The organism is Modestobacter sp. NPDC049651 (assembly GCF_040659695.1).
In the GTDB taxonomy this organism is placed as follows: domain Bacteria; phylum Actinomycetota; class Actinomycetes; order Mycobacteriales; family Geodermatophilaceae; genus Modestobacter.
Window position 1 is genome coordinate 1 of sequence record NZ_JBFAOG010000014.1, and the last position, 57,671, is coordinate 57,671.

The window sequence follows — 57,671 nt, forward strand, 5'->3', positions numbered from 1 at the left end:
TGGCCGGTGCAGGTGCTCTCGGTGGGGAACCAGGTGGTCGACGGCGTCCAGTGGCGCGACGTCGTCAACGTCCCCGCGCTCGGGCAGACCGTCGTGCGGGTCGCGTTCGCCGACGTCGGCGGACGCACCGTCTACCACTGCCACATCCTCGATCACGAGGACCAGGGGATGATGGCCGTGATCGAGGCCCGCTCGTGAGGAGCCGCTGCCCCTGGGCCTGCTCGTCCTCTCCGTCCAGGTCGCGCCGAGCGACGCCGCGGCAGCGGACGACCTGGCGCGGGCCAGGGCCGAGTGGCACGCCACCGATGCCGAACCCGGGCTGGGCAGCGCGGCCTGGTCCGACCTGGCCGGCACGGTGGTCGCCGTCAAGGACAACATGCTCCTGCACGTCGACGCGACCGGTCTGCCCGACGACCTGGGCGCCACCCACGAACGGCGGGCCGATCTCGCCCGGCTGCTGGCCGCCGGGGTCTTCGCCTGCTGGGACGGGGAGTGAGCGCAGCGCACCCGCCGTCCGCGCCCTGCCGGACGCCGCGGTCAGCCGGAGGTGAGTACGGCTAATGAGGGTGAGAAATCCTGCTAACTCGGCAGTGCGGCCGCCGGGACGGCATCGGGTCTACGGGCGGTTCTGGCGGACGGCGGGGAGGCGCGCCGAACCGGCACGACTGCGGCTGCGGGGGCGGCCAGCACGGTGACCGCGGAACGCCGGGTACGGACGCCGACTTGAGCCGTCGGGCGTTCGTGCCGATGGGGGTAGTGACGCAGCCCCACCGTGGCGTTGCGGTCGAGCGAACGGGAGCCCCGACGGTGACGACACCAGCCCAGGACGTGGCAACGGCGACGCCCCGGTCGCGGCGGCGCATCGTCGGCTACAACCCCAGCCTGTCTGTGTTCGCCGCGTGCGCCCTGATTGGTGTGTTCGTGTTCTCGTGGGGGTTCCTGGCCAGCCCGCCCAATGACGCCAGCAACCTGCTCAACGTCCTGCCGGCGATGTGCCTGGTGGCGACGGTGATGTGCCTGCTCGGGACTTGTCGGCTGGTTGTGGACCCCGCCGGCTTCATCGACGTGATCAACCTGCTCCTCTTGCGCCGGGTGCCCGTCAGCGAGCTGGTGCAGGTCGAGCACGATGACGGGCTGCGCCTTCGGGTGGTGTCCGGCCGGCGCATCGGCAGCGTCGCCTACGGCTCGTCGTTGCTGGGAGTTCTCCTCCACTACCCCCGGTCGGTCCGCGCGGCGCGGCGCATCGAGGCCGCCATCGGCGGACTTCGGGACACCGGTCAGCTGGCGGCGTGGCAGCAGGACACCGTGACGTCGAAGCTGCGGGTCCGCGCCTACCTCGGAACCCTTGCCGTCAACGCCGTGCTCGTGCTCGGCACGGTCGTGCTGAACGTGGTGGAGACGGCCGCACAGCACTGACCACCGTCGGCTGCTGCCTGTGACGCCGTGCGGTCCACGGCGGCACGGTCAGGGCAACGGTGAGGCCGTGAACCGGCGACGGACGGGACGAGTCGCCGGTGCGGTGTGCCCGCGGCGGTGGGCCCGCGCGGGCCGGAGCCGTTTGGCAGCGGCGTGCCGCGCGGCGAGCGCGTCCCCGTAGGCGGCGAGGTCGGCCCAGGCCCGGTCGCTGCTGCCGTTGCGTGCGGCCAGGCTGGCGGTCAGCAGGCTGAGGGCGGCGGCGAAGTCGCCGGCGTCAGCCGTTGCGCGGGCGCGGCGGTGTACGAGCCGGGGGTCGACCAGCCCGAGGAGGTCAGCCAGGGTAGCGAGGTCGTCGGCGTCATCCGGGCGGCTCTCGCTGAGGTTGTTCACCACGAGCCAGGCGGCGTGCGCGGCGACCGCCGGCCGTTCGGTGGCGTGCTGGGCAAGGCGGCCGGTGGGGCCGAGCCACGGGCGGGCGGTCTTCCAGTTCAGGTTGCGCTGCGCGTTGGTGAGCGCGACCGCGATGGCGTGCGGCCAGCTGTCGGCGGGGCAGGTGCGGTCGGCGCGGCACTCGTGGCAGGCGTCGAACGGCGTGACCCCGGAGGCGCACCGGCTGACAGCGCGGAACCGAGTGCTCCACTGGTCGTGGAAAGCGGCGGCCTCGGTCGCGGGCAGGTGTCGGGCGACGACGACGGTGAGCGCGCCGAGCGTCGTCGTCGCATCGACGGTGCTGCCGGCGGCGAGGTGGCCAACGAAGTCGTGCAGCAGCTCGTCGATGACGCGCTGGGGGCGGAACCGGAGCCGCGCGGCCTTGTCGGTGAGCAGCGGGCAGCGCAGGGCGATGCACTCGCGCAGCCCGACCAGCCACGCGTCGAGGTCGGCGTCGGTCGGGTTCTTCGGCAGCGCCTTGTGGGTGGCCTGGTGGCTGGTCGGCCGGTCGATGAAGGTGAACGGCGAGCCCGCTCCGGCCCGGGTGGTGCGGTGGTCTGGCCGGGCCGGGTAGGCGCTGGCCCTGGGCCGGTCGGGCTGGGCGGCGGCCAGTAGGACGGTCAGGTCGGTGTGGTCCTGGCGGGCGGCGGCGTGCAGCAACCGGGTGAGGACGGCGGCAGTGTCGGTGGCGTCGGCCAGCGCGTTGTGGTGGTCGGTGACGCTCAGCCCGAAGTGGGTGAGCACGTCGGTCAGGCGGTAGCGGCCGGTGCCGAGCTTGAGGTGGCGGGCCAGGGCCAGGGTGTCGAGCACTTCGACGTCGGGCAGCGTGCGGCCGGCCCGCTGGTGTTCCAGGTGCAGCACGCCGACGTCGAAGGACGCGTTGTGGGCGACCAGCACCACCCGCTCGCCGGGTGCGGCGGTGAGCAGCCCGGCGAGGTCGTCGAGGCGGGCGCTGAACGACTCCTCGTCGGCGACGGCGGCGTCGGTGATCCGGTGGATGCGGGTGTTCTCGATGCGGACGCCGGGGTTGCAGCGCCACTCGACCGGCGTGCCCACCGGGCCGCGCCCGGTCAGCTGGGCGACGCCGACCGACACGATGCGGTCGCCGCCGTCGGACGGGGTGGTCTCGACGTCGAGCACGACGAAGCGCACCCGGTGGGTCAGCGCGGCGAACGCGACCTCGGGGCGGTAGACGCTCACGCGGCCCCCCGCGAGCGGTCGAGCCGGTCGAGCAGGTCCTTGTCCCGCAGCGAGGAGTACGTCGCCGGTGCCGGCGGCTGGGGGTCGGCCACATCTCGCGGCGCGGCCGCCCAGCCGTCGTGCGCCTTCGTCTCCGCGCGCAGCTGGGCGATGACCGTGCTGCGCTGGGCGAACACCCCGCGGTTGCGGCACACCACCAGGTCGAAGAGGTTGTTCGTCCGCTCGATGTTGGCGAACCCGTGGCCGCGCCCGGTGAGCACCGCCTTCACCGTGCTGCGCAGCAGCGTCTCGAAGCCGCCGGTGGACACCGGCACGCCGGGGTTCGCGCGCAGCGCCGGCAGCGCGGCGGCGACCGTCGGTTCGTAGCTGTCGCGGCGCTCGGCCAGCTTCTCCGGCGGCAGGTTCAGCCGGTCCAGCAGCACCTCGAAGTCGTCCCACCACGCCGACCACTGCGCCCCGGTCAGCGACCGCAGCCGCTCGCCGGTCAGCCAGCTCAGGTGCGAGGCCAGCTCGGGGTGCAGCGCCTTGCCTGCGTCGGTGAGCACCACCGCGCCCGGTGTCTGCTTCACCAGCGCCTCGGTGAGCGCCTCGTGGATGTGGAACAGCGACGGCACGAGGACGGCCGTGCGGAAGTAGTCGTCGATGCCTCGGCGCAGCCCGGTGCCGGCGTCGGCCAAGATGAACTCCGGCTCGCGCTCCCCGGGGATGAAGCCGAGCTCGTCGAACAGCAGCCGCCACCCGGTGGCCTCGTTGGACGGGTAGGCGCGCAGCAGCCGCAGCCGGGTGTGCCGGTCGTCCGGGGTCGGTGGCGGCCCCTCGGTCGTGCGTGCCGGCCAGTCGATCGTCGCCGCGCCCAGCACGAAGTACTCCCGCCGGGACCGCAGCGTCGCGCGACCGTCGAAGGCGGCCCTGCTGTTGACGGGGGTGTCGTCGAGCAACAGCACCTGCGGGCGGCCGTCGGCGGCCCGCTCCACGTCGGTCATCGCCGCACGGTGGGCGTGCTCGGCAGCCTCAGCCGCCAGTAGCCGCTCGTGCAGCGGCTGCCACAGCACCGGGGCGTACAGCTCCACCCAGTCGGCTGCGACGTGCCAGCGGTTGCGGGCCTCGGCGCTGCGCGCCGACGGGGTTCGGCGGGCCGGCAGCTCCCGGCCGTCGGCGTCCCGGCGGCGACGGCGCACCGCCGGCGCGGACGGCAGCGGGTCCAGCAAGAGCCCCTTCGGCTTGGCCGGCCGCCGCTTGCCGGCGGCCTCGGCGGCCCGGACGGCCTTCTGCCACGCGGCGGCCTTCGCCCTTCGCTCCCGCTCGGCCTCGGACAGCTTGGCGGGGCGGCTCCGCGACCGACCGGTGGCCTGCCACGCCCACCGACCCACCGACGAGTACGTGTCGGCGCCGGAGGCGAGCTTCTCGAGCCCTTCGGCCACCACGCGCAGGTTCCACGACTGCCGGCGGGCGACGGTCTGGTCGCCGTGGTGGACGTTGCGCCGCTCCTCGCACTCCTGGCAGTGGCTCTCGCCGGTGTGCACGTGCTCTCGTGGCAGCGGCGGCGTGTAGTTGTGGAAGCCCCTCGGGAAGTCCGGGTCGGGCGTGTGCGGCCAGCAGCGATACCGCTGCCGACGCACCGGCTGCCCCGGCCGCTGGTAGGTGCCGTTGCGCGCCCGCCTCGCCGCCTTCCCGTGCACCGGGCAGGGCGGCGGAGGCAGGTACGCCGGGACCGGCGCGTCGTCGTCCTCGACCGCGATGACGACCGCGAAGTCGTGCGGCTTGTCCCCCTTCGGGGTGCAGCGGTAGTTCCGCCGAAGTCCTGACGCAGCGCGGTAGGTCCCGTTCCCCTTCACCTTCGACCCGGCGTGGAACGGGTTCGGACACACCATCGGGTCCAGTTGCGGCTTCCGGCCTCCCGGCACAGCACCTCCCTCGTCGCCTGCCCATCGGCACGGCGGCGAGGAACCTAAATGGTTAGCAGGACAAGATCACCCTCATTAGCCGTACTCAGCCGGAGGTGGCGCCGGCGACCAGCTCGTAGTCGGCCTGCCGGGCCGGCGCGCCGTGCGCCCGCCGCCGGGTGACCTCCTGCACCCACGCCCGGCGCAGCGCCGACCAGGCGAACGGCCGCGGGACGGCGAGGTTGAAACCGAGCCGCACGGTCTGCAGCTCCAGGTGCAGCAGCGCGACCGTCTGCGCGTAGGGCTCCTCGGTGAGGCCGAACCTGCGGGCGCCGAGCTGGCCGAGCACGCAGGAGTGCCCGCACCGCAGGTCCAGCGCGTCGAGGTCGACCAGGTCGTGCCAGCCGTGCACCGCGTCGTCCAGCACGGCCGCGCCGCGGCCCACCGGTTCGGAGAAGTCGAAGAGCCGCATGCCGTCCCCCTCGCCGAGCTCGCCCGCTCGTCTCACTCCGAGGATGGCACCCCCCGGACGCCGGCGCGATGCCTGCTCGCGCGCGATCTCTGGAACCCCTCCAGAGGGGTCCTTCGACCCCGGTCCGGCCGGTCGGCGCCGCAGGAACCTGGACGTCCGGGCGGCACGGCGTGGTGCCGCCGGAAGGGGGGAACCGTCATGACCGTCTCTCCGCGCAGGACCCTGACCGCCGTCCTGCTCGTCCTCCTCGCCGCCGCGGCCGGCCTCATCGGGCCGGCCGGACCGGCGGCCGCCGCAGCGCCGTACTGCGGCATCACCTGGGGCTCCCAGGCGAAGGGCGTCAGCCCCGTGCCCCCGGCGGCCGGCGCGGTGCTCACGAACGTCCGAGCCGGTCAGCACCCCTGCTACGACCGGCTGGTGCTGGACACGCGGGGGCCGTCGCTGGGCACGTCCTGGCACGTCGCGTACGTGCCGCGGGTGGTCGCCGACGGCAGCGGGGCGGTCGTCCCGCTGCGGGGCGGGGCGTTCCTCGAGGTGGTCGCCGGCGTCTCCGACCACACCGGGGCCGGGGTGCCCACCTACCGGCCGGCCGACCGGCGGGAACTCGTGCCGGTGACCGGCTTCCGGACGCTGCGCCAGGTCGCCTGGGCCGGCTCGTTCGAGGGGCTGACCACGGTCGGGGCGGGCGTGCGGGCCCGGCTGCCGTTCCGGGCGTTCGTGCTGCCGCGCACCGGCGGCGGGTCGATGCTCGTCGTCGACGTCGCGCACCGCTGGTGAGGTGGCTGGGCTCCGGGCGGTCCCGCCGCCCGGAGCCCGGCGGGGTCAGCCCCGCGGGCCGCCGTCCGCCGGGGGCGGCTCGATCGCCCGCGGCGCGCGGCGCAGCACGTCCAGCAGGTCGTCGCCGGGCTTGCGCGCGTCGTCGTCGTCGAACAGCTCGGCCGGGGTGTCGGGCACCTGCACCGGCTGGTCGGCCGGGTCGAAGCTGGCCGGCAGCTTCTTGAGGTGCTTGCCCATCGACCGGACCAGCAGCGCGATCGCGATCAGCAGGACGACGACCAGCGCCAGGCCCACCGGGCTCGCGGTGCCGACGTCCTCGGCCGGCTGGTCGAGCCCGCCGGTGGTCGCGGGCGCCGCGGCGGCCAGCAGCGCCAGCCCGTTCATCGGACGCCGACCTGGCTGCGGACGCCGGCGAACAGGTCGTCCTCCGGGGTGGTCGTGTCGACCAGCGACCGGGCCAGCTCGTAGTCCTCGGTCGGCCAGGCCTCGGTCTGCACGTCCAGCGGCACGGAGAACCAGCGGCCCGTCGGGTCGATCTGGGTGGCGTGCGCGATCAGCGCGGCGTCCCGGACCGGGAAGTACTCGGCGCAGGGCACCTGGGTGGTGACCCGGTGGGAGATGTCCTTCTCCGCGTCCCAGTTCTCCAGCCACTCGGTGTAGGGCGACTCCTTGCCGGTGGCCAGGACCGCCTCGTGCAGCGCCTTGGTCCGGGGCAGGGTGAAGCTCATGTGGTAGTAGACCTTGCTGACCTGCCAGGGCTCCCCGAGCTCGGGGTGGCGGTCGGGGTCGGCCGCGGCCTCGAAGGCGTACATCGAGATCTCGTGGGTCTTGATGTGGTCGGGGTGCGGGTAGCCGCCGCGCTCGTCGTAGGTGGTCATCACCTGCGGCTTGAACCGGCGGATCAGCTCCACCAGCGGGGCGGCCGCCTCCTCGATCGGCACCAGCGCGAAGCAGCCCTCGGGCAGCGGCGGCAGCGGGTCGCCCTCGGGCAGGCCGGAGTCGACGAAGCCGAGGAACTCCTGCTCGACGCCGAGGATCTCGCGGGCCCGCGCCATCTCCTCGGTGCGGATCTCCGCCATCCGCTCCCAGACCTCGGGGCGGTCCATGGCGGGGTTCAGCACCGAGCCGCGCTCGCCGCCGGTGCAGGTGGCCACCAGCACGCGCACCCCCTCGGCGACGTACTTGGCCATCGTGGCCGCGCCCTTGCTGGACTCGTCGTCGGGGTGTGCGTGGACCGCGAGCAGCCGCAACTGGTCCGGTTCGGTCACGTGTTCTCCTCGTTGCGCCCGCCGGTGCCCGGCGGTGCTCAGCTCCCTGGGGCGGTCGCGCAGGCGCGCCGCCTGCGCCATTGTCCCCCTCCCGGCGCCCCGGACCGACGTGAGCCCGGCAACGTCCGCGCGGCCGGCGCCCGCCGCGGCGACGTCTGCACCAGCGCGAGTTCCGGTGTTAGGTTGCTCGGATTGACCGACGGCCGTCATCGACACCGAGGGCCACGACCACAGCACTGGGAGTCACCGTGTCCACCCCGACTGACGAGCACGACCAGGGCGTCTGGCTGACCCAGGAAGCCCACGACCGGCTGAAGGCCGAGCTCGACCAGCTGGTGGCGAACCGCCCCGCCATGGCCAAGGAGATCAACGACCGCCGGGAAGAGGGCGACCTCAAGGAGAACGGCGGCTACCACGCGGCCCGCGAGGAGCAGGGCAAGCAGGAGGGCCGCATCCGGCAGCTCACCGACCTGCTCCGCAAGGCGCGCGTCGGCGAGGCCCCGACCACCGCCACCAACGCCGCGCTCGGCACGGTCATCACCATCGCCTTCGACGGCGACGAGGACGACACCGAGAAGTTCCTGCTGGGCTCCCGGGAGATCGCCGGCACCACCGAGCTGGCGGTCTACTCCCCCGAGTCGGCCCTCGGCGCGGCGATCGTCGGCGCGGAGCCGGGCCAGACGGTCACCTACACGGCACCCAACGGCAAGGAGATCTCCGTGAAGGTCCTCGCCGTCGAGCCGTTCGTCCCCTGACCGGTCCGGTGGGCGGCACCCGCGCCCGGTCGCGGCGGGCGGAGAACACCTCGTTCGCCTGCGTGCACTGCACCGCCCCGGTCCCGGCCAACACCGACGGCCACTACCGCAACCACTGCCCGTGGTGCCTGTGGTCGCTGCACGTCGACGACCTGCCCGGCGACCGGGCCAGCACCTGCCGGCAGCCGATGGAGCCGATCGGGCTGGTGGAGAAGTCGGGCAAGGGCTGGCAGGTGGTCCACCGCTGCACCGCGTGCGGCCACCGCCAGCCCAACCGGCTGGTCCGGGACGGCGAGGCCCCCGACGACCTGGACCTGGTGCTCGCCCTCCCCTGGCTGTGACCCGCAGTCCGCGGGCGATGATCAGGTGACCTGATCAAAGGGCGTCCCACTGCACCAACGCCGGTGCAGGGGGACAGCTTCTGATCAGGTCACCTGATCGTCGCTGGGGAGCGGGTCAGGCGGTCGGCGTCAGCCCGCGGCGGCGGAGCAACGGCTGGGTGTCGGCGTCGCGGCCGCGGACGGCGCGGAACGCACCCAGCGGGTCGACCGCACCGCCGCGCGAGAGCAGCCGGTCGCGGAAGACGTCGCCGTTCTCCCGGCGCAGCCCGCCGTTCTCCTTGAACCACTCCACGGTGTCGGCGTCGAGCACCTCCGACCAGATGTAGGAGTAGTAGCCGGCCGAGTACCCCCCGGCGAAGACGTGCTGGAAGTACGTCGTCCGGTAGCGCGGCGGCACCAGGTCGTAGGCCACCCCGGCGTCGGCCAGCGCCCGGGCCTCGAACGCCTGCGGGTCCTCGACCACGGTGTCCGGGCTGATCCGGTGCCAGGCCTGGTCCAGCAGCGTCGCCGCCAGGTACTCCAGCGTCGCGAACCCCTCACCCCACAGCGCGGCTGCCTCGATGGCCTGCACCGTCTCGGCCGGCAGCGGCTCCCCGGTCTCGACGTGCCGGGCGTAGCCGCTGAGCACCTCCGGCCAGAGCATCCACATCTCGTTGACCTGGCTCGGGTACTCGACGAAGTCCCGCGGCACGCTGGTGCCGGAGAACCGCGGGTAGGTGACCGACGAGAACAGCCCGTGCAGCGCGTGGCCGAACTCGTGGAACAGCGTGGTGACCTCGTCGAGGGTGAGCAGCGCGGGCTGGCCGGCGGCGGGCTTGACGAAGTTGCAGTTGTTGAACACCACCGGGTGGGTGCCCAGCAGCTCGGACTGGTCGACGAACGAGCTCATCCACGCGCCGCCGCGCTTGCCCTCGCGGGCGAAGTAGTCGCCGAGGTAGAGGCCGACGGGCGCGCCGTCCGCACCGGCGACCTCCCACACCCGGGTGTCGGGGTGGTAGCCGACGAGGTCGGGCCGCGGGGTGAACGTGTACCCGTACAGCAGCTCCGCGGCACGGAAGACGCCGTCGACCAGGACCCGGTCCAGCTCGAACCACGGCCGCAGCGCGCTGGTGTCGACGGCGTACCGCTCGGCCCGCACCCGCTCGCTGTAGTACGACCAGTCCCAGGCGGCCAGCTCGATGCCGTCGGCCGCGGCGAGCTCGGCCAGCTGCGCCCCCTCCGCCTTCGCGTTCGCGACCGCCGGGCCGACCAGCTCGCCGAGCAGCGCGTCGACCGCGGTGGAGGTCTTCGCCGTCTGGTCGGCGGCGACGAGGTCGGCGTGGGTGTCGAAGCCGAGCAGCCGCGCGCGCACCGCCCGCAGGTGGGCGATCTCGGCGGCGACCGGGCCGTTGTCGTGCTCGCCGGACGACGCCCGGGTCACCGACGCCTCGTACAGCCGGCGGCGCAGGTCGCGGTCGCGCAGCTTGGCCAGCGCCGGCTGCATGCTGAACAGCGACAGGGTCAGCAGGTAGGACCCCTCGTGCCCGCGCTCGGCGGCGGCGCCGGCGGCCGCCTGCACCTCGGCCGGGGACAGGCCGTCGAGCTCAGCGGCGTCGGTGACCAGCACCGCGGCGGCCTCGGTGGCCAGCTGCAGGTGCTGACCGAAGGTGGTCGACAGCTCCGACAGCCGCAGGTTGATCTCCCGCAGCCGGTCGCGGCCCGCGTCGTCGAGCGCGGCGCCGGCGAGCACGAAGTCCAGGTGGTAGCGCTCGACCAGCCGCAGCTGCTCGGGGTCCAGGCCGAGGTCGGCGCGCTGCCGGTGCACGGCGTCGACGCGGGCGAACAGCGCGGGGTCCAGCCGGAGGGCGTCGGCGTGCGCGGCGGCCAGCGGGGCGATCTCCCGCTCGATCTCCCGGGACCGGTCCGAGGCGGTGGCCGCGGCGACGTTGTAGAACACCCGCTCGGCGCGGTCCAGCAGCCGGCCCGAGCGCTCCAGGGCGACGATCGTGTTGTCGAACGTCGGCTCGGCCGGGTCGCCGACGATCGCGGCGACCTCGACCCGCTGCTCGGCCATCCCCGCCAGCAGCGCCTCGCGCAGGTGGTCGAGGGTGGTGTCGGCGAACGGCGGCAGCCCGAACGGCAACGGCGAGGGCTGCGCCAGCGGGTTGGTGTCGGACAGGGTCACGGGTTCCGGGGCAGGCGTGCTCATCGCCGCCCATCCTGACCCCCGGCCCCGGCCACCGCCCGGGCAGTTCCCCCGGGCGGCGGCCGCGACGCAGCTAGCGGCTGGCCGTGCCCAGGTACTTCCGCACCGACAGCGGCACGAACACCGCGAGGAGGACGACGACCCACAGCAGCACGTAGGGCACCGGGTGCTGCATCGCCCAGGCGTCGGAGGCCTGCAGCGACGGCGCGGTGTTGCCGAACAGGTCCCGCGCCGCCTGCACCACCGCCGACACCGGGTTCCAGTCCGCGATCGTCTTCAGCACGCTGGGGAAGTTGTTGGTCGGCACGAAGGTGTTGGCGATGAACGTGAGCGGGAAGATCACGATGAAGCTCGCGTTGTTGACCACCTCCGGCGTGCGCACCGTCAGGCCGACCAGCGCCATCACCCACGAGATCGCGAAGGCGAACAGCAGCAGGAGCAGGAACCCCGCCGCCGCCTCACCCACCGACGAGTGGATCCGCCACCCCACCGCCAGCCCGGTGAGCGCCATCACCACGATGGTCAGCACGTTGAGCCCCAGGTCGGCGACCGTGCGACCGACCAGCACCGCCGACCGGGCCATCGGCAGCGACCGGAACCGGTCGATGAGGCCCTTCTGCAGGTCCTCGGCGATGCTGGCGCCGGTGATGGTGCTCCCGAAGACCACCGTCTGGGCGAAGATGCCCGGCAGCAGGAACTCCGCGTAGCTGATGCCCTGCACCGGGATGGCACTGCCGAACACGTAGCGGAACAGCAGCACGAACATGATCGGCGACAGGGTCGCGAACACGATCAGGTCGGGCACCCGCTTGACCTTGATCAGGTTCCGGCGGGTGATGGTCAGGCTGTCCGACACCGCCACGGCCAGGGCGCTCATCGGGTACCTCCGCTGCTCGCGCCGACCTGCTCGTCGGCTGGTTGACCGGGGCCCGCGGCGTCCTCCGCCGCGTGCCCGGTGAGGGCGAGGAAGACGTCGTCCAGGTCGGGGCGCCGCAGCCCGATGTCGAGCACGTCCACCCGGGCGTCGTCCAGCCGGCGCAGCGCCTCGGCGAGCGTCTGCGTGCCGCCGGTGACCGGCAGGCTGAGCCGCCGGGTCTGCTCGTCGGCGCGCGGGTCGTCGTTGGCCGCCAGCGGGCCCAGCACCTGGGTGGCGACGGCGAGGTCGCCGACCGTCGCCACGGTCAGCTCCAGCCGCTCACCGCCGACCTGGCCCTTCAGCTCGTCGGCGGTGCCGCGCGCGATCACCCGGCCGCGGTCGATGACCACCATGCGGTCGGCCAGCCGGTCGGCCTCCTCCAGGTACTGGGTGGTGAGCAGGATCGTCGTCCCCTCCCCCACCAGGTCGGCGATGAACTCCCACATGCCCAGCCGGCTGCGCGGGTCGAGCCCGGTGGTGGGCTCGTCGAGGAACAGCACCCGCGGCCGGGCGATGAGCGAGGCGGCGATGTCCAGCCGGCGGCGCATGCCGCCGGAGTAGGTCTTCGCCGGGCGGTGCGCTGCCTCGGTCAGCTCGAAGCGCTCGAGCAGGGCGTCGGCGCGGGCGCGCGCCTCGCGGCCGCCCAGCCGGTACAGCCGCCCGACCATCTCCAGGTTCTCCCGCCCGGTGAGGTACTCGTCGACCGCGGCGTACTGGCCGGTGAGGCCGATGGCCGAGCGCACCTGGGCGGCCTGGGTGACCACGTCGAGCCCGACCACCTCCGCCCGGCCACCGTCGGGCCGCAGCAGCGTGCTCAGCACCCGGACGATCGTGGTCTTGCCGGCCCCGTTGGGGCCGAGCAGCCCGAGGACGGTGCCCTCGGACACGGTGAGGTCGACCCCACCGAGCGCGGTGTGCTCACCGAACCGCTTGATGAGCCCCTCGACGACGACGGCGTTGCTGCTCATGCCGGCGAAGGTAGATCGGGGGTCCGACAGGACCGACCTCTTTTCCGGAGCCCCGGGGACCCGCCGTCCATGTGTTCACCCTCCGTCGCGGTGCGGTGACCGCGCGGGGGTCCGCGCGGCTCACCGGTCCAGACCGGCGCCCGGGAGGGAACTCATCGGTCGGGCAGGTCAGCCCCCGCGGACCGCGTAGCCGGCGGAGGTCAGCGCGGCCAGCACCTCGGTGGCGTGGTCGGGGCCGCGGGTCTCCAGCACCACGGAGATCTCGACCTCGCCGACGTCCAGCTGCGGCGTCGTCCGCTCGTGCTCGACCGACAGCACGTTCGCCGACAGCCGGGCCAGCTCGCCCAGCAGCGCCGCCAGCGAGCCGGGGCGGTCGACGACCTGCACCCGCAGCGACAGGTAGCGGCCGGCGGCGGCCATGCCGTGCTGCACGACCTTGAGCATCAGCACCGGGTCGATGTTGCCGCCGGAGACGACGGCGACCACCGGCGGGGCGAACGCCTCCGGGTCGGCCAGCACGGCGGCGACCGCGGCGACCCCGGCGGGCTCGACGACCAGCTTGGCGCGCTCCAGGCAGAACAGCAGCGCCCGGGACAGGTCGCCCTCGGTGACCGTGCGCACCTCGTCGACCAGCCCCGCGACGTGCGCGAGGGTGAGGTCGCCGGGCGCGCCGACCGCGATGCCGTCGGCCATCGTCGACATCGAGGCCAGCGGCACCGGGTGGCCGGCGGCCAGCGACGCCGGGAAGGCGGCCGCCGCGGCGGCCTGGACGGCGACCACCCGGACGTTGGGACGCCGGGCCTTCACCGCCGCCGCGATGCCCGACACCAGCCCGCCACCGCCGGTGCAGACGACGACCGTCGCGACGTCCGGGCACTGCTCGAGCACCTCGAGGCCGACCGTGCCCTGCCCGGCGATCACGTCGGGGTGGTCGAACGGGTGGATGAAGACCTTGCCGGTCTCCTCCGCGTGCGCGAGCGCCGCGGCGAGCGCCTCGGTGAGGGTCGGGCCGCCGAGCCGGACGTCGGCGCCGTACCCGCGAGTCGCGGCCACCTTCGGCAGCGGCGCGCTGACCGGCATGAACACCGTGGCCTCGGCGCCGAGCTGCCGGGCCGCCAGCGCGACGCCCTGGGCGTGGTTGCCGGCGCTGGCCGCCACCACCCCGCGGGCGCGCTCGGCATCGGTCAGCCGGGCGATCCGGGTGTACGCGCCGCGGATCTTGAACGAGCCGGCCCGCTGCAGGTTCTCGCACTTGAGCCACACCGGTCCGCCGACCCGCTCGGCGAGCGCGCGGGAGTGCTCCAGCGGCGTGCGCCGGACGACGTCGCCGAGCAGCTCGGCCGCCGCCTCGACGTCCGCTCCGCTGACCAGTGGGGGCGGCTGCTCGTCGGGCACCGGACGATCTTCCCCCCACGTGCCGTGCGCGAGGACACCCACCTGTCACCACCCCGTCGTACCGTGGCTGAGGTGACGGACGCCGCACCGCTCGGGACCGCCGAGGTCCCGACTCCCCCTGCTCCGACGACTCTCGGCGAGCTCCGCGCCAGCGGGGCCGCCTTCCGGCCCGTCAAGGCCGAGATCCGCGACAACCTGCTCGCCCGGCTGGCCGCCGGCGAGCCCTCCCTCCCCGGCATCGTCGGCTTCGAGGACACCGTCCTGCCCGAGGTCGAGCGGGCGCTCATCGCCGGCCACGACCTGGTCCTGCTCGGCGAGCGCGGCCAGGGCAAGACCCGGCTGATCCGCACCCTCGTCGGCCTGCTCGACGAGTGGACGCCGGTGCTGGTCGGCAGCGAGCTCAACGAGCACCCGCTCGCCCCGATCAGCGTCTGGGGCCACCGGCAGGTCGCCGAGCACGGCGACGCCGCCCCGGTCGGCTGGCTGCACCGCAGCGAGCGGTTCGGCGAGAAGCTGGCCACCCCGGACACCAGCGTCGGCGACCTGATCGGCGACGTCGACCCGATCAAGGTCGCCGAGGGCCGCACCCTGGGCGACCCGGAGACCGTGCACTACGGCCTGGTGCCGCGCACCAACCGCGGCATCTTCAGCGTCAACGAGCTGCCCGACCTGGCCGAGCGCATCCAGGTGGCGCTGCTCAACGTGCTGGAGGAGCGCGACATCCAGATCCGCGGCTACCGGGTGCGGCTGCCGCTGGACCTGCTGCTGGTGGCCAGCGCGAACCCCGAGGACTACACCAACCGCGGGCGGATCATCACCCCGCTCAAGGACCGGTTCGGCGCCGAGGTGCGCACGCACTACCCGATCGAGCTGCGCGACGAGATCCGGCTGCTGCACCAGGAGGCGCAGACCACCTGGCTCCGGACCGGCGCCGGCCGCGACGAGGGCGCCGGCCTGGACGCCCCCGTGGTGCCCGAGCACCTGGTCGAGATCATCGCCCGGTTCACCCGGCTGGTGCGCGAGTCCAGCCACGTCGACCAGCGGTCCGGCGTCAGCGCCCGGTTCGCCATCGCCGGGCTGGAGACCGTCGCCGCCTCCGCCGTCCGGCGCGCGGCGGTCGCCGGGGAGCCGCGGCCGGTCGCCCGGGTGGTCGACCTGCCCAGCGTCGTCCCGGCGAGCCGGGGCAAGGTCGAGTTCGCCGACGCCGGCAGCGACCCGGACGACGACCGGGAGCTGGAGGTGCTGGCCCACCTGCTGCGCCAGGCCACCGCGCAGACCTTCCGCGCCCGCTGCGGCGGGCTGGACCTCACCGGCCTGCAGGAGCACTTCACCTCCGGTGACACCGTCGAGTCCGGTGACCTGGTGCCGGCCGCGCAGCTGCTCGGCCAGCTCGGCACGGTGCCGAACCTGGCGCAGCTGCTGGGCCGGCTCGGCGTGCCCGAGGGCGAGGAGTCGCCGGAGCAGGCGGCCGCGGCCGTGGAGTTCGCCCTCGAGGGGCTGTACCTCACCCGCCGGCTGGCCAAGGACACCGACGGCGGCCGCACGGTGTACGGGGCCTGAGGTGAGCACCGCGCGCCCCCCGAGGGGCTACCGGTACGGGCGGTGGCGGGGCGGGCCCGACCCGCTCGCGCCGCCCTACGACGTCGCGGCCGCCGTCGACGAGATCGGCGACCAGGTGCTCGCCGGCAGCGGCGTGCGCGAGGCGCTGCGCGACCTGCTCCGCCGCGGCATCGACGGCCGCCGGGGCCTGGACCAGCTGCGCCGCAACGTGCGCGACCGGCTGCGCCAGGCCCGGCAGGCCGGGCGGATGGACGGCACGCTGGAGCAGGTCCGGGAGCTGCTGGACCAGGCGGTGGAGGCCGAGCGGCGCGCGCTGTTCCCCGATCCGGACGACGCCGCCCGGCTGGCCGAGGCCGAGCTGGACGCGCTGCCGCAGGACACCGCGGGCGCCGTCCGGGCGCTCAAGGACCACCAGTGGCGCTCGCCTGAGGGCGAGGCCGCCTACCGGCAGATCGAGGACCTGCTCCGCCAGGAGGTCCTCGACAGCTCCTTCGCCGGCATGAAGCAGGCGCTCCAGGCGATGCAGGACGGCGACGGCGCCGCCATGCAGGCGGTGAAGGACATGGTCGCCGACCTGTCCGCGCTGCTCGACGCGCACAACCGCGGCGAGGACACCGACCAGCAGTTCCGCGACTTCATGGCCGAGCACGGGCAGTTCTTCCCCGACGACCCGCAGTCGGTCGACGAGCTGGTCGACTCGCTGGCCCGTCGCGCCGCCGCGCAGGAGCGGATGCTCGCCGGGATGTCGGCGGACCAGCGGGCCGAGCTGCAGGGCCTGATGGACCAGGTGATGGGCGACCTGGGGCTGCAGAGCGAGATGGCGCACCTCAACGACGCGCTGCGCCAGGCCCGGCCGGACCTCGGCTGGGGGCAGCGCGGCCCGGTGCCCGACGGCGAGCAGCCGCTCGGCATGGGCGACGCCACCAGCGCGGTGGCCGAGCTGGCCGACCTGGAGGCGCTGAGCCAGCAGCTGTCGCAGGGCTACGCCGGCGCCTCGCTGGCCGACGTCGACGAGGAGCTGCTCGAGCAGGCGCTGGGCCGGCCGGCCGTCGACGACCTGCAGGCGCTGCGCCAGCTGGAGCGCGCGCTCGAGCGGCAGGGCTACCTCAACCGCAGCGAGGGCAAGCTCGAGCTCTCCCCCAAGGCCGTCCGCCGGCTCGGCGCCACCGCGCTGCGCCGGGTGTTCGCCCAGCTGGACGCCACCGGCCGCGGCGAGCACGACGTCACCGACGCCGGCGCGGCCGGGGAGCTCACCGGCGGCTCGCGGGAATGGCGGTTCGGCGACGAGCAGCCGCTCGACGTCGTCCGCACCGTGCGCAACGCGGTGCTGCGCACGGCCGGTGAGCCGCGCCCGGACGGCCGGCAGCGGGTGCGGATCGCCGTCGAGGACTTCGAGGTCGTCGAGACCGAGCGCCGCACCGGCGCCGCGGTCGCGCTGCTGGTGGACCTCTCCTACTCGATGGCGCTGCGCGGCACGTGGGGCGCGGCCAAGTCGACGGCGATGGCGCTGCACTCGCTGGTGACCACCCGGTTCCCGCAGGACGCCATCGAGATCATCGGCTTCTCCTCCACCGCGCAGGTGCTCCGCCCGGAGACCCTCGCCGAGCTCAGCGTCGACACGCTGCAGGGCACCAACCTGCAGCACGGGCTGATGCTGGCCCGCCGGTTCCTCGCCCGGCACCGGGACGCCGAGCCGGTGGTGCTGGTGGTCACCGACGGCGAGCCGACCGCGCACCTGGAGGACGACGGGACGCCGTACTTCTGCTGGCCGCCGATGCCGGAGACGATCGCCCGGACCGTCGCCGAGGTCGAGCGGGTGGCCCGGTCCGGCGCCACGCTCAACGTGTTCGCCCTCGACCCCGAGCCGGGGCTGGTCGACTTCGTGCACGAGATCACCCAGCGGGCCGGCGGCCGGGTGTTCACGCCCAGCAGCGACCGGCTCGGCGAGTACGTGGTCGCCGACTACCTGCAGACCCGCCGGGGGCGCCGGCGCTGACCCGCGGCGACCCGGCAGGTGCCGGGTCGCCGCGGCGCGTCGGGGAGGATGGAGCCGTGAGCACCGACGCGGCCCCGGGGACCATCACGATCGAGCGGGTCGACGCCGCGGCCACCTACCCGCTGCGCGCCCAGGAGCTGCGCCAGGGCCGCCCGGTGGAGATCGACGAGGACGACGCCCCGTACACGATCCACCTGGCGGCGGTGCTGGACGGCGACATCGTCGGCGTCGTCCGCTTCCACCCCCGCGACTGCCCGTGGCGGTCGGCGGAGGCCCCGTGGCAGCTGCGCGGCATGGCCACCGACCAGCGGGTGCGCGGGCTCGGCGCGGGCCGGGCGCTGGTCGCCGAGGGGCTGACCCGGATCGCGGCGCTGGGCGGTGACCTGGTGTGGTGCGACGCCCGCAAGGCCGCCGTCGGCTTCTACGAGCGGATCGGGTTCTCCATCGTCACCGACGAGTACGAGCTCACCCCGGTCGGGCTGCACCGCGGCATGCTCATCGAGCTGCCGATCCGCTGATCCCGGCGCCTCGTCCGCGGGGGTGAGAGCGCCACCCCGCGTCCACCGTGGTGTCACCCCCGGTGGCTAGCCTCGGGACGAGGCTCGTCGGCGAGTCGGAGGAGGCACGGACGGTGACGCGAGCGCGCAGGGCACGACGGCTGGTCACCGGGGCGATGTACGGCGGTGGCGGTCTCGGGCTGGCCGGCGCCGGACTGGTCACCCTGGTGCGCGGCGAGGCCCGGCTGGCCCGCCGGCGGGTGGAGGCCAACAAGCACAAGGCCGACCCGCCCACCGGCGACGGCCTCTACGGCGGCGGCCGCGGCACCCCGCTCGTCTTCGTCGTGCTCGGCGACTCCAGCGCGGTCGGCCACGGCGTCGAGAAGTCGAGCCAGACGCCCGGCGTGCTGGTGGCCGCCGGCCTGGCCGAGCTCGCCGAGCGCCCCGTCCGGCTGGTCCGGCTCGCGGTCACCGGCTCGCAGTCCAAGGCCCTCGACGCGCAGGTCGAGCGCGCGCTGGCGGAGCAGCCGGACGTCGCGATGATCATGATCGGCGCCAACGACGTCACCAGCCGGACCAAGCCCGCCGTCTCGGTGCGGCACCTGGCCGAGGCGGTCCGCCGGCTGGTCGGCGCCGGCTGCCAGGTCGTCGTCGGCACCTGCCCGGACCTCGGCACGATCCGGCCGATCAGCCAGCCGCTGCGCTTCCTGGCCCGTCGCTGGAGCCGGCAGCTGGCCGCCGCGCAGACGATCGCGGTGGTCGCCGAGGGCGGCCGCACCGTGTCGCTCGGCGACGTGCTCGGCCCGTCGTTCGCGAAGGACCACACGCTGTTCAGCCGCGACCAGTTCCACCCCTCGGCCGAGGGGTACGCCGCCGCCGCGGCGGTCATGCTGCCCTCGGTCGCCGACGCCCTCGGCGTGTGGCCCGCCTCGGCCGACCGCGGCCTGCGGATGCGCCGGGACACCGTCCGGCCGGTCGCGCAGGCGGCGGCCCGGGCGGCGGGGCGCACCGGCACCGAGGTCCAGGCCACCGAGGTGCGCGGCTCGGACGCCGGCCCGCGCGGCCCGTGGGCGCGGCTGCGCCGCCGGCGGCCGCCGGAGATGCCCAGCCCGGACGCCGCGGTCGAGTCCGCCCGCGAGGCGGAGGCCGCCCGGGAGCAGGGCCGGGCGGGCTGACCGTCGTCGGTGGGACCGGGAGCTACCCGGGGGTAGGTTCGCAGGAGTTCCGACCCCGTCGCCGTCCCCGAGGGCGGTGGCCAGCCTCATCGTGGAGGACCCGTGCCCGAAGCCGTCATCGTCGCCGCCGCCCGCTCGCCGATCGGCCGCGCCTTCAAGGGGTCGCTCAAGGACCTGCGTCCCGACGACCTGACCGCCACCATCGTGCGGGCCGCCCTGGACCAGGTGCCGCAGCTCGACCCCACCGACATCGACGACCTCATGCTCGGCTGCGGCCTGCCCGGCGGTGAGCAGGGCTTCAACATGGCCCGCATCGTCGCCGTCCTCATGGGCATGGACCACCTGCCCGGGACGACGGTCACCCGCTACTGCTCCTCGTCGCTGCAGACCACCCGGATGGCGTTCCACGCGATCAAGGCCGGCGAGGGCGACGTCTTCCTCTCCGCGGGCGTGGAGATGGTGTCGCGGTTCGTGAAGGGCAACTCCGACGCGATCCCGGACACCGAGAACCCGCGCTTCGACACCGCCAAGGCGCGCACGGCGAAGACCGCCGAGAGCGGCGCGGAGACGTGGCGCGACCCGCGCGAGGACGGCGAGCTGCCGGACGGCTACATCGCGATGGGCCAGACCGCGGAGAACCTCGCCCTGCTCAAGGACGTCTCGCGGCAGGAGATGGACGAGTTCGCCGTCCGCTCGCAGAACCTGGCCGAGCAGGCGATCGCCGACGGCTTCTGGGCCCGCGAGATCACGCCGGTGACGCTGCCCGACGGCACGGTGGTCAGCGCCGACGACGGCCCCCGCGCCGGCACCACGCTCGAGGGCATCTCCGGGCTGAAGCCGGTCTTCCGCCCCGACGGCCGGGTGACCGCCGGCAACGCCTGCCCGCTGAACGACGGCGCGGCCGCGCTGGTCGTGATGAGCGACCGCAAGGCGCAGGACCTCGGCCTCACCCCGCTGGCGCGGATCGTCTCCACCGGGGTGACCGGGCTGTCGCCGGAGATCATGGGCTACGGCCCGGTCGCGGCCACCCAGCAGGCGCTGGCCCGGGCCGGGATGAGCATCTCCGACATCGACCTGGTCGAGATCAACGAGGCGTTCGCCGCGCAGGTCATCCCCAGCTACCGCGACCTGGACATCCCGATCGACAAGCTCAACGTGCACGGCGGGGCCATCGCGGTCGGCCACCCGTTCGGCATGACCGGCGCCCGCATCACCGGCACGCTGATCAACGGCCTGCGCACCCGCGACGGCCAGTTCGGCCTGGAGACCATGTGCGTCGGCGGCGGCCAGGGCATGGCGATGGTCATCGAGCGCCTCAGCTGACCTCCACTTCCTGACAGCACCGTGGCCCGGCCCCCTGACGGGGACCGGGCCACGGTGCGTGCGGAGCGGGGGTCAGCTCACTCGCGGAGGTAGCTGAGCAGCCGCAGGATCTCCATGTACAGCCAGATGACCGTGAGCAGCAGGCCGAAGGCGATGTACCAGGCGAACTTCGGCGGGGCGCCGCGGCGGATCGCCTCATCGGCCGAGTCGAAGTCCAGCAGCAGCATGAACGCCGCGATGCCGATCATCAGCAGGCTGAAGCCGATCGCGACCGGCCCGCCGTCCCGGAGACCCAGCGGGTCGCCGGAGGTGAAGATGCCGACCAGGAAGTTGACCAGCAGCAGCACCAGCGCGCCGACGGCGGCACCGATGACCCAGCGGGTCAGCTTCGGGGTGACCCGGACGGCACCGGTCTTGTAGACGACCAGCATGCCGGCGAAGACGCCGAACGTGCCGATGAGCGCCTGCATGACGATGCCGGGGTAGATGGTGTTGAAGGCCTCGCTGATGGCCCCCAGCGCGATGCCGTAGAGGACGCCGTAGGACAGCGTCGCCGCCGGGTTGGCGATCTGCTTGAACGACATCACGAGGCCGAGCACGAAGGCGACGAGGATGGCCGGCACCGCGAGGCCCCAGGCCACCGACTCCGGCAGCAGGACCCAGGTCGCGGCAGCGGACAGCACCGTGACCAGGAAGCTCAGGCCGGTCGCGCGGACGACGTCGTCCATGGTCATGTACGCGGTGCCGCGCGCCGCGTAGGGCGACGGGGCGGAGTACTGGTCGTGCTGGCTGGGCGCCCCGCCGTACGTCTGCTGCGGGCCGGAGCCCCAGCCGCCGTACTGGCCGTTGCCGGCCGCCGGGAACCCCCGGCTGAACGCCGGGTTGCTGCTGGGCATCGTCATCTCCTCGAGGTGACTGGTCGGACCGTGGGGCACGACTCCGCACCCCACGCTGCCGGTTCCAACGCCCCACGGGCCCGGAGCGTTCCGCGGCGCTCCCGGATCACCCGACCGGGCGGGCGCCCCCGTCCTCGCCGTCCCGGGCCTGGAGCCTCCGCTCGTACCGACGGTCGGGCACCAGCCAGACCAATGCCACCAGCGCGTAGGCCGCCACCGCCAGCCAGTGCTCCACGAACGACAGCCCGATCCCCACGGCGTAGAGCGCCGGCGACAGTTTGCCCTTCCGGTCCCGGCCGACCGCCTCCGCCACCAGGGAGGAGCGGCCCTGGTCGCGGATGATGGTCCGCTGCAGGAGGTAGAAGGCGATCGCCGCGGCGAGCAGGACGATGCCGTAGAGGGCGGCGGGGGTGGCAGCGAAGTCGTTCTCCCCCAGCCACGCGGTCGTGTAGGGCGTCAGCGACAGCCAGAACAGCAGGTGCAGGTTGGCCCAGAGGATGCCGCCGTTGACCCGGTGCGTGGCCTGCAGCAGGTGGTGGTGGTTGCTCCAGTAGATGCCGATGTAGACGAAGCTCAGCAGGTAGGACAGCAGGACCGGCCAGGCCTCGTGCAGGGCGGACCAGGTCGTCCCCTCGGGCCGGGGCAGTTCGAGCACCATGACCGTGATGACGATCGCCAGGACGCCGTCGCTGAACGCTTCCATCCGCCCGGTGGACATGCGCGGCACGGTAGGACCGCCCGCCGGGCGGCGGGGCCCCTCGTGCCCCCGGTCGGGTTCGAACCGACACTGTGACCCTTTTAAGGGGCCTGCCTCTGCCGATTGGGCTACGAGGGCTCGAGGCGAACGGTAGTCAGTCCCCCGCGATCTCCTTGGCGCGCGTGAGGACGGCGTCGAGCATCGGCTCGGTGAGCTTCCCGGTGAACGTGTTCTGCTGGCTGACGTGGTAGCTGCCCACCAGGGTCAGCGGCCCGCGCGGACCGGTCAGGGTCACCTCCACGCCGTGGCCGAACGCGGGGCGCGGCCGGGGCAGCGCGTACCCGGCGGCGGCGAGCACCGGCCACAGCGCCGTCCAGCCGAAGCCGCCGAGCACCATGACCACCCGCAGGTCCGGGAGGAGCGCCAGCTCGCGGGCCAGCCACGGCGAGCACGTGTCCCGCTCCTCCGGGGTGGGCGCGTTGGCCGGCGGGGCGCAGCGGACGGCGGCGCACACCCGCACGCCGGTGAGCTCCAGGCCGTCGTCCTTGCTCACCGACGTCGGCTGGTTGGCCAGACCGGCCCGCCACAGCGCGGCGAAGATCCAGTCGCCGCTGCGGTCGCCGGTGAAGACCCGGCCGGTGCGGTTGCCGCCGTGCGCGGCCGGCGCCAGCCCGACGACGGCGATCCGCGCGTCGGCCGGCCCGAGCCCGGGAACCGGCCGGCCCCAGTAGTCCTGGTCGCGGAACGAGGCGCGCTTGACGACGGCGACCTCCTCCCGCCAGGCCACCAGCCGCGGGCAGGCGCGGCAGCCGGAGACCCACTCGTCGAGCACCGGCAGCGCGCGGACCCCGGCCGCGGCCCGGCGGACGCCCGCGGCGGTGCGGGTGACCGGGAACCCGTCGGCGTCGCGGGCCACTAGCCGCGCGCCAGCCGCAGCGCGATCCCGTCGAGGATGTCGTGCTCGCTGACCACGACCTCGTCGAAGTCGAGGGCGTCCATGATCACCCGCAACACCAGCGACCCGGCACCGATGACGTCGACCCGGCCGGGGTGCATCACCGGCATCGCGGCCCGCTGCGCCCGGGTGGCGGTGAGCAGCCCCGCGGTCACCGACCGGACGGCGCCGACCGGGATGCGGGAGCCCTGGATGACGTCGGCGTCGTACTCGGGCAGCCCGAGCGCGAGCGCCGCGACCGTCGTCACCGAGCCGGCCAGCCCGACCAGGGTGACCGCCTCGCGGACCGGCACCGTCCCGGCGACCAGCGCCAGCGCGGCGCGGACGTCGGCCTCGGCCCGCTGCACCTCGTCCGGCGGCGGCGGGTCGCTGTGCAGGTGCCGCTCGGTGAGCCGCACGCAGCCGACGTCGACCGAGCGGGCCGCCCGCACCCCGCCGGCGTCGCCGAGCACGAACTCCGTGGAGCCGCCGCCGATGTCGACGACCAGGTAGGGCGCGCGGGCGCCGGCGGCCAGCGACGCGGTGGCGCCCAGGTAGGACAGCGCCGCCTCCTCGTCGCCGGGGACGACGTCGGGCAGCCGGCCGAGGGTGGCGACCACCATCGACTCGAAGTCCTCCCGGTTGGCGGCGTCCCGGCTGGCGCTGGTGGCGACCATCCGCACCCGCTCGGCGCCCAGCTCGCGCAGCTGCGCGGTGTACTCGGCGAGCACCACGCGGGTGCGCTCGATCGCCTCGGGGGCCAGCCGGCCGGTGGCGTCGACGCCCTGGCCGAGCCGGACGACCTCCATCCGGCGCAGCACGTCGGTGTGCGGGCCCTCCGGGGGCACGTCGGCGACGAGCAGGCGGATGGAGTTGGTGCCGCAGTCGATGGCGGCGACGCGGGTCATCGGGCGCTCTCCCCGGTCTCGGGCTGCGCGCAGGGGCCGGCGGCCCACCACTCCCCCATCCCGGCGACCGCGCGGTCACCGATCGGGTTGACCCCGGGGCCCGCGGCCAGCGCGTGCGCGGCGAGGGCGTGCAGGCACTTGACCCGGTCGGGCATGCCGCCGGCGGTGGCGCGCGTGGGCAGCACGTCCTTGGCGTCGCGCTCGGCCAGGTAGCTCTCGTGCGCGGCGAGGTAGCCGGCGGCCAGCTCCTCGTCGGTGCCGAGCTCGGCCTGCCACTCCTTCATCCGGCCGTCGGACTCCAGCCGGCTGGCCGCGGCCGAGGCGCGCGGGCAGGTCAGGTAGTACAGCGTCGGGAACGGCGTGCCGTCCTCCAGCCGGGGCGAGGTCTCGACGACGTCGGGCTGGCCGCAGGGGCAGCGGTGCGCGACACCGGTCAGCGCCCGCGGCGGCCGGCCGAGCTGGCGCGCGACGACCGCCCGGTCCTCAGGGGTGACGGGGGTGGAGCTCACCCGGGAAGTGTGCGGGAGCCGCTAGCGGCCGGCGTCCGCGGGGTCGCCGTCCGCGCCGGCGACCGAGCCGAGCAGCCCCTCGTACCAGGGGACGTCCTCCTTCCCGGCGGTGCCGGCGGCGGGTGCTGCGGCGGAGTCGCCGGCGTCCCCGGCGTCGCCGACGACGACGAGCCGGTCACCGGGCAGCACGTAGGTGAGCCGCTGCCGGGCCTGCTGGGCGATGTAGGCCGGGTCGGACTGCCGGTCCAGCTGCGCCTGCAGCGCGGCGGCGCGGTCGGCGAGCTGGTCGTGCTCGGCGGCGAGCTCGGCGAGCTGCTGGCGGCCGGCCACGTACTGACGGATCGGCCCGGCGAGGGTCAGCGCCAGCAGCAGCACCAGCACCCCGAGCAGCACGGCCCGCCCGGTGAAGCGGGGGGTGCGGGCGGCGGCCGCGGCGGCCCGCGGCCCGCTGCGCGTGCGCCGGCGCCCGGGGCGGGCGTCGGCGGTCGCGCGGGCACCGGCCCGCACCGGGCGCGACGAGGTCCGGCGGCGGGTGCCACCGGGCCGGCCGCGCCGGGTGCGGGCGGTGCTCATGCGGGTGCTGCCCGTCAGCCCTGGCGGGCGGCCAGGCGCGGGAAGGCGGCGGCGCCGGCGTAGCGCGCGGCGTCGTCCAGCTCCTCCTCGATGCGCAGCAGCTGGTTGTACTTGGCGACGCGCTCGCTGCGGGCCGGGGCACCGGTCTTGATCTGACCGCAGTCCAGCGCGACCGCGAGGTCGGCGATGGTGGTGTCCTCGGTCTCGCCGGAGCGGTGGCTCATCATCGAGCGGTAGCCGCTGCGGTGGGCCAGGTTGACCGCGTCGAGGGTCTCGGTCAGCGTGCCGATCTGGTTGACCTTGACCAGCAGCGCGTTGGCCGCGCCGCGCTCGATGCCGTCGGCCAGCCGGGCCGGGTTGGTGACGAACAGGTCGTCGCCGACGAGCTGCACGCGGTCGCCGAGCGCCTGGGTGAGCGACACCCAGCCGGTCCAGTCCTCCTCCGACAGCGGGTCCTCGATCGAGACGATCGGGTAGGCGTCGACCAGCCCGGCGTAGTACTCGGTGAGGGCGTCGGCCGAGAGCGTCTTGCCCTCGAACGCGTAGCCGGCCTCGCTGTGGAACTCGGTGGCGGCGACGTCCAGGGCGAACGCGATGTCGGTGCCCACGGTGTAGCCGGCCTTGTCCACGGCCTCGGCGATGAGGTCGAGGGCGTCGCGGTTGCTCGGCAGGTCGGGGGCGAAGCCGCCCTCGTCGCCCAGGCCGGTCGACAGCCCGCGCTTCTTCAGCACCGACTTCAGCGCGTGGTAGGTCTCGGTGCCCACCGACAGCGCCTCGGCGAAGGTCGCCGCGCCGATCGGGGCGATCATGAACTCCTGCACGTCGACGTTGCTGTCGGCGTGGGCGCCACCGTTGAGGATGTTCATCATCGGCACCGGCAGCAGGTGCGCCGCGGGACCGCCGATGTAGCGGAAGAGGGGCAGGCCGGCGGACTCCGCCGCGGCCTTGGCGACCGCGAGGCTGACGCCGAGGACGGCGTTCGCGCCGAGCCGCTCCTTGTTGGGGGTGCCGTCGAGGTCGAGGAGGCGCTGGTCGATCAGCCGCTGCTCGGCGGCGTCGTAGCCGACGAGCTCCGGGCCGATGACGTCGAGCACGTTGTCGACGGCCTGGGTCACGCCCTTGCCGTTGTAGCGGTCGCCGCCGTCGCGGAGCTCCACCGCCTCGAAGGCACCGGTGGAGGCGCCGCTGGGGACCGCGGCACGGGTGATCGTCCCGTCGTCGAGGGCGACCTCGACCTCCACGGTGGGGTTGCCGCGCGAGTCGAGGATCTCCCGCGCACCTACTGCGTCGATGCTGGCCACGGCCTGCAGCCTAGTCAGCACCCTCGCCCGCCGTGGACACCGCGCCGGGCCACCCCGCCCTGCCTGGGACGATGGACGGCGATGAGCACCCCGCCCCTCCCCCGGCCGCACTCCCGCGCCGTCCGGCAGCTGCTGCTCGGGCTGGTGCCGGTGCTCGTGGTCGGCGCCGTGCTGCTGGTCGCCGTCGGGCTTCGGGTGGGCGGCGCCCGCGCCCCGCTGGCGGCCGCCACGGCCACCGCGACGGCCACCGTCGACGGCGAGCGGTCCGGCGACCGGGTGCTGGTCGTCCGGTTCCCCGGGACGGACGGCGAGCAGCGCACCGGCCGGATCGAGCTGACCCGCGCGCAGGACGTGCCCGACGGCGCGCAGCTGCCCGTGCAGTACGACCCCGACCGCCCCGCCGGCGGCACCCAGCCGGTCTACGCGGACGGCGACCGGGCGCACGCCGCGGTGGCCGGGGCGGTGTTCGGCCTGGTCGCGGTGGGGGCCGTGGTGCTCGTCGTGGCCGTGCTCACCGGGCTGCGGCTGCTCGGGCGGCCCCGGCTGCGGCGGCGTCCGGCGTCCCGGCTCGCCGCCACCCACGTCGTCCAGCGGCAGGGCCTGCTGGTGCGCAGCTGGCTGGAGCTGACCACCCCTGCGGGGGTGCGCCGGGTGCCGGTGCACTGGGCGCCGGAGCTGGAGCGGCTGGCCCCGGGCACCCGGATCGAGGTGCGCGGCGACCCGGCCCGCGACCGGCTGGTGCTGCCGGTCGTCGACGGCGCCGAGCTGTGGCCCTCGGGCCGGGTGCGCGACCGCGCGCCGCGCGGTGAGGTGCGGCAGGCCGCGGTCGACGCGTCCGCCGGCGACGTCGGGCTCGCGCGGCAGGCCCGGGCGGACGGCGTCCTGGTGGTGCTCGCCCCGGTGCTCGGGCTGCTGTGGGCCTACGTCGACGGCAGCGGGCTGGCCGGGTTCGCGGTGGCGACGGCGCTGTCGGGGACCGTGCTGTTCTGGCTGCCGCAGCTGCTCGGCTCCGACCCCCGCGCCACCAGCCGCGCCGCCTAGCGGGCCGCGGCGGCGGCGTCCAGCTCGCCGGCGTAGCGGCGGACCGCCTCGCGCAGCGCGTCCTCGACGTCCCAGCCGCGCTGCTCCGCGGCGACGACCACGCCCAGCAGCCGCTCCCCCAGCGCCTCGGGGCTGTCGACGGTCAGCTCGCCGGGCGGCGGCGTGGGCAGCCCGGCGCGCGTGGCCCGGCGGGCCAGCGCGGCGCCCCACGAGGTGGCCGGCTGCGACCGGGAGACGCCCTCCGTGGGCGACCGGCGCTGCTTCTCGGCCTTCTTGATCTCCTCCCAGCCGGCCTCGACCCCCGCGACGTCGAGAGGTGCCCGGCCCGGTACGCGATCGCCGAACACGTGCGGGTGCCGGCGGACGAGCTTGTCGACCAGCTCCCCGGCCACGTCGTCGACGTCGAAGCCGCGGTCCCCGGCCTCCTGCGCGACGCGGGCGTGGAAGACGACCTGCAGCAGCACGTCGCCGAGCTCCTCGCGCATCGCCACCGGGTCCTCGTCGACGATCGCGTCGTAGGCCTCGTGCGCCTCCTCCAGGAGGTAGCCGCGCAGCGAGGAGTGGGTCTGCTCGGCGTCCCAGGGGCAGCCGCCGGGTGAGCGCAGCCGGTCCATCACCGCGACGACGTCCAGCAGCCGCGCGCCGGCCGGCTCGGGGGCGCCGTCGACCCGGGGCACCACGCCGAACCCGGCCGCCTCGTCGGGACTGGCCAGCAGCACGGTGTCGGCGACCGGCGCCGCGGCGGTGGCCGCCTCGGCCGGGTCGGCGACGTCGGTGACCGGCTCACCGGCTGCCCGCAGCGCGGCGGCGGTGGCGGCGGCGCCGGGCAGCGCGAGCACCAGCGGCGCGGTGCTCACCGCCCGCCAGCCCGACGGGCCGAGCAGTCCGGGGAGGCGGGGGCTGACGGTGACGAGCAGCGCGACGGGCACCCGCCCATTGTGGCGGAGTCCCAGCGCATCGTTCTCCGAGCGCTGGGACTCCGCTCAGGCGGCGACGGGCTGCGCGAGCACCGAGGTGAGCAGCGAGTGCAGGTTCTCCAGCAGCGCGACGTCCCGCAGCGGCGTCCGCCGGTCCGGGCCCAGCGGCACCTTCAGCGAGATGGTGCGCACCGCCGACTTGTAGCTCGCCCCGTCGGCCAGCCGGGACAGCCGCATCTGCTTGCTCTCCGGCAGGTCGACCGGCCCGACCCGGATGGTGCGGCCCTGCAGCGACACCTCGGTGATGCCCAGCGCCCGCATCGCGGCCCGGAACCGGGCCACCGCCAGCAGGTTGAGCACCGGCGCGGGGGCGGCGCCGTAGCGGTCGGTGAGCTCGTCGAGCACGGCCTGCGCCTGGTCGTCGTCCTGCACCGCGGCGACCTTGCGGTAGGCCTCCATCCGCAGCCGCTCGCCGGGCACGTAGTCGTGCGGCAGGTGCGCGTCGACCGGGAGGTCCACCCGGACGTCGACCGGCTCGGCTGGTGCCTCCTCGCCGCTGATCTGCGCCCGGTAGTCGGTGACCGCCTCGCCGACCAGCCGCACGTACAGGTCGAACCCGACGCCGGCGATGTGCCCGGACTGCTCACCGCCCAGCAGGTTGCCCGAGCCGCGGATCTCCAGGTCCTTCATCGCCACCGCCATGCCGGCCCCCAGGTCGGTGTTGTGCGCGATGGTGGTGAGCCGGTCGACCGAGGTCTCGGTCAGCGGCCGCGACGGGTCGTAGGTGAAGTACGCGTACGCCCGCTCGCGGCCACGGCCGACGCGGCCGCGGATCTGGTGCAGCTGGGAGAGGCCGAAGGTGTCGGCGCGGTCGACGATCAGGGTGTTGGCGTTCGGGATGTCCAGGCCGGACTCGACGATGGTCGTGGCGACCAGGACGTCGTACTCCTTCTCCCAGAAGCCGACCATGACCTTCTCGAGCTCGTGCTCGTGCATCTGGCCGTGGCCGATGGCCACCCGCGCCTCGGGCACCAGCCGGCGGATCTTCGCCGCCGCCTTGTCGATCGACTGCACCCGGTTGTGGATCACGAAGACCTGGCCGTCGCGCAGCAGCTCGCGGCGGATCGCCGCGGCCATCTGCTTGTCCTCCCAGGCGCCCACGTAGGTGAGCACCGGGTGCCGCTCCTCCGGGGGCGTGAGGATCGTCGACATCTCCCGGATGCCGGTCAGCGACATCTCCAGGGTGCGCGGGATCGGCGTCGCCGACATCGACAGGACGTCGACCGACGTCCGCATCGTCTTCAGGTACTCCTTGTGCTCGACGCCGAAGCGCTGCTCCTCGTCGACGATGACCAGGCCCAGGTCCTTGAACCGGGTGGTCGGCTGCAGCAGCCGGTGGGTGCCGACGAGCACGTCGATCTCCCCGGCGGCGAGCTTGCGCAGCGTCTCGTCGCTCTCGGACTTCGACTGGAACCGCGACAGCACCGCGACCGTCACCGGGAACTGCGCGAACCGCTCGGAGAACGTCTTGAAGTGCTGGTTGGCCAGCAGCGTCGTCGGCACCAGGACGGCGACCTGCTTGCCGTCCTGCACCGCCTTGAACGCAGCGCGGACGGCGATCTCGGTCTTCCCGTAGCCGACGTCGCCGCAGATGATCCGGTCCATCGGGACCGGGTTCTGCATGTCGGTCTTCACCTCGTCGATGGCGGCGAGCTGGTCGGGCGTCTCCTGGAACGGGAAAGCGTCCTCCAGCTCCCGCTGCCAGACGGTGTCCGGGCCGAAGGCGTGGCCCTGGGTCGCCATCCGGGCCGAGTACAGCCGGATCAGCTCCGCGGCGATCTGCTTGACCGCCTTGCGGGCGTTGCTCTTGGTCTTCGCCCAGTCGGCGCCGCCGAGCTTCGACAGCGCGGGGGCCTCGCCGCCGACGTAGCGGGTGAGCTGGTCGAGGGCGTCGGTGGGCACGAACAGCCGGTCCGGCGGCTGGTTCCGCTTGCCCGGCGCGTACTCGACGATCAGGTAGTCGCGCTGACCACCGTGCACGGTGCGGCTGACCATCTCCACGTACCGGCCGATGCCGTGCTGCTCGTGGACGACGAGGTCGCCGGGCTGCAGCTGCACCAGGTCGACGGCGTTGCGCCGCCGGGCCGGCATCTTCTGCGCGTCGCGCATCGAGGTGCCGCGCTGGCCGGTGAGGTCCCACTCGGTGAGCACCGCGAGGCCCGCGCCCGGGAACGCGAAGCCGGCCTCGAACTGGCCCTGGGTGACGTGCGCGAGGCCGGCCTCCGGCGGGGTCTCGACGCCGGGCACCAGCCGGGCGCCGAGGTCGGCCTCGGTGAGCTGGTCGGCGGCGCGCTGCGCGGGGCCGGGCCCGGCGAAGGTGAGGACGACGCGCCAGCCGTCGCGGGCCCAGCTGCGCAGCTGCTCGAACGCCTTCGCCTGGTCGCCGTGGTACCGCTCGACGGCGGTGGCCTCCAGCGCGACGTGCTCCTCGTCGTCCTCGACGGCCAGGGTGAACGCGCCCGTGGTCCACCAGGGCAGGCCGCGGGTGCGGGCGGCGGTCTCGACGTCGGCGAGGTCGCGGAAGGAGGAGGCGCCGAGGTCGATCGGCGCCTGGCCGGCCTCGGCGGCGGTTGCCCAGGAGGCGGCGAGGAACTCCTCGGCGGTGCGCACCAGGTCCGCGGCGCGGCTGCGCACCCGCTCCGGGTCGCAGACCAGCACGTGCGTGCCGCGCGCGACCAGGTCGGTGAGCAGCTCCATGGCCCCGCTCTGCTGTCCACCCGCCCCGTCCACCCCCACGAGCACCGGGGTGAGCGACTCCATGCCCTCGACGGCGATGCCCTCGGCGAGCTTGTCCAGCACCTCGGCGAGCTCGGGGTGCTCCACGGCCAGCGCGCGGGCCCGCTCGCGCACCGCGTCGGTGAGCAGCAGCTCGCGGCAGGGCGGCGCCCACATCCGCTCCGGGCGCTCGTCGAGGGAGCGCTGGTCGGCGGCGGAGAAGTACCGCAGCTCGTCGACCTCGTCGCCCCAGAACTCCACGCGCACCGGGTGCGGCTCGGTCGGCGGGAAGACGTCGAGCAGGCCACCGCGGACGGCGAACTCGCCGCGCTTCTCGACCAGCTCCACGCGGGTGTAGGCGGCGTCGGCGAGCGCGCGGGCGACGTCCTCCAGGTCGGCGGACTGGCCGGGGCGCAGCTCGACCGGGGTCAGCTCGCCGAGCCCGGGGGCCAGCGGCTGCAGCACGCTGCGCACCGGCGCGACGAGCACGTCGATGCCGGCGCCCTCGGCCGGGTGGGCCAGGTCGCGCAGCACGGCGAGCCGGCGGCCGACGGTGTCCGCGCGCGGGGAGAGCCGCTCGTGCGGCAGCGTCTCCCAGGCCGGGAACACCTCGACCCGGCGGTCGGGGACGAAGCAGCGCAGCTGGTCGGCGACCGCGTCGGCGTCCCGCTCGCCGGCGGTGACCACCAGCACGGGCACGCCCGCACCGGGCCGGTCCGCGGCCAGCGCCGCGGCCACCAGCGGCTGCACGGACGGGGGTGCGGTGACCGCCAGGGACGCCCGACCGGCCCGCGACACCACCTCGGCCATCCCGCGGTCGGTGAGGACGACGTCGAGCACGCCGCGCAAGGTCACGCTGGTATCACTCCTGGGTGGTGGGGCCCGCTTCCGGCGCGCGGGGTGCACGCAGGGCCTCGTCCCAGGTTAACCGCACGGCGGGCGCCGCGTCGGGCCGTCAGGAGGAGGCGAGGGCCACCTGCGGCCGGCCGTCCAGCGTGGCCAGCGCCTTGCGCAGCATCGTGCTGGAGGTGTGCATCGTGTACGGGAAGTAGTGCACCCGGACGCCGACGGCGCCGAAGTCGCGCTCGAGCCGGTCGCCCTTGGCGGTGCCCCGCCAGTCGTCGCCCTTGAAGATGACGTCGAAGCCCAGCTCGCGCCAGGTGTCGATCTTGTCGGGGACGACCTCGGCGTGCACCTGGTCGACGAACCGCAGGTTGCGCACGATCTCCATGCGCTCGGCCAGCGGCACGACCGGGCGGCGGCCCTTGGTCAGCTCCAGCACCTCGTCGGAGACGACGCCGGCGATGAGGTGGTCGCAGTGCTCGGCGGCGTGCTTGAGCACGTTGAGGTGCCCGATGTGGAACAGGTCGTAGGCCCCCGGCGCGTACCCGATCACGGTCATGGTGGCCTCCCGGTCCGTTCCGCGGGCTGCGCCCGCCGCTGCGACCACGCAGGGTGACGCCGGGGCTGTCGGAGCCGCCGGACCGGCGTGGTCGTTGCCGAGTGAACCGGCCGATCGGTGACGGAGCGTCATGCACGAGGGCTGGTTCACCCCATCGGGCGCCCGCGGCGGCCCCTCCGGGTGACGCCGCGGGGCCGGCGGTCCGGTGGTCGCCCGGCCGGGTGCTCGGGGCACCCGCACGGGTGAGCGCGCCCGGTGAGCGCTGGCTGCGGCGCTGCCGCCGCCTCGATGATCAACGGGACATCACGGGTGGGACGGCGGACCGGCCGCCCGCGGCGCGGGGAGCGCGCCGCGCGGCCGCCCCGCCACGGCGGGAGCGGACTACATGGAACTCAGGGACTACATCGCCGCGCTGCGCCGGCACTGGCGCGCCGGGGCCGGCACCCTGCTCGTCTGCGTGCTGGCCGCCGTGGCCGTGGTGCTGGTCGCGCCCCGCAGCTGGTCGGCCACCGCGCAGGTGTTCGTGAGCGGCAGCTCGGCGCAGGGCGCCAGCAACCCGCAGTTCGTGGCGCAGCGGGTGAAGAGCTACCCCGACGTCGCCGACAGCGCGACCGTGCTGGCGCCGGCCGCCCGCGACCTGGACCTCGGCCTGAGCGTGCACCAGCTGCGCGCCGCCGTCTCCGCGGTCAACCCCGCCGACACCTCGCAGATCAACATCGTGGCCACCAGCGACGACCCGGACGACGCCGCGGCGATCGCCAACGCCGTCGCCGAGCGGTTCACCTCCGCCGTCGAGGAGCTGGAGAAGCCCGCGAAGGGCGACTCGCCGGTCAACCTGACCGTCACCAACCCCGCCACCGCCCCGGGCAGCCCCACGACGCCGCAGGTCGTGCCCACCCTCGCGCTCGGCCTCGTCGTCGGCCTGTTCCTCGGCCTGGCGATCGCGATCGTGCGCAGCCGCGTCGACCCGACCGTGCACGACGAGGCGGGCATCCGGGACGCCTGGGGCCCGGACGCCGGGCTGACCGTGCTGGGCACGCCGGGCGGCGCCCGCGCCGGATCGCTCAGCGGCCGGCCCGCCGCGACGCTGGCCCGCCGGCTGGACCTGCTCGGCGACGAGCGGCCCGCCGCGGTGCTGGTGCTCAGCCCCGCGCCGGGCGAGCGGGCCGCCGCCGCGGCGTTCGCCGGCGAGCTGACCGGGGAGCTCACCGGCCGCGGCGTGCCGCTGGACGTCGCCGTCGCCGAGCCGCAGGCCGCGCTGTCGACCTGGCGCCGGGCGGCCGCCGAGGGGCACCGCGTGGTGCTCGTCGTGCCTGCCGGCCGGGTGGTCGCCGCCGACCTGGGCGAGATCCGCACGCTGCTGGACGAGGTCGGCGCCACGGTGCTGGCCGTCGTCCTCACCTCCGCTCCCGGGCGGGGCCGCACGGCCGCGCCGGTGAGCACCCCGTCGGCCGGCGCCGGCGCGGCCCGGGTGCCCGCACCGCGGCCGGGTCAGCCGCCGCTGCCCGCCGGCCGCCGGTGACCGCGGCGCCGGTGGCCCCGGCGCCGGCGACCGCGGCGCCGTCCCTGCCGGAGACCGTCACCGCTCCCCCGCGGGACGCCGCCCGCACCGCGGTCGTGCTGCTGCTGGTGGCCAGCACCGTGGGCTGGCGCCGCGGCGAGTACTTCGCCGGCTCCGTCGACCCGGTCGTCGCGGCCAAGGGGCTGCTGAGCCTGCTCGCGCTGGCCGGTGCGTTCGCGCTGGCCACCTCCGGCCCGCCGCGCCGGCTCGGCACCGGTTCGGTGTGGTTCCTCGCGGTGCTGCTCTCCGGTTCGGTGCTCGGCGCGCTCACCCACGGCACGCTGGTGGCCAGCACGCTGGTCGCCGTCCGGGTGGCCGTGCTGGCCACGACCGTCCTGCTGCTGCTGCGCGCGTCGACGACCGGGCAGTTCTTCCGTTCGCTGAGCTGGGCCTGCGGTGCGGTCGGGTTGGTCGCCGCGGTCACCGGGCTGCCGTCGCTGTCGACCGGCCGGCTGGCCGGCGGGGTGCCGCCGCTGAGCCCCAACGAGCTGGCGCTGCTGGGCGGGGTCGTCGTCGCCCACACCGCCTGGCGGACCGTGCTCGGCGAGGCCGGCTGGCGCAGCGCGCTGGCCGGGATCGGCGCGCTCGCCGTCATCTGGGAGACCGGTTCGCGCACCGGGCTGCTCATGCTGCTCGTCGGCGTGGCGGTCACCGGGCTGCACCTGCGGCGGGCGCGGGTGGGGCTGGTGGTCACCGGGCTGCTGCTCGCCGGGCTGGGCGTGCTGGGCGTCGTGGGCACCGGCGCCGTGTCCGGTTTCGCGGAGCGCGGCGGCGACGGCACGAGCACCCTGCAGTCCCGCTTCATCGCCTGGCGCGCCTCGCTGAGCTGGGCGCACTCGGTCTGGCAGCAGGTGCTCGGCGGCGGGCTGTCGGTCAAGGAGATCCCGGTCAAGGGCCAGTGGTGGCACACCCAGCCGCTGGACAGCAGCTGGGTCTCCGCGCTCGTGCAGACCGGCGCGCTCGGCCTGGTCGTGGCGGCGGTCTGGGTGCTGTGGGCGCTGCGCGGCGCCTGGCACGCACCGCGGCCGCAGCGCGCGCTGCTGCTGGGGCTGCTGGTCTACCTGCTCGGCCGCAGCGTGCTGGAGAGCGGGCTGTTCGACGCCACCCCGGCCTTCCTCGCCTTCTTCGCCGCATCGCTGCTGTGCGAGGGCGCGTCGCGCGAGCGGCTCGCCGACGACCTGCGCTCCGACCCGATCGCCGCGCCGTCCCCTGCAAGGAGCCCCTCGTGAAGGTCCTCTTCGACGCCTACTGGTGGGTCGACGGCCAGCCCTCCGGCCGCCGGGTGGTCGACTCGTTCGTCCGCACCTGGGCGCGCTGCTTCCCGGACGACGAGCTGACCGCCGCGGTGCCGCAGGCGCACCTGGCGCGCGCCCGCGAGCTGGCCGGGGACCTGCCGGTCGCGCTGCGGCCGCTGCGGCTCTCACCGCAGGGGCTGAGCGCGATGCTGGAGCTCGGCGGGGTCGCCGACGCGGTGGGCGCGGACGTCGTGATCGGGCAGAACTACACGCCGCTGCGCACCCGCGCGCTGCGCGCGACGTTCGTGCACGACCTGATGTTCGACGAGCACCCGGAGTTCTTCAGCCGCACCGAGCGGGCGTACTTCGCCGGCATGCCGTTCTCGGCGCGGGCGGCGGACCTGGTGCTCACCTCGACCGCCGCCGAGGCGGCGCGGATCGCCCGCTTCCGGCCGCGGCTGGCCGACCGGGTGCGCCCGGTGGGGCTGAGCGTGCCGGAGTCGTTCGCCACCCGGACGGCGGCCGACCCGGACCTCGGGCTGACCGCGGGGCGGTTCCTGCTGTGCGTCGGCCGGCTGAACGTGCGCAAGAACGTGACCCGGCTGGTCGAGGCGCTGCTGGCCGCCGACCTGCTCACCCCCGAGGCGCCGCTGGTGGTCGTCGGTGAGCCGGACGGCGTGGCGATCGCCCGCACCGACCCGGGCGACGGCCGCGTGCGGTTCGTCGGCGGGGTCGACGACAGCGCGCTGACCTGGCTGTACGAGAACTGCCGGCTTTTCGTGTTCCCGTCGCTGGACGAGGGGTTCGGGCTGCCGGTCGTGGAGGCGGCGCTGTCGCGGGCGCCGATGGTGCTCAGCGACATCCCGGCGTTCCGCGAGCTCGCCCCGGCGGCCGCGTTCTTCGACCCGACCGACCCGGCGTCGATCGCCGCCGCCGTCGGCGCGGAGCTGGCCGGTCCGCCGAGCCCGAGCCCGCAGGTCGACGTCCCGACCTGGCCGGAGGTGGTCGGCCGGATCCGCGCCGCCGTCGCCGACCTGGTGCCCGCCCGCGTCTGACCCGCGGCCGGGCCGCCGGGCGCACCGGTCAGCGCGCGGCCGGCCGGGTCAGGGCGTCGTGCACGGCGCCGAGCACGTCGTCGTCGCCCAGCCCGTCGGCCCGGGCGGCCAGGACGAGCCGGTTGGCCGCGGTGCGGAGCCGGGCGCGCGCGGGATCGCCGGACGCACCGGTGACGACGGTGCCGGACCGCCCCCGGCCCTCCACGAGCCCGTCGGTCTCGAGCTCGGTGTAGGCCCGGGCCACCGTGCCCGCGGCGACGCCCAGGTCGGCGGCCAGCGCCCGCACGGTCGGCAGCCGGTCCCCCTCCGCCAGGTCACCGGCGTGCACCAGTGCGGCGATCTGCGTCCGGATCTGCTCGTAGGGCGGGGTCGTGCTGCTGTCGTCGACGACGACTTCCAGGGTCCGGGCGCCGGTCATGCCGTCCAGGCTGCCGCATGCGCTCTGCGGCCGTGGTCGACCGGGTTCCCCGCCGGTCAGGTGGCGGGGCGGCGCAGGACGCAGATGTCCTGCTCGTCCCGCTGGTCGAGGTCCCCCTCCGCCACGCAGGCGGCACAGGCCCGCAGGTCGGTCTGCCCCGGGCGCGGGTGCAGCCGTTCCGGGTGGCCGCACCGGGGGCAGTCGAACTGCGGCGGCCCGGCCGGCGGGACCGTGGGCGCTGGTGCCGTCGGCCAGCGGTCACGTGCCGACCGCCTCGGGACCGACCACCTGGACACGGTGACGAGGATGCCCCGTGCGGGGCGTCGTACGCGGAGGATGCGGCGGTGCCTGCGCAGCGACCGTCCCTGAGCCATGACCGTGCGGCGGTCGCGTGGACCGCCGGGCGGCTCTGGTCGATGAGTTCACCCGCGGGCGACGGTCCCAACGCCGAACCCACCTCCTGAGGAGCTCTCCATGCGCAGCGTCACCTACTCGATGGGCACCACGCTCGACGGCTACATCGTCGGCCCGGACGGCAGCTTCGACTGGGGTGCGCCCGACGAGGAGGTCTTCCGCTTCGCCATCGACCAGATCCGTGCGGTCGGCGTCCACCTGATGGGGCGGCGGCTCTACGAGACGATGCTCTACTGGGAGACCACCGACCCGCGGTCGTTCGACGACGCCGAGCTCGAGTGGACCGACCTCTGGACGCGCCTGCCGAAGGTCGTCTTCTCGACCACGCTGACCGAGGTGCAGGGCACCAACACCCGGCTGGCCACCGACGGCCTGGCCGAGGAGGTCGCGCGGTTGCGCGCCGAGCCCGGGGACGGCGAGATCGCGATCGGCGGGGCGACGCTGGCCGCGGCGGCGGCCGAGCTGGGCCTGATCGACGAGTACCGGCCCAAGGTCAGCCCGGTGCTGGTCGGCGGCGGCATCCCCTTCTTCCCGCAGCACCAGGAGCGGGTCGGCCTCGAGCTCGTCGAGACGCGCGCCTTCCGGCAGATGCAGTACTTCCGCTACCGGACGGTGCGCTGACGGACGCGGCGTCGCGAGGTCGCTAGCTGAGCAGGGGTCCGATGAGTATCTCGGTGCCGTCGGGCCGGTAGGTGCGCCATCGGCCGCCGGGATCTCGAACGACTGAGAACCCGTGGTGCACCTTGGTGTGGTGTCGTTCGCACAAGAGTGCTGAGTTCTTGAGCGAGGTCTCGCCGCCGTTGATCCAATGGACGAGGTGGTGGACGTCGGCCCACCAGTGCGGTGCGCCGCAGCCGGCGAACACGCAGTTCTTGTCTCTCGCGACGACCGCGCGGCGGAGAGGTGCGGGGACGATGCGGTGCTTGCGTCCGTAGTCCAGCGGCGTCCCGTCCGGACCCATGACCACCCGGGAGACCACCGCGTCGCAGGCCAGCCACCGGGCCCGCGCGGCAGAGATCTGCGCCCCGAACCCCATGCTCGCGGTCTGCGCACCGGTCGCCGGATCGATGAGGTCCTCCAGGGCCAGCTGCACGACGACGTGCGGCTTCTCCCCACGCAGGATCGGCAACTGACCCGACGCGAGCTGGTTGTCGGCGATCTGCACCAACGCATCGGCCTGCTGCTGCACGCGGGTGCGGGTGTCACCCTTCGGGCGGTCGGCCTGCACCTGCGACTCGATCGCAGCCTGCACCTTCTCGCTGGCCACCGCGTCGAGGTCCCACCGACCGGTCGTGCTGCCATCGGCGTGCTTGACGATCCGCAACGACCGCGCCTCGGTCGGATCAGGCTCCGGCCCGTCGGGGTCCAACGCAGCCTGGAACGCCTGCACCGCGACCTTCAGCGAGTCATGGGAGCACTCGCGCGCCACCCGCGCCCATGCCTCGTCGAATCCGGCCAACTCGATGCCCTGTGCCGCGGCAGCGGCGATCTCCTTCGGCCCCACTGCGTCGGCGATCACGTCCACCTGCGCCGCCGTGATCTCACCCGCCGCAAAGCCCGCTGCGACCAGCGGGAAGGACGGCAGCGTGCGCCCGGCCCGCATCAGCTTCGACGCGTCGTTCGCCGACACCCGCTGGTGCCCGACCAGCCACGACCGCATCGACGTCAGCCCGTCGCGCTCGGGCGCCTGCGTGGTCTCCGCGTGCCGCACGGTGCGGGTCAGCTCCGCGGCGACCATGTTCCCCGCCGCCACCAGCAACGCCGTCCGGTCCAACGACTCTTCATCGGTCAGCCCGTGCAGCTCCTGCCGCGAGAGGTCACCGAGCAACGCCAGTAGTGCGTGCACGGCACCTCCCGACGACTTCGAACGTGTGTACGAAGTCTATCGGACGGCGACCACCCCCACCAGGTGAATCCCCAGGTCAACCGGTCAATCAGCCGACTCTCCGGTTTGTCGCGAGAAAGCGGGAGGGAGCTCTCGAGTAGTCAGCGGTGACGGCGGTTCTGCCATGATCGCGGCCGTGCGGCAGCACCTGCAGTTCCTCTGGCAGCGGCCAGTCCTGGGCGCGGCGCTCGTCGCCCTGCTGCAGACCACGGTTGTCGTCCTCCTGCTGGGCGTCGTCCGGGGCCGCCCGGTCACCGAGTGGCTCAGCTGGGTCGCCTACGGCGTCGCCTTCTTCGTCGTGGACGTCGTCAGCCTCCGCCGCGAACGCCGCCGCCTCGCGGCCGCCGAGGCGTCCCGCTGAGGCGGAAGCCCCCGGGCACTGTCGAGTGAGCAGTTGCGGTCGGCGACGCGGCGGGGCACGCCGGGCGGAACGACGACAACTGCTCACTCACTCGTGCGGAAGCGAGCAGAGGTCTCAGGCGGGGACGACGTCCCGGCGGACGGCGGGCGGCACAGCGGCCTCGCGGCGGGCGAGCGGGCGCAGCACCAGCTGGCGCACCGCCACTGCGGCCAGCAGCGGGCCGGCGGCCAGCGCCAGCGGCGCCCACTCCGCCGCCGCGCTCCCCCCGACGACGAGCACCGCGACCAGGCCCAGGGCCGCGAACTCCAGCAGCCGCAGCGCGAGCACCCGGTCCTGGCGGCGGTGCACGGTGGCCACCCCGGAGTACGGCAGCAGGAACGCCGCGGTCACCGCGTAGGCGCCCCAGCCGGCCACGGCGAGCGCCGGCACCGGGTAGTCGCCGCCGGTGAGCAGCGGCGCCAGCACCGGGCGCAGCAGCAGCGCGCCGACGGTGATGACGGCGACCGCGGCGGCCAGCCCGGCCGCGGCCCGGTCCGCGGCGCGGATCGAGGCGGACGCCGCCCGGTCGCGGTGCGCGACGTAGTGCGGCAGCAGGAACGACCCGAGCCCGGCGACCACCACCAGGGTCGGCGCCGTGTAGACGCGGGCGGCCTCCAGCGGGCCGTAGGCGGCCGCGCCGACGACGCCGACGACGACCAGCCGCAGGGCGGTCAGCAGCGCCGGGCGCACCGCCTGCCCGGCGGCCCGCCAGACGCCGAACGCGAACACCGCGCTCAGGTCGGGGTCCCGCCACGGACCGCGCGGCCGCTCGCCGGCCGGGGCCAGCAGCCAGGCCACGACCCCGGCGGCCAGCTGACCGGCGAGCAGCGCGACCAGGAAGCTGCCCAGGCCCAGCGGGCCGCCGGCGGCGCAGGCGACCAGCGCGGCCAGCGAGACGAGCAGGCTGGTGCCGTCGACGACCGGCAGCGACCAGTAGCGCCCGGCCGCCATGAGCAGCCGGCGCAGGGTGTCCTCCAGCACGAAGGCGGTGACCGCCAGGCCCAGGACGACGGCGACCACTGGCGACACCAGCCCGGTGAGCCCGGCCAGCAGCGCCCCGGCGGCCCCCGCGCCGCTGGCGACGAGCGCCTCCCAGACGTGCAGCCCGGCGCGCACCCGCGGGGCGTGCCGGTCCAGCACGGTCAGCGAGTCGCCGACCATGCCGCTGGCCAGCGCCGTCACCAGCACGACGGCGCCGTAGACGAGGGAGAACCCGGCCAGGCCGGCCGCGCCGAGGGTGCGGGCGGCGGCGACCTGGAGCACCAGACCGGCGACCGCCTGGGTCACCTGACCGGCGACGGCGCCGGTGGCCGGCCGGCGCAGGAGTGCGCCCAGGGCCCGGGTCATGCGGTCCTCCAGGAGTTCAGGGAGCAGGGGGGGGACGAACGGGACGGGGCGCCCACCGGCTGGTGGGCGCCCCGTCGTCGATCAGCGGACGTTGGTCACCGCGAGGGGGCCGAAGCTCACCACCGCGGGGGCCGTCGCACTGCCGGACAGGTAGGCCGCCAGGCCGATCCCACCCGGGGTCTGCAGCAGCGCCTCGGTGTCGGTGCGGGTCAGCGTCGGGCTGGCCGGCTCGGCCTGCCCGTCGGCCCACACCGTCGCCGCCAGCTGGGTGGTGCCGGTGCCGGACACCTGCACCCGCAGCTTCAGCGCCGTGCCCGGGGTGTAGGTGAGCCCCGGCACGATCACCTCGCTGCCGATGAACGCCTCGGTCGACGTGCCGGTCAGCTTGGTCATCGTGAGGCCGACGGTGCCGTTGACCAGGAAGCGGAGCCGGGTCCGGTACTCCTGGTTGCTGCCCACCCGGCGGCCGACCACGTACACCGAGGTGCCACCCCCGGTCGGCACCGCCGACAGGGCGACCGTGGTCCGCAGGTCCGCGCTGGTCTGCGAGACGCCGCCCAGGTACGAGGCGGTCAGGTTGCCGGCGGCGTCCAGGCGGAGGTTCGCCGCACCCGGGGTCACCGACTGGCGGGTGGTGCCGTTGGACATCGTCCACGCGCCGCCGAGGTCGGCGGTGCCCAGGCCGTTGGCGACGGTCCGGTCGAAGGCGTCCGTGGCCACGGAGACCGGGGCCCACACGCTGACGTCGGAGCGGACCGTGCTGGTCGCGCCGGCGTCGTCGGTGACGGTCAGGGCGACGGTGTACGTGCCGTCCTCGTCGTACGTGTGGTTGGCCGTGACACCGGTGCCGGTCGTGCCGTCACCGAAGTCCCAGGCCCACGAGGCGACCTTGCCGTCGGAGTCCCCGGAGGCCGAGGCGTCGACGGCCACGGTGCGCAGCGTCGCGGTGGGCGTGAAGACGGCCACCGGGGCGCGGTTGGCGACCACGGTCACCGGCACGGTCGTCGTCCCGGTGGCGCCCTTGTCGTCGGTCACCGTGAGCTTGACCTGGTAGGTGCCGGCCTCGCGGTAGCTGTGCGCCGGGGCCACCCCGGTGCCGGTGGTGCCGTCACCGAAGTCCCAGGCGTAGCCGGCCACGGTGCCATCGAGGTCGACCGACTTGCTGGCGTCGAAGCCCACCGCGAGGAAGCTCGCGGTCTGCCCGAAGCGCGCGGTCGGCGCGGCGTTCGCCGGCGTGCCGGTGGTGCCGAGCGTGAAGTGACGGGCGATCTGGTCCGCGGAGAGCGCGGTCGGGTAGACCGCGACCTCGTCGATGCGGCCGGTGAGGGTCGACGACGTGCCCATGCCGGTGTCGGCACCGACCCGCAGGTAGCCGCTGTAGGCCTGGCCCGCGGTCGTGTCGGTGCGCGAGCCGACCAGCTTGCCGTCGACGTAGAGCGCCATGCCGGCCGGGCTCATCGTGGCGGCGACGTGGTGCCACTTGCCGTCGTTGAAGGTCGCCGAGCTGGTGACCGCCCGCTTCTGGGTGAAGATGACCAGCACCGGCACGTTGACCCCGAAGGCCACGTGCCCGGCGGCGTCCAGGTAGACCTGCCGGTCGGCGGTCCGGCTGTTGCCGGTCTTCGCGTTGCCGAAGCCGAACAGGCGGGCACCGGTCTTCGAGGACGTCTGGAACCAGGCCTCGGCGGTGAAGGTGTTCGGCGCGGGCGCGGCCGTCTGGGTCGACAGGGACGCCGACGACGAGCCGTTGAACGAGGCGGCGGTGTCCTTGTCGCCGGCCAGGGCGCCCTCGACGCCGCGGGTGACGCCGGTGCCGACGGTCAGCGGCTGGGCGCCGATGCTGTCGGCGGTGGTGGCACCGGAGGTGTCCCCGAGCCGCCACTGGTCGGTCGCGCCGTCGGCGACGACGGACTGCGGGTAGCTGGACCCGCCGCCGGCCGGGGCCTCGGCCACCGTGACGGTGGCCGACTTCGCGGTGGTCGAGTTACCGAACGGGTCGGTCGCGGTCACCTTGTAGGTGTGCGTGCCGCCGGTCAGACCGGTGTCGACGAAGCTCATCTGCGGGGTGCTGTACCAGCGGGAGGCCTGCACGACCGTCTGCACGGGGGTGCTGGTGTCGCCGTCCCGGACGACCCGGTAGGTGAGGTTCTCGTTGTCCTGGTCGCTGGTCGCCGTCCAGGTCACCTTGGCGGCGCCCGGGCCGGCCGCGGTGACGGTGGGGGTCAGCCCGTCGGAGTAGGTCGGGCCGACCTTGTTCGGCGCGGCGCTGGGGACGGCGAAGCGCACCAGGCCCTGCTGGCCCTCGCCGTTGACCTGGGTGAACTCACCGCCGTAGACGACGTAGGTGCTGTTGCCCGAGACGCTCCAGCCGGCCTGGCCCTGCCCGGTGAACGTGCCGGCCTTCATGCTCGGCCACCAGTTCAGCTGGGACGGCGCCGGCTTGCCCGCGAACGTCTTGTTCTTCAGCGTCGCGTTGCCGACCGTGCCGGTGGCGGCGGTGGTGAAGGCGTTGGCGAACTTGTTGACCCGGACCTTCTGCTCGGGGAAGCCGCCGGCGTTGGCGCAGTCGTGCTCGTGGCTGGCCAGGTACAGCACGCCGTCCGCGGGGAAGCTGGAGTAGGTGTCGCCGCGGCAGTCGTTGATGGCGAGGACGGTCCCGCCGTCCGCCTTGACCGCGAACGTGCCCTCGAGGTTGCCCGGGCCGTAGTAGTCGTAGGCGGTGCCGAAGACGGTGTCGCCCTGGGTCGACAGCGAGTAGATCGCCGAGTTGACGCCCTGGTTGGTCAGCTGCTGGTTGATCGCGAACGGCCGCACCTCGCCGGTGACCGGGTCGAGCGCGCTGACGCCGGTGTTCCTGGTGCCGTTCATGGTGTCGAAGCGGCCGGCGGCCACGACCTGGTTGCCGCCGCCGGTGACGGCCAGCGCCATGACCTGGTCGCTGGTGGCCTTGTTGCCGTTGCTGTTGCCGGCGGTGGAGCCGACGCCGGGCAGGGGGGCCCAGGGCAGCAGGCTGCCGTCGGAGGTCTTCACCGCGGCCAGCCGGGTGCGGGTGACGCCGCCGACGGCGGTGATGCTGCCGCCCATGTAGACGGTGTCGTCGGTGACGGCCAGCGCGCGCACCTGGCTGTTGACGTTCGGCTTCCAGTTCGCCACGAGGGCGCCGGTGGCGGTGTCGTAGGCGGCCACCCGCTTGCGGGTCTGGCCGTCGGCGGTGGTGAAGTCGCCGGCCACGTAGACCCGGCGGCCGTCCGGCGACGCGGTGACCGCGAGCACCTGGCCGTTGAGGTCCGGCGCGAACGAGCTCACCAGCTCGCCGGTGCGGATGTCGTAGGCGAGCAGGTTGCGCCGCGGCGTCTCGCCGGTCCCGGCGGGCGCGCCGGCCGGGCGGGCGCTGGTGAAGGAGCCACCGACGTAGACGGTGTTGCCGACCACGGTCTGGGCCCAGGCCACGCCGTCGATCTGCACGGTGGGCAGCGCGTCGACGCTGGCCGTGACCGGGTTGGCCGGGGACGGGGACAGCGGGGCGCTGTCGGCCGAGGCCGCGCCGGGGGCGAGCACGGCCAGCGCGCCGGTCACCGTCAGCGCAGCGGTGACTGCTGCGGTTCGCGCCTGCCAGCGCGCCGTTCGACTCATCTCAACTCCTGGTCACGGTGCGTCGTCCTCCTGCCGCCCGGGTCGGACGGCGAACACGCACAGTGACCATGACATGGGCGCCGGGCCCGCCACGTCCCCCGAACCGGTGGGACAACCCACCCGGGGGACACGAATGTCACCGATCGTGTTGCCCGGGCACGGCAGAGCGGGGCACGGCGCCGCAGCGCCGTGCCCCGCCCGTCCGTGCTGGTCAGCCCAGCGCGGTGACGGTGAGCCCGGTGAACCGGACCGCGGTCGTCGCGGTGGTGCCGCTGGGCCGGTGCACCGCGATCCCCACGCCGCCCGCGGCCTGCAGCGCGGTGGTGGTGTCGGTGCGGGTCAGCGTCGGGGTCGCCGGCTCGTCGCTGCCGCTGGCCCACACGGTCGCCCGCACCTGGGTCGTGCCGGTGCCCTCGACCTGCAGCCGCACCTCGAGGCCGGTGCCCGGCTGCCAGGTCAGCCCGGGCACGGTCTGCTCCCCGCCGGGGAACGACTCGGTCGTGCCGGTCAGCCGGGACAGCGCCACCGCCACCGCGCCGTTGGCCTGCACCCGCACCCGCACCCGGTACTCGCCCTGGCCGGCCACCCGGCGGCCGGTCACGTACACGAACGTGCCGGTGCCGGTCGGGGTGGAGCTCAGCGAGAAGGAGGTGCGGACGTCGGCCGCGGTCTGCGTGACCGCGCCCAGGTACGCGCCGGTGTTCTGGTTGGCAGCATCGAGCCGGAGCTCGGCGACACCGGGGGTCACCGACTGGCGGACCGCCCCCGCCGACGCCGTCCAGGCGCCGCCGGTGTCCGCGGTGCCCAGCCCGCCGCCGGTCGACCGGTTGAAGGTGTCCTTGGCGAGCACCGGTGCGCCGGCCGGCGCGGTGGCGGTGACGGTGCCGGTGCGCTCGGCGGTCGCCCCGTCGTCGTCGGTGACGGTGAGCCGCACCTGGTAGCTGCCGGCGGCCGCGTAGACGTGCGAGGCGGTCGGCCCGGTCGCGGTCGCGCCGTCACCGAAGTCCCAGCTCCACCGGGCGACGGCGCCGTCCGGGTCGGTCGACCCGCTGCCGTCGGCCGACAGGGTGAGGTCGGTGGCCGACGCGGTGAACGACGCCGTGGGCGGCTGGTTCGGCGCCGGCGCGGTGACCGTGACCGTCTTGGTGGCGGTGGCCGTGGCCCCGCCGTCGTCGGTCACGGTCAGCGTCACGGGGTAGGTGCCCGCGGCGCGGTAGGTGTGCGACGCGGTGGCACCGCTGCCCGTCGTCCCGTCGCCGAAGGCCCAGGCCCAGCCGCGCACCTGACCGTCGCGATCGCTCGAGCCGCGCCCGTCGAACGAGCCGGTCAGCCCGTCGGCCGCGGCGGTGAAGGCCGCGGTCGGCGCCGCGTTCGCGGTGACCGAGGTGGCCAGCGCGTAGTGCCGGGCGACCACGTCGGCGCTGAGCACGCTGCGGTAGACCGACACGTCGTCGACGTCCCCGGCGAGGTACTTGGCCCCCGCCCAGGTGGTGTCGCCGCCGATCCGCCAGTAGCCGACGAACGGCTGCCCGGCCGTGGTGTCGCTGCGGTAGCCGACGACCTTGCCGTCCAGGGACAGGGTCATCCCGTTCGGGCCGAGCGACGCGACCACCTGGTGCCAGCGCCCGTCGTTGTAGCTGCCGGGGCTGGTCAGGATCCGCGCGGTCTGCGGGTAGACGCCGAAGCTCACCCTTCCGGCCTGGTCGAGGTAGACGTGCCGGTCGTTGTTGTAGCTGTCGCCGGTCGTCGCGTCCCCGTAGCCGAACAGCTTGCCGCCGGCGGTGGAGGTGGTGCGGAACCAGGCCTCGACGCTGAACACGTCGGGCGCCTGCGCGGCCCGCCGGGTGGTGGCCAGCCCGGACGAGGTCCCGTTGACCGTCACCGCGGTGTCCTGGTCGCCGGCGACCGCGCCGCTGGTCCCCCGGCGGACGCCGCTGCCGACGGCGAGGTCGTCGGTGCCGGCCAGGTCGATGCCGTTGCCGCCGGACTCGCCCAGCCGCCAGTAGTCGACCGCGCCGCCGTCGAGCACGGCCGCCGAGTAGGCGCTGCCGGCCCGGCCGGAGGCGACCACGGAGACCGCCTGCGACGTCGTCGCCACGCCACCCCGGTCGTCGGTGACGGTGAGCGTCACCCGGTAGGCGCCGGGCTTGGCGTAGCTGCGGCTCGGGGTCGCCCCGGAGCCGGACGTGCCGTCACCGAAGTCCCAGCTGTACCTGGCGATCCGGCCGTCGGCGTCGGTCGACGCGGAGGCGTCGAACGAGGCGGCCAGGCCGTTGGCCGCGGCGGTGAACCTCGCGGTGGGCAGCACGTTCTGCGGCGCGCCGGTGGTGCCGACGACGTAGTGCCGCTGCACCTGGGTGGCGTCCAGCTGCTTCGGGTAGACGGCGACCTCGTCGATCCGCCCGGCGAACCAGTCGGTGTCGCCGGCCCAGCGGGTGTCGCCGCCGATCCGCCACCAGCCGTTGAAGTGCTCACCGGCCGAGACGTCGGTGCGCGAGCCGACCAGCTGCCCGTCGAGGTACAGCGCCAGACCGGCCGGGCCGAGGCTGGCGACCACGTGGTGCCAGGCGCCGTCGTTGTACGACTTCGCGCTGGTCACGCCGGCACCCCAGCCGGGCCAGACGGCGAAGGTGACCTTGCCGGCGTTGTCCAGGTAGACGTGCCGGTCGTGGTCGGGGCTGTTGCCCACCTGCATGTTGCCGAAGTCCAGCAGCACGCCGCCCCTGGTCGAGCGGGTGTTGAACCACGCCTCGGCGCTGAACACGTTCGGCGCCTCGCTGATGCCGGTCATCGCGCCGGTGCCGCTGACGGTGCCGTTGAAGGTCGCCGCCGCGTTCGAGGTGCCGGCCAGCGCGCCGGTGCCCGAGTTCTGGGTGACGCCGGTGCCGACGGTCAGGTCGTCGAAGCCGGCCTGGTCGTAGGACCGCCCGGTGCCGGCCTTCTCGTCCAGCCGCCAGTAGTGGGCGGGGGCGTCGGCGAGCACGGTGTCGGCGTAGGCACCGCCGGCCGCGACCGTCGCGGGGACGGTCACCGTGGCCGCGCCGCCGGTCGTGCTGTTGCCGAAGGGGTCGGTGACGGTGACCCGGTAGGTGTAGGTCGCCCCGGGCGTGACGTCGTCGTCGACGAAGCCCATCGCCGGCCGGTTCCACCAGGTGGAGTCGGCCGCGGCCTCGTAGACCGGCGAGTTCGGCCGGTCGGCGCGCACCACCCGGTAGGTGAGGTGCTCGTTGTCGATGTCGGAGGTGGCCTGCCAGGAGACCCGCACGGTGCCGGTGCGCTGGGAGACCAGGGTCGGGGTGAGGGCGGCGTCGGCCGCCGGGCCGACCCTGTTCGGCGCGGTGCCGGGCTTGGCGAAGCGCACGAGGCCCTGCTGACCGCTGCCGTTGACCTTCTCGAACTCGCCGCCGTAGACGACGTAGTCGCCGGCGCCCGAGACGCTCCAGCCCGCCTGGTACTGCTTGGTGTAGCTGCCGATCGACAGGCTCGGGTACCAGGGCAGCTGCACCGGGACGCCGGTGCCGGTCCACCAGCTGCCGTACTGGCGCAGGCTCGCGCCCGTGCCGGCGGCGGCGGTCGTGTAGGCCGTCGCGAACTTGTGCACCCGCTCGGGCTGCTGCTCCGGGAAGCTGTCGATGCCGACGCAGTTGTGGCTGTGGCTGCTGACGTAGACGACGTCGGCGGTCGGGTAGCTGGAGTACGAGTCGCCCAGGCAGTCGGAGACCCACACCGCGGCGCCGCCGTTGGCCCGGGCGGCGAAGGTGCCCTCGAGGTTGCCGGGGCCCTTGTAGTTGTAGGCGGTGCCGTAGACGGTGCTGCCGTCGGTCGACAGCGCGTAGATGGCGGAGTTGATGCCCTGGTTGGTCAGCTGCTGGTTGATCGCGAACGGCCGCACCGCGCCGCTGACCGGGTCGATCGCGCTGACGCCGGTGTTGCGGGTGCCGTTCATCGTGTCGAACCGGCCGGCCACCACGACCTGCGAGCCGTTGCCGGTGAGGACCATGCCCATCACCTGGTTGCTGGTGGCCGTGCTGCCGTCGGAGTTGCCTGCGGTCGAGCCGACGCCGGGCTGCGGCGCCCAGGCGAGCAGGCCGCCGTCGGAGGCGCGCACCGCGGCGAGCCGGTTGCGGCCGACGCCGTTGACGGCGGTGATGCTGCCGCCGAGCCAGACCGTGTCGTTGGTGGCGGCGAGCGCGCGGACCTGGTTGCTGACGTTCGGCTTCCAGCTCGCCACGAGCGCGCCGGTGGCGGTGTCGTAGGCGGCCACCCGGTTGCGGGTCTGGCCGTTGGCGGCGGTGAAGTCACCGGCGACGTACAGCCGGCGACCGTCCGGGGAGGCCGCGACGGCGAGCGCCTGGGCGTTGAGGTCGGGCGCGAACGAGGTGACCAGCTCGCCGGTGCGGATGTCGTAGGCGAGCAGGTTGTTGCGGACCGTCTCCGACTGGCCGGCCTTCGCCCCGGCCGGGCGGGCGCGGGTGAAGGAGCCGGCCGCGTAGACGGTGGTGCCGACGACGGTCTGCGCCCACACGACGCCGTTGACCTGAACGGTGGGGAGCGCGTCACCGCTGACGGTGACCGGGTCGGCCGCCGACGGGGTCACCGGCCGGCTGTCCGCCGAGGCTCCCGGGGCGACGACCACGGAGGCCCCCACCGCCACCAGGAGCCCGGCCAGACCGGCCGTCAGCCGCCTGGGTCCTGCGGTCCAGCGTGCCCCCATGAGGTGCCTCCCCGTTGTCGTCCGCCCGTGTGCCGGCCCGCAGTCGCCGGCCATCGACGACCACGGTCCGTGACGAGGGAAGGGGTGACAAGGCCGTGCACACGCCTGAACGGGTGACTGAGCAGCGGGAACATCCGTACGGGTGGCGTTCCGCCATCACTCCGGGTGAACGGCGGTCGGGGGTCCCCCAGCGGGTGAACGCGACGGAGGGCCGGCCGCACGAGGCGGCCGGCCCTCCGGGTCGGCAGGTGGAGCAGCGGCCGGGGAGCCCCGGCCGGGGGTGTCAGCGCACGGCGCCGGTGAACACCAGCAGCGGTGCATCGGCCCGCGGGCCGACCACGACGGTGACGGCGTCGCGGGCGTCCGCGGGGACGGTGAACACGTAGACACCCGTGGCGCTCTCCCCGTCGGCCAGCGTGCCCGCGAGGGGCCACTGCGCCGGGTCGTCGAGCGGGGACGCCGGCGTGGCGTCCGCCCCGTAGGTGAGGGTGGTCGCGATCGCCCCGAGGTCGAGGTCCTCGCCGGTGCGGTTCTCCACCCGGACGCTCACCCGGACGGCGGGCCCGGCGACGTTGCCCGGGCCGTTGGCGGTGCCCTGCACGCCCACGACCTCGGGCAGGCTCACGACCACGCCGTCGCCGGCGGTGACCGCGGCGTCCAGCGGGACCGGGGCCAGGGTGGCCGGCGAGAAGTCCGCGGACCCGGGCTCGCCGCTGGCCGGCGTGGCGGTCGGGGCCGTCGAGGTGGCCGCCGCGGGGGCGGCCGACGGGCTCCCGGGGGCAGCGCTCGAGGACGCCGCGGCCGGGCCGGTCGTGCCCGCCGCGGACGTCGTCGCGGCGGCGGCCGAGGTACCGGCCCGGCGGGCGCCGCTGTCGCCGTCCCCGGGCAGGGTCAGCGCCAGCACGACGGCCACCGCCACCACCACGGCGGCGGCCAGCGCCGCTCCCAGCTTTCGGCGCGACCGCCCGGGGGTGGGCGGTCCGTCGGTCGTCGAGGGCACGCTCATCGCGGCAGCCTCCCCATCTCTCGGAACCAGGTGACGGCGGCGAGCGCCAGGTAGCCCGCGGTCAGCAGACCGAGGGCGGCGTAGACCGGCAGGAAGGCCGCGGGTGCGCCGAGCAGCACGAACACCCAGCACAGCAGGCCGTAGTCGGTGGGCACGACGACCAGCGAGCGCAGCACGCTGGGCCGCTGCGCGGTCCGCTGCGAGCGCAGCGGGGCGCCGTGCTGGGCGCGCAGCGCCTCGTTGAGCATGGTGCCGAAGAACAGCACCGCGGCGACCACGCAGAAGCCGATCGGCACCAGCAGCAGCGGCCCGCGGTCGACCGGCTGGAACCGGTACAGCCCGACGAGCAGCGCCAGGTGCAGGCTCGAGGTCTTCAGCGAGTCGACCATGTGGTCGAGCCACTCCCCCGCCGGCGACCCGCCGCCCCGCAGCCGGGCCAGCTGCCCGTCGGCGGAGTCCAGCGCGTAGCCGACCGCGAGGCACGCGCTCACCAGCACGCCCAGCCACCAGGACGGCGACACGAGCGCCAGCAGCGCGACCCCGGTGAACGTGAAGACGGCGCTGATGGTGGTGACCGCGTTGGGTGTGAGCCCGGCGTGGAAGGCGACGGCGGCCAGCAGCCGGCCGGCCCTGCGGTTGACGAACCGGCTGTAGGCCGGTGCGCCCGCCGCACCCTTCTGCGCCGCGGACAGCCGGCGCACCGTGCCGGCGATGCTCTCGCCGGCCGCCCGGTGCCGCGGTGCGTCGCCGGTCGCCGGGCGCTCCAGGGTGCCGGTCACGACTGGGCCGCCCACGGGGCCGGGGCCTCGGCCGGCGCACCGGCGGCCGGCAGCGGACGGCGCGCGGTCGGCAGCACCGGGACGTCGGCGGGCAGGGCCGGGGTCTCGAACAGCCCCAGGCCGGCGTCCTGCGCGGCCGGGCCGAGCCGCAGGCGGCGGCCGCTGGGCCGGGTCCGCGGGAAGTCGCGGGCCGCGAGCCGGGTGCACAGCGCGGCGTAGCCCTCGGCCACGTGGTCCCAGTCGTAGCGGGCCGACAGCAGGCGCGCCTTCTTGCCGTCGCGGCGGGTGCGCTCCGGGTCGGCCTCGGCGGCGGCCACGTGGGCCGCGACGTCCTCCGCCGTCCCGAAGTACCGGCCGCTGGACTCCAGCACCTCGCGGTTGAACGACACGTCGTAGGCGATCGTCGCCGCGCCCGCGCCGATGGCGCGCAGCAGCGAGGGGTTGGTGCCGCCCACGGAGTGGCCGTGCAGGTAGGTGTGCGCGTTGGCGTACAGCTGGTCGAGCAGCTCCTGGTCCCAGACGCCGCCGAGGAACCGCACCCGCTCGTCGGCCAGGGCGTGCACCCGGCGGGTGTAGTCGTCGGCGTAGGGCGCCGAGCCGACCACGACCAGCGGCAGGCCGGCGTCGCTGCGCCGGTAGCCGTCGACGATGACGTCGACGTGGTTCTCCGGCTCGAACCGGGCGACGACCAGGTGGTAGCCGCGGGGGGTGAGCCCCACCTCGGCCAGCTTGTCGCTGCCGATGCCGGTCGTCTTGGGCGCGCCGTAGGCGATCTGCTCGGTCGCGGCGCCGAACTCGTCGCGGTAGTAGTCCGCGATGCCCTTGGCGTCGGCGATCAGCGCGTCGGACCAGCGGACCGACAGCGCCTCGACCACGCGGTAGTACCGCTTGCCGATGCCGCCCCACTTGGCGCGCTTCCACTCCAGCCCGTCGACGTGGGTGGCGACCGGGATGCGGGCGGCGCGCAGCAGCGGCAGCCACGGCGCGTTGGCGGCGTTGAACACCACCGCGGCGTCCACCCGGTGCGCCAGCAGGTGCGCGACCGACAGGCCGGTGTGGCTCAGCGTCTCCAACGAGCGCTTGCGCATCGCCGGCAGGTGCACCAGCTCCATGCCGAGGTAGCGGTCAGGGCGCGGCCCGTCGGTCGTCGTCCGGCAGTACACGACCACCTCGTGGCCCTGCTCGACCAGCCGGCGGCCGACCTCCTCGACGGCGGTCTCGAAGCCGCCGTACCGCGCCGGCACCCCGCGGGTGCCGACGAGCGCGATGCGCAGCTTCCCTGACGTCCTGCGTGCCATGCGCGAGCTCCGTCTCTGCCCTGGGTCCTCCACGGCCGGGCTGAGTGCGCACCGGCCGGCCCCCGCCCGCCGCGCGGGTGCGCGGAAGGGGGTGCTCCGGTGTCGACCTTCCCCCGGTCGGGGCGCGTCGTCGCGGTCTGGAGCGGTTGGCTCACCCAGAGGGAGGACGGTGCCGTCCCGGTCGGGGGACGCCGGTCAGTACGCCCCGGATGCCCGGACGACGGCGCGCACGGTCTTCCAGAGGATCTGCACGTCCAGGGCCATCGACCAGTTCTCCACGTACCGCAGGTCCAGCCGGACGGCCTCCTCCCACGGCAGGTCGCTGCGCCCGGAGATCTGCCACAGCCCGGTGAGGCCGGGCTTGACGAGCAGCCGGCGGCTGACGGAGCTGTCGTACCGGGCGACCTCGCGGGGCAGCGGCGGGCGCGGGCCCACCAGCGACATCGAGCCGGTGAGCACGTTGACCAGCTGCGGCAGCTCGTCCAGGGACAACCGGCGCAGCCACTTCCCGACCGGGGTGACCCGCGGGTCCTGGCGCATCTTGAACAGCAGCCCGTCGGCGTCGTTGCCGTCGCTGAGGCCGGCGACCTGCTGGTCGGCGTCCACCACCATGCTGCGGAACTTGAGCATCGTGAACGGGCGGCCGCCGAGGCCCACCCGCTCCTGCCGGTAGAACACCGGCCCGGGGCTGCCCAGCCGCACGGCCAGCGCGAGGACGGCGAACACCGGCAGCAGCAGGGTCAGCGCGGCCAGCGCGGCGGTGCGGTCGATGGCGCTCTTGACCACCAGCGGCCAGCCCTCGAAGCGGGGCTGCTCCACCGACAGCAGCGGCAGCCCGTCGAACGGGCGGATGTGCAGCCGGGGGCCGGCCACCTCGACCAGGCCGGGCGCGACGAGCAGCTCCAGCCCGCTGCCCTCCAGCTGCCAGGACAGCGTGCGCAGGTACTGGGCGGCGGTCTCGCTGGCCGAGGTCACGGCCACGGTGTCCGCGCCGGCCCGGCGGGCGGTGGCGACGACGTCGTCCAGCCCGGCGACCGGGACGTCGACGACGCGGGCCACCCGGCTGCGGTCGCCGCCGGTGACGCAGGCGGCGACCACCTGCAGGCCGGCGTGCGGCGTGCGGCCCAGCCGGTCGACCAGCTCCAGCACGGCACCGCCGCGGCCGACGACGACCACCCGCTTGAGGCACTCCCCGCGGGCCCGCCGGCGGTGCAGCTGCTGCCGGACGGCGTAGCGCCACAGCACCGAGACCAGGGCGAGCACCGGGACGGCGATGACGACCAGCGCGCGGCTGAGCTCCAGCTGCGCGGCGTAGGAGAGGAAGCCGAGCAGGGCCAGCAGCACCAGGCCGGCCCGGCCGACCCGGTGGAACTCGTCGCTGCCGGCGCCGAGGAAGCGGTGCTCGTAGGCGCCGAGGGCGGCGAGCAGCAGCGGCCACGCGGCGACCAGGGAGAGGCTCGCCCAGAACAGCGCGGTGGCCGGGTCGGGCTGCCCGGGGTGCGCCACGTCGACGACGAGGCCGGAGATCCCGGCCAGCAGCACGTCGCCGGCCACCAGCGCGGCCTGGTGGCGGCGCATCCAGGCGGGCACGGCCGCCGGGCGGGCGACGGCGGGCGGCAGCGCCTCGAGCGGTCGCCGCGGCGCCGGCACCAGGCCGGCGACCTCGGCGTCGTCCAACGACGTGGTCCGTTCCAGCAGCACGTGTCCCCCCGCAGGTCAGTCACTCATCGTCACGACCGGGGAGGCAGGTGCTCGTCCGGGTGCCGGACGGCCTGGTCGTCCCGGCCAGTTCCCGACGAACGATCACAGCCGGTGATCGCGGGGGCAATCGAGGGAGCGGCTGGTTCACCTGTACCGGGCACCCTGGGCGGGGAGGATCACCCGTCCGGACGAACCGGGTCAGCTGCGGGGGTGCACGACGTTCTGCGCGACCTCGAGCCCGCGCTCGAGCAGCAGCTCGGTGGCGTCGGCGGCCTCGACGAGCAGCAGGTCGAGGGTCTTGCGCTCGGTGGCGGAGAAGTCCTTGAGCACGAAGTCGGCGGCGTCCTGCCGGCCGGGCGGGCGGCCGATGCCGACGCGCACCCGCAGGTACTCCTTGGTGCCGGTGGACCGGGTGATGGAGCGCAGGCCGTTGTGGCCGCCCTCTCCCCCGCCGCGCTTGAGCCGCACCGCCTCGAACGGGATGTCCAGCTCGTCGTGCACGACCACCAGGTCGGTGGCTGCCACGTGGTGGTAGTCCAGCAGGCTGCGGACCGGCCCGCCGGACTCGTTCATGTAGCTGAGCGGCTGGGCGAGCACCACGCGGCGGCCGGCCAGCCGGCCCTCACCGGACAGCGCCCGGGCACGCGGGCCCTTGCCGGCGGACAGCTTGACGCCCGCGCGGGCGGCGAGCTCGGCGACCACCATCGCGCCGACGTTGTGCCGGTTGCCGGCGTACTGCGGCCCGGGGTTGCCCAGGCCGACGACGAGGAACGGCCCCTCGGGGACGGGGGCCACCGGAGACGCCGCAGGGGCGCCGGCGGTGCCGGCGCCCCTGCGGGTCGTGCTCTCGCTCAGCGGGACCCTCAGGCCTCGTCGGCGTTCGCGGACTCGATCGACTCGCCGCTGCCCTGGTCGGACGGCTCGCCGACGACGTCGCCCTCGGGGGCCTCGGTCTCGTCGGTGGCCAGGTCGGCCTCGAGCTCGGCGGCCGACGGCGCACCGAGGAAGCCGACGACGAGGGCGTCCGCGTCGGTGACCAGCGTGGCGCCGGCCGGCAGGGTGAGCTCGCCGGCGGTGATGTTGTCACCGGCGCCGCGGCCGGCGATGTCGACCTCGATGGACTCGGGCAGCGCGGTGGCGTCGGCCTCGATCGAGACGGTGTTCAGCTCGATGTTGGAGATGACGTCCGGGCCCGGCTCGCCGACGACGACGACGGGCACCTCGACGGTGACCTTCTCGCCGCGGCGGACGAGGACCAGGTCGACGTGCTCGTGCACCCGGGTCAGCGGGTCGCGCTGCACGGCCTTGATCAGCGCGAGCTGCTCGCCGCCCTCGAGGACGACGGTGACCAGCGCGTTGGCGCCACCGTTGCGCAGGGTGGCGGCGAACTCGCGGGCCGGGACGGACAGGTGGACGACGTCCTGGCCGTGCCCGTACAGGACGGCGGGGACGCGACCGGCGCGGCGGGTCCGGCGGGCGCTGCCCTTGCCGAACTCGGTGCGGCGCTCGGCTTCGAGGCGGAAGTCAGCCACGGGATGTGCTCCTCACGAGGTGGATCGGTCTGCGTCCGGCGGGACGCAGCACACCTCGGGAGGCACGCACGTCGATCACGGAGCAGGAGCTCCCTCGCCGGGCAACGGGCACGAGGTTACACGAGGGGCCGCGCGCCCCCGACCTCGCTGGGCTCAGCTGGCGCCGCCGAAGAGGCTCGTGACCGAACCGTCCTCGAAGACCTCCTTGATCGCCCGCGCCAGCAGCGGGGCGATCGACAGGACGGTCAGCTTGTCGAACTGGCGGGCCGGCTCGATCGGCAGCGTGTTGGTGATGATGACCTCGCTGACCCGGCTGTTCTTGAGCCGGTCGACGGCGGGGCCGGAGAGCACGCCGTGGGTGGCGGCGATGACGACGTCCGCGGCGCCCTGGTCGAACAGCGTCTCCGCGGCCTTGGTGATCGTGCCGCCGGTGTCGATCATGTCGTCGACGAGGATGCACACGCGGCCCTCGACCTCACCGACCACGCGGTTGGCGACGACCTCGTTGGGCCGGGTGATGTCGCGGGTCTTGTGGATGAAGGCCAGCGGGGTGCCGCCGAGCTTGTCGCTCCAGCGCTCGGAGACGCGGACCCGGCCGGAGTCGGGCGAGACGACGGTGAGGTCGCGGTCGCCCCACTTGCGCTTGACCTCGTCGATGAGCAGGTCCATCGCGAAGAGGTGGTCGACCGGGCCGTCGAAGAAGCCCTGGATCTGCGCGGTGTGCAGGTCGACGGTCATCAGCCGGTCGGCGCCGGCGGTCTTGAACATGTCGGCCACGAGGCGGGCGGAGATGGGCTCGCGGCCGCGGTGCTTCTTGTCCTGCCGGGCGTAGGGGAAGAACGGCGCGACCACGGTGATCCGCTTGGCCGACGCCCGCTTGAGCGCGTCGACCATGATCAGCTGCTCCATGAGCCAGGTGTTGATCGGCGCGGTGTGGCTCTGCACCACGAACGCGTCGGACCCGCGGACCGACTCCTCGAACCGCACGAAGAGCTCGCCGTTGGCGAACTCGTAGGCGGCCGTCGGCGTCGGGGTGACGCCGAGGTGCCCGGCGATCTCCTGGGCCAGCTCGGGGTACGCCCGGCCGGAGAAGAGCATCAGGCTCTTGTTGGTCTGCTGCCGGATCACGCTCATCGGGATGCTGCCCCTACTGCTCGTCGGCCCCGACCGGACGGTGTCCGTCGGACGGCGCGGTGCCGGTGTCGGTGTCGTCGGCTCCGGCGCGCTCCAGGGCGGCCGCCGCAGCGACCGCCGCGGGGGTGCCGGGACGTCGTCGTTGCACCCAGCGTCCCACATTCCGCTGCCGCGCCCGTGCGACGCCCATCGCACCCGGGGGCACGTCGTCGGTGATCACCGACCCGGCCGCGGTGTACGCGCCGTCCCCGATGGTGAGCGGCGCCACGAGCATCGTGTCCGAGCCCACCCGGACGTGGTCGCCGACGGTGGTGCGGTGCTTGGCCACGCCGTCGTAGTTGACGAACACGGTGGCCGCCCCGATGTTGCTGTGCTCGCCGATCGTCGCGTCGCCGACGTAGGACAGGTGCGGCACCTTCGACCCGGCGCCGATCTCCGCGTTCTTCGTCTCGACGTAGGCCCCGATCTTCCCGTCGCGCCCCAACCGGGTGCCCGGCCGCAGGTAGCTGAACGGGCCGACGGTCGCGGCCGGGCCGACGACGGCCAGCTGCACGTGCGAGCGGACGACGGAGGCGCCCTCGCCGACCTCGGTGTCGAGCAGGGTGGTGTCGGGCCCGACCACGGCGCTGGCGGCGACGGTCGAGGCGCCGAGCACCTGGGTGCCCGGGTGCAGCACGGCCTCGGCGGCGACGGTGGCGGTGGCGTCGACCCAGGTGGTCCGCGGGTCGACGACGACGACCCCGGCGCGCATGAGCCCGTCGAGCACCCGGTCGTTGAGGGTGCGGCGGCGGGCGGCCAGCTCGCGCTGGTCGTTGCAGCCGAGGGTGTCGGCGGGGTCGGGCGCGGCGTACCCGCCGACCGGGGCGCCGTCGGCGACGAGCAGGCCGAGGACGTCGGTGAGGTACTGCTCGCCCTGCTGGTTGCCCGACCCGACCCGGGTGAGCGCCTCCCGGACGGCGGCCGCGTCGCCGACGTACACGCCGGCGTTCACCTCCCGGACGGCGCGCTGGGCGTCGTCGGCGTCCTTCTCCTCCACGATCGCCCGCACCG

Annotated in this window: 49 protein-coding genes and 1 tRNA gene (1 of these 50 running past the window's edge); 17 read left to right on the forward strand and 33 right to left on the reverse strand. The window is 74.8% G+C overall.

Annotated features, from left to right (window positions below):
• The 3 genes from AB0J00_RS17085 to AB0J00_RS17095 form a co-directional block, all read left to right on the forward strand.
• Positions 1 to 198, forward strand: a 198-nt coding sequence (locus AB0J00_RS17085) for a multicopper oxidase domain-containing protein (RefSeq protein ID WP_357746836.1), incomplete at its 5' end; no start/stop codon positions are given.
• Between the two features lie 157 nt (positions 199 to 355).
• Positions 356 to 496 (forward strand): hypothetical protein, encoded by a 141-nt coding sequence (locus AB0J00_RS17090; RefSeq protein WP_357746838.1) that lies wholly within the window; start codon positions 356 to 358, stop codon positions 494 to 496.
• Positions 497 to 807: 311 nt separating this feature from the next.
• Positions 808 to 1,416, forward strand: a complete 609-nt coding sequence (locus AB0J00_RS17095) for a hypothetical protein (protein ID WP_357746841.1) — start codon at positions 808 to 810, stop codon at positions 1,414 to 1,416.
• A 48-nt stretch (positions 1,417 to 1,464) separates the two neighbouring features.
• On the opposite strand, the gene AB0J00_RS17100 is transcribed toward AB0J00_RS17095, so the two are convergent.
• The 3 genes from AB0J00_RS17100 to AB0J00_RS17110 form a co-directional block, all read right to left on the reverse strand.
• Positions 1,465 to 3,045, reverse strand: a complete 1,581-nt coding sequence (locus tag AB0J00_RS17100; RefSeq protein ID WP_357746843.1) for an exonuclease domain-containing protein — start codon at positions 3,043 to 3,045, stop codon at positions 1,465 to 1,467.
• Positions 3,042 to 4,880, reverse strand: a complete 1,839-nt coding sequence (locus AB0J00_RS17105; RefSeq protein WP_357746845.1) for a hypothetical protein — start codon at positions 4,878 to 4,880, stop codon at positions 3,042 to 3,044. Before AB0J00_RS17105 ends, AB0J00_RS17100 begins: the two co-directional genes overlap by 4 nt.
• Before the next feature lie 154 nt (positions 4,881 to 5,034).
• Positions 5,035 to 5,436 carry a hypothetical protein gene (locus AB0J00_RS17110; RefSeq protein WP_357746847.1) on the reverse strand — a complete coding sequence of 134 codons (402 nt, stop codon included), beginning with the start codon at positions 5,434 to 5,436 and terminating at the stop codon, positions 5,035 to 5,037.
• Positions 5,437 to 5,598: 162 nt separating this feature from the next.
• On the opposite strand from AB0J00_RS17110, the gene AB0J00_RS17115 reads away from it, so the two are divergent.
• Positions 5,599 to 6,177, forward strand: coding sequence for a hypothetical protein (locus AB0J00_RS17115; RefSeq protein ID WP_357746850.1), 579 nt, complete (start codon positions 5,599 to 5,601; stop codon positions 6,175 to 6,177).
• A 45-nt stretch (positions 6,178 to 6,222) separates the two neighbouring features.
• Here the strand turns inward: AB0J00_RS17115 and AB0J00_RS17120 are convergent, their stop codons facing one another.
• Together AB0J00_RS17120 and mca are read right to left on the reverse strand one after the other, a co-directional pair.
• A complete protein-coding gene (locus AB0J00_RS17120) occupies positions 6,223 to 6,561 on the reverse strand; it encodes a hypothetical protein (protein WP_357746852.1) in 339 nt (112 codons plus the stop codon).
• On the reverse strand, positions 6,558 to 7,445 hold the full coding sequence (mca, locus tag AB0J00_RS17125) for a mycothiol conjugate amidase Mca (protein ID WP_357746855.1): 888 nt from the start codon (positions 7,443 to 7,445) through the stop codon (positions 6,558 to 6,560). The genes AB0J00_RS17120 and mca overlap by 4 nt, the downstream gene beginning before the upstream one ends.
• 248 nt (positions 7,446 to 7,693) lie before the next feature.
• On the opposite strand from mca, the gene greA reads away from it, so the two are divergent.
• Together greA and AB0J00_RS17135 are read left to right on the forward strand one after the other, a co-directional pair.
• On the forward strand, positions 7,694 to 8,200 hold the full coding sequence (greA, locus tag AB0J00_RS17130; protein WP_357746858.1) for a transcription elongation factor GreA: 507 nt from the start codon (positions 7,694 to 7,696) through the stop codon (positions 8,198 to 8,200).
• 8 nt (positions 8,201 to 8,208) lie between these two features.
• Entirely contained in the window at positions 8,209 to 8,541 is a 333-nt protein-coding gene (locus AB0J00_RS17135) for an RNHCP domain-containing protein (protein ID WP_357746860.1), read from the forward strand.
• Between the two features lie 115 nt (positions 8,542 to 8,656).
• Here the strand turns inward: AB0J00_RS17135 and AB0J00_RS17140 are convergent, their stop codons facing one another.
• From AB0J00_RS17140 to ilvA, 4 genes are all read right to left on the reverse strand, one after another.
• The gene (locus AB0J00_RS17140) at positions 8,657 to 10,729 is read right to left on the reverse strand and encodes a M3 family metallopeptidase (protein ID WP_357746861.1); all 2,073 of its coding nucleotides are present in this window, start codon (positions 10,727 to 10,729) and stop codon (positions 8,657 to 8,659) included.
• Positions 10,730 to 10,799: 70 nt separating this feature from the next.
• On the reverse strand, positions 10,800 to 11,603 hold the full coding sequence (locus AB0J00_RS17145; RefSeq protein ID WP_357746864.1) for an ABC transporter permease: 804 nt from the start codon (positions 11,601 to 11,603) through the stop codon (positions 10,800 to 10,802).
• Positions 11,600 to 12,610 (reverse strand): ATP-binding cassette domain-containing protein, encoded by a 1,011-nt coding sequence (locus AB0J00_RS17150; protein ID WP_357746867.1) that lies wholly within the window; start codon positions 12,608 to 12,610, stop codon positions 11,600 to 11,602. The genes AB0J00_RS17145 and AB0J00_RS17150 overlap by 4 nt, the downstream gene beginning before the upstream one ends.
• Positions 12,611 to 12,778: 168 nt before the next feature.
• Positions 12,779 to 14,005, reverse strand: coding sequence for a threonine ammonia-lyase (ilvA, locus tag AB0J00_RS17155; protein ID WP_357746869.1), 1,227 nt, complete (start codon positions 14,003 to 14,005; stop codon positions 12,779 to 12,781).
• Positions 14,006 to 14,077: 72 nt separating this feature from the next.
• Here ilvA and AB0J00_RS17160 point away from each other — a divergent pair, with 72 nt between their 5' ends.
• The 5 genes from AB0J00_RS17160 to AB0J00_RS17180 all read left to right on the forward strand — a co-directional run bounded on the left by AB0J00_RS17160 (position 14,078) and on the right by AB0J00_RS17180 (position 20,556).
• Complete coding sequence (locus tag AB0J00_RS17160; RefSeq protein WP_357746872.1) at positions 14,078 to 15,565, forward strand: sigma 54-interacting transcriptional regulator; 1,488 nt, start codon at positions 14,078 to 14,080, stop codon at positions 15,563 to 15,565.
• 1 nt (position 15,566) lies between these two features.
• Positions 15,567 to 17,561, forward strand: a complete 1,995-nt coding sequence (locus tag AB0J00_RS17165; protein WP_357746875.1) for a VWA domain-containing protein — start codon at positions 15,567 to 15,569, stop codon at positions 17,559 to 17,561.
• A 56-nt stretch (positions 17,562 to 17,617) separates the two neighbouring features.
• Positions 17,618 to 18,079, forward strand: coding sequence for a GNAT family N-acetyltransferase (locus AB0J00_RS17170; protein ID WP_357746877.1), 462 nt, complete (start codon positions 17,618 to 17,620; stop codon positions 18,077 to 18,079).
• 113 nt (positions 18,080 to 18,192) lie between these two features.
• Positions 18,193 to 19,233: an SGNH/GDSL hydrolase family protein gene (locus AB0J00_RS17175; protein ID WP_357746880.1), complete on the forward strand. Its 1,041-nt coding sequence runs from the start codon at positions 18,193 to 18,195 to the stop codon at positions 19,231 to 19,233.
• A gap of 102 nt (positions 19,234 to 19,335) precedes the next feature.
• Positions 19,336 to 20,556 (forward strand): acetyl-CoA C-acetyltransferase, encoded by a 1,221-nt coding sequence (locus tag AB0J00_RS17180; RefSeq protein WP_357746883.1) that lies wholly within the window; start codon positions 19,336 to 19,338, stop codon positions 20,554 to 20,556.
• A gap of 77 nt (positions 20,557 to 20,633) precedes the next feature.
• On the opposite strand, the gene AB0J00_RS17185 is transcribed toward AB0J00_RS17180, so the two are convergent.
• The 8 genes from AB0J00_RS17185 to eno form a co-directional block, all read right to left on the reverse strand.
• Positions 20,634 to 21,452 (reverse strand): Bax inhibitor-1/YccA family protein, encoded by an 819-nt coding sequence (locus tag AB0J00_RS17185; protein ID WP_357746885.1) that lies wholly within the window; start codon positions 21,450 to 21,452, stop codon positions 20,634 to 20,636.
• Positions 21,453 to 21,558: 106 nt separating this feature from the next.
• The gene (locus tag AB0J00_RS17190) at positions 21,559 to 22,170 is read right to left on the reverse strand and encodes a TMEM175 family protein (protein ID WP_357746888.1); all 612 of its coding nucleotides are present in this window, start codon (positions 22,168 to 22,170) and stop codon (positions 21,559 to 21,561) included.
• Between the two features lie 43 nt (positions 22,171 to 22,213).
• Positions 22,214 to 22,287, reverse strand: a tRNA-Leu gene (locus AB0J00_RS17195).
• 16 nt (positions 22,288 to 22,303) lie between these two features.
• On the reverse strand, positions 22,304 to 23,065 hold the full coding sequence (locus tag AB0J00_RS17200) for a uracil-DNA glycosylase (RefSeq protein WP_357746891.1): 762 nt from the start codon (positions 23,063 to 23,065) through the stop codon (positions 22,304 to 22,306).
• Positions 23,065 to 23,991 carry a Ppx/GppA phosphatase family protein gene (locus AB0J00_RS17205; RefSeq protein ID WP_357746894.1) on the reverse strand — a complete coding sequence of 309 codons (927 nt, stop codon included), beginning with the start codon at positions 23,989 to 23,991 and terminating at the stop codon, positions 23,065 to 23,067. The genes AB0J00_RS17200 and AB0J00_RS17205 overlap by 1 nt, the downstream gene beginning before the upstream one ends.
• Positions 23,988 to 24,500, reverse strand: a complete 513-nt coding sequence (locus AB0J00_RS17210) for a DUF501 domain-containing protein (RefSeq protein ID WP_357746897.1) — start codon at positions 24,498 to 24,500, stop codon at positions 23,988 to 23,990. Before AB0J00_RS17210 ends, AB0J00_RS17205 begins: the two co-directional genes overlap by 4 nt.
• A 21-nt stretch (positions 24,501 to 24,521) precedes the next feature.
• Positions 24,522 to 25,073 carry a septum formation initiator family protein gene (locus AB0J00_RS17215; RefSeq protein WP_357746898.1) on the reverse strand — a complete coding sequence of 184 codons (552 nt, stop codon included), beginning with the start codon at positions 25,071 to 25,073 and terminating at the stop codon, positions 24,522 to 24,524.
• Between the two features lie 14 nt (positions 25,074 to 25,087).
• The gene (eno, locus tag AB0J00_RS17220) at positions 25,088 to 26,395 is read right to left on the reverse strand and encodes a phosphopyruvate hydratase (RefSeq protein WP_357746900.1); all 1,308 of its coding nucleotides are present in this window, start codon (positions 26,393 to 26,395) and stop codon (positions 25,088 to 25,090) included.
• 60 nt (positions 26,396 to 26,455) lie between these two features.
• Here eno and AB0J00_RS17225 point away from each other — a divergent pair, with 60 nt between their 5' ends.
• On the forward strand, positions 26,456 to 27,415 hold the full coding sequence (locus AB0J00_RS17225) for a DUF3592 domain-containing protein (protein WP_357746903.1): 960 nt from the start codon (positions 26,456 to 26,458) through the stop codon (positions 27,413 to 27,415).
• On the opposite strand, the gene AB0J00_RS17230 is transcribed toward AB0J00_RS17225, so the two are convergent.
• From AB0J00_RS17230 to AB0J00_RS17240, 3 genes are all read right to left on the reverse strand, one after another.
• Positions 27,412 to 28,344: a MazG family protein gene (locus AB0J00_RS17230; protein WP_357746906.1), complete on the reverse strand. Its 933-nt coding sequence runs from the start codon at positions 28,342 to 28,344 to the stop codon at positions 27,412 to 27,414. The two genes, AB0J00_RS17225 and AB0J00_RS17230, sit on opposite strands and share 4 nt — an antisense overlap.
• Positions 28,345 to 28,398: 54 nt before the next feature.
• On the reverse strand, positions 28,399 to 31,962 hold the full coding sequence (gene mfd / locus AB0J00_RS17235; RefSeq protein ID WP_357746908.1) for a transcription-repair coupling factor: 3,564 nt from the start codon (positions 31,960 to 31,962) through the stop codon (positions 28,399 to 28,401).
• Positions 31,963 to 32,062: 100 nt separating this feature from the next.
• Positions 32,063 to 32,509, reverse strand: a complete 447-nt coding sequence (locus AB0J00_RS17240) for an adenylyltransferase/cytidyltransferase family protein (RefSeq protein ID WP_357746910.1) — start codon at positions 32,507 to 32,509, stop codon at positions 32,063 to 32,065.
• Between the two features lie 385 nt (positions 32,510 to 32,894).
• On the opposite strand from AB0J00_RS17240, the gene AB0J00_RS17245 reads away from it, so the two are divergent.
• Genes AB0J00_RS17245 through AB0J00_RS17255 form a run of 3 tightly spaced genes read left to right on the forward strand, consistent with a single transcriptional unit; the run spans position 32,895 to position 36,360 of the window.
• Positions 32,895 to 34,031, forward strand: a complete 1,137-nt coding sequence (locus AB0J00_RS17245; RefSeq protein ID WP_357746912.1) for a Wzz/FepE/Etk N-terminal domain-containing protein — start codon at positions 32,895 to 32,897, stop codon at positions 34,029 to 34,031.
• Positions 34,028 to 35,299, forward strand: coding sequence for a hypothetical protein (locus tag AB0J00_RS17250; protein ID WP_357746914.1), 1,272 nt, complete (start codon positions 34,028 to 34,030; stop codon positions 35,297 to 35,299). The genes AB0J00_RS17245 and AB0J00_RS17250 overlap by 4 nt, the downstream gene beginning before the upstream one ends.
• Positions 35,296 to 36,360: a glycosyltransferase family 1 protein gene (locus tag AB0J00_RS17255; protein ID WP_357746915.1), complete on the forward strand. Its 1,065-nt coding sequence runs from the start codon at positions 35,296 to 35,298 to the stop codon at positions 36,358 to 36,360. The genes AB0J00_RS17250 and AB0J00_RS17255 overlap by 4 nt, the downstream gene beginning before the upstream one ends.
• Positions 36,361 to 36,388: 28 nt before the next feature.
• On the opposite strand, the gene AB0J00_RS17260 is transcribed toward AB0J00_RS17255, so the two are convergent.
• Positions 36,389 to 36,778, reverse strand: coding sequence for a GntR family transcriptional regulator (locus AB0J00_RS17260; RefSeq protein WP_357746918.1), 390 nt, complete (start codon positions 36,776 to 36,778; stop codon positions 36,389 to 36,391).
• A 474-nt stretch (positions 36,779 to 37,252) separates the two neighbouring features.
• Between AB0J00_RS17260 and AB0J00_RS17265 the strand changes: the two genes are divergently transcribed.
• Positions 37,253 to 37,813: a dihydrofolate reductase family protein gene (locus tag AB0J00_RS17265; RefSeq protein ID WP_357746919.1), complete on the forward strand. Its 561-nt coding sequence runs from the start codon at positions 37,253 to 37,255 to the stop codon at positions 37,811 to 37,813.
• Between the two features lie 22 nt (positions 37,814 to 37,835).
• Here the strand turns inward: AB0J00_RS17265 and AB0J00_RS17270 are convergent, their stop codons facing one another.
• Complete coding sequence (locus AB0J00_RS17270; RefSeq protein ID WP_357746922.1) at positions 37,836 to 39,020, reverse strand: DUF222 domain-containing protein; 1,185 nt, start codon at positions 39,018 to 39,020, stop codon at positions 37,836 to 37,838.
• Positions 39,021 to 39,213: 193 nt separating this feature from the next.
• Between AB0J00_RS17270 and AB0J00_RS17275 the strand changes: the two genes are divergently transcribed.
• Positions 39,214 to 39,438 carry a hypothetical protein gene (locus tag AB0J00_RS17275; RefSeq protein WP_357746925.1) on the forward strand — a complete coding sequence of 75 codons (225 nt, stop codon included), beginning with the start codon at positions 39,214 to 39,216 and terminating at the stop codon, positions 39,436 to 39,438.
• A 114-nt stretch (positions 39,439 to 39,552) separates the two neighbouring features.
• Here AB0J00_RS17275 and AB0J00_RS17280 read toward each other — a convergent pair whose 3' ends face one another.
• From AB0J00_RS17280 to glmU, 11 genes are all read right to left on the reverse strand, one after another.
• The gene (locus AB0J00_RS17280; protein WP_357746927.1) at positions 39,553 to 40,824 is read right to left on the reverse strand and encodes a hypothetical protein; all 1,272 of its coding nucleotides are present in this window, start codon (positions 40,822 to 40,824) and stop codon (positions 39,553 to 39,555) included.
• Between the two features lie 81 nt (positions 40,825 to 40,905).
• Positions 40,906 to 44,457 (reverse strand): PKD domain-containing protein, encoded by a 3,552-nt coding sequence (locus AB0J00_RS17285; RefSeq protein WP_357746929.1) that lies wholly within the window; start codon positions 44,455 to 44,457, stop codon positions 40,906 to 40,908.
• 211 nt (positions 44,458 to 44,668) lie between these two features.
• Entirely contained in the window at positions 44,669 to 49,054 is a 4,386-nt protein-coding gene (locus AB0J00_RS17290) for a PKD domain-containing protein (protein ID WP_357746931.1), read from the reverse strand.
• A gap of 400 nt (positions 49,055 to 49,454) precedes the next feature.
• Positions 49,455 to 50,177: a hypothetical protein gene (locus tag AB0J00_RS17295; protein ID WP_357746933.1), complete on the reverse strand. Its 723-nt coding sequence runs from the start codon at positions 50,175 to 50,177 to the stop codon at positions 49,455 to 49,457.
• Positions 50,174 to 50,956: a CDP-alcohol phosphatidyltransferase family protein gene (locus tag AB0J00_RS17300; RefSeq protein WP_357746935.1), complete on the reverse strand. Its 783-nt coding sequence runs from the start codon at positions 50,954 to 50,956 to the stop codon at positions 50,174 to 50,176. The genes AB0J00_RS17295 and AB0J00_RS17300 overlap by 4 nt, the downstream gene beginning before the upstream one ends.
• Positions 50,953 to 52,254 carry a DUF1972 domain-containing protein gene (locus tag AB0J00_RS17305; protein WP_357746938.1) on the reverse strand — a complete coding sequence of 434 codons (1,302 nt, stop codon included), beginning with the start codon at positions 52,252 to 52,254 and terminating at the stop codon, positions 50,953 to 50,955. Before AB0J00_RS17305 ends, AB0J00_RS17300 begins: the two co-directional genes overlap by 4 nt.
• Before the next feature lie 195 nt (positions 52,255 to 52,449).
• The gene (locus AB0J00_RS17310) at positions 52,450 to 53,955 is read right to left on the reverse strand and encodes a sugar transferase (protein ID WP_357746941.1); all 1,506 of its coding nucleotides are present in this window, start codon (positions 53,953 to 53,955) and stop codon (positions 52,450 to 52,452) included.
• 198 nt (positions 53,956 to 54,153) lie between these two features.
• A complete protein-coding gene (gene pth, locus AB0J00_RS17315) occupies positions 54,154 to 54,750 on the reverse strand; it encodes an aminoacyl-tRNA hydrolase (RefSeq protein ID WP_357746943.1) in 597 nt (198 codons plus the stop codon).
• A gap of 68 nt (positions 54,751 to 54,818) precedes the next feature.
• The gene (locus AB0J00_RS17320; protein ID WP_357746946.1) at positions 54,819 to 55,487 is read right to left on the reverse strand and encodes a 50S ribosomal protein L25/general stress protein Ctc; all 669 of its coding nucleotides are present in this window, start codon (positions 55,485 to 55,487) and stop codon (positions 54,819 to 54,821) included.
• Between the two features lie 153 nt (positions 55,488 to 55,640).
• A complete protein-coding gene (locus tag AB0J00_RS17325; RefSeq protein WP_357746948.1) occupies positions 55,641 to 56,621 on the reverse strand; it encodes a ribose-phosphate diphosphokinase in 981 nt (326 codons plus the stop codon).
• 13 nt (positions 56,622 to 56,634) lie between these two features.
• Positions 56,635 to 57,671, reverse strand: the 3' portion of a protein-coding gene (gene glmU, locus AB0J00_RS17330; protein ID WP_357746951.1) for a bifunctional UDP-N-acetylglucosamine diphosphorylase/glucosamine-1-phosphate N-acetyltransferase GlmU. It continues 484 nt past the right edge of the window; the window shows 1,037 of its 1,521 coding nt (coding positions 485-1,521); its start codon lies off the right edge, out of view — the gene reads right to left on this strand; the stop codon is at positions 56,635 to 56,637.

Coding starts and splice junctions, on each gene's coding strand:
- AB0J00_RS17240 (WP_357746910.1), bottom strand. CDS start 32,509: ATGACCGTGATCGGGTACGCGCCGGGGGCCTACGACCTGTTCCACATC.
- AB0J00_RS17260 (WP_357746918.1), bottom strand. CDS start 36,778: ATGACCGGCGCCCGGACCCTGGAAGTCGTCGTCGACGACAGCAGCACG.
- AB0J00_RS17190 (WP_357746888.1), bottom strand. CDS start 22,170: ATGTCCACCGGGCGGATGGAAGCGTTCAGCGACGGCGTCCTGGCGATC.
- AB0J00_RS17205 (WP_357746894.1), bottom strand. CDS start 23,991: ATGACCCGCGTCGCCGCCATCGACTGCGGCACCAACTCCATCCGCCTG.
- AB0J00_RS17285 (WP_357746929.1), bottom strand. CDS start 44,457: ATGAGTCGAACGGCGCGCTGGCAGGCGCGAACCGCAGCAGTCACCGCT.
- AB0J00_RS17325 (WP_357746948.1), bottom strand. CDS start 56,621: ATGAGCGTGATCCGGCAGCAGACCAACAAGAGCCTGATGCTCTTCTCC.
- AB0J00_RS17225 (WP_357746903.1), top strand. CDS start 26,456: ATGAGCACCCCGCCCCTCCCCCGGCCGCACTCCCGCGCCGTCCGGCAG.
- AB0J00_RS17150 (WP_357746867.1), bottom strand. CDS start 12,610: ATGAGCAGCAACGCCGTCGTCGTCGAGGGGCTCATCAAGCGGTTCGGT.
- AB0J00_RS17140 (WP_357746861.1), bottom strand. CDS start 10,729: ATGAGCACGCCTGCCCCGGAACCCGTGACCCTGTCCGACACCAACCCG.
- AB0J00_RS17215 (WP_357746898.1), bottom strand. CDS start 25,073: ATGAGCACCGCCCGCACCCGGCGCGGCCGGCCCGGTGGCACCCGCCGC.
- AB0J00_RS17145 (WP_357746864.1), bottom strand. CDS start 11,603: ATGAGCGCCCTGGCCGTGGCGGTGTCGGACAGCCTGACCATCACCCGC.
- AB0J00_RS17280 (WP_357746927.1), bottom strand. CDS start 40,824: ATGACCCGGGCCCTGGGCGCACTCCTGCGCCGGCCGGCCACCGGCGCC.
- AB0J00_RS17245 (WP_357746912.1), top strand. CDS start 32,895: ATGGAACTCAGGGACTACATCGCCGCGCTGCGCCGGCACTGGCGCGCC.
- AB0J00_RS17120 (WP_357746852.1), bottom strand. CDS start 6,561: ATGAACGGGCTGGCGCTGCTGGCCGCCGCGGCGCCCGCGACCACCGGC.
- AB0J00_RS17295 (WP_357746933.1), bottom strand. CDS start 50,177: ATGAGCGTGCCCTCGACGACCGACGGACCGCCCACCCCCGGGCGGTCG.
- AB0J00_RS17185 (WP_357746885.1), bottom strand. CDS start 21,452: ATGCCCAGCAGCAACCCGGCGTTCAGCCGGGGGTTCCCGGCGGCCGGC.
- AB0J00_RS17265 (WP_357746919.1), top strand. CDS start 37,253: ATGCGCAGCGTCACCTACTCGATGGGCACCACGCTCGACGGCTACATC.
- AB0J00_RS17115 (WP_357746850.1), top strand. CDS start 5,599: ATGACCGTCTCTCCGCGCAGGACCCTGACCGCCGTCCTGCTCGTCCTC.
- AB0J00_RS17305 (WP_357746938.1), bottom strand. CDS start 52,254: ATGGCACGCAGGACGTCAGGGAAGCTGCGCATCGCGCTCGTCGGCACC.